This window comes from Hydrogenophaga sp. (genome assembly GCF_035481345.1).
GTDB lineage: Bacteria > Pseudomonadota > Gammaproteobacteria > Burkholderiales > Burkholderiaceae_C > Hydrogenophaga.
On record NZ_DATIGV010000058.1, the window covers coordinates 1 to 47,254 of the forward strand.

Sequence of the window (47,254 nt, forward strand, 5' to 3'; positions counted from 1 at the left end):
GCGGGTTTCGTCGTCGCGGGCAAGGGCCATGGCGGCGGCTGGGCCATCGCCGTCGACCTGCGCCGCGTCACGCTGCGCGACGTGTACGAGGCTGTGGGGGCGCCCGCGGTGTTCGCCATGGGCCACCGCAGCGAGAACCCGGCCTGCCTGGTCGAGCAGGCGGTGAACGCCGCGCTGGACGACACCCTCGCCGCCGCGCGCGCGCTGATCGACCAGCGCCTGGCGGCCATCACCCTGGCCGACCTCGCGGCCGACTTCGACCGGCGCTTTCGCGCCCATCCGCACCGGGAGCACTTGCATGAACACTGAACGATTCGACGCCGCCATCGTGGGCGGCAGCTACGCCGGCGTGTCCGCCGGCCTGCAACTGGCGCGCGCGCGCCGCCGCCTGCTCGTCATCGACGCCGGCCAGCGCCGCAACCGCTTCGCCGCGTCTTCGCACGGCTTCCTGGGGCAGGACGGCCGGCCGCCGCAGGACATCGCCGCCGAGGCGCAGGCGCAGTTGCGCGCCTACCCCACGGTGCGCTGGATCGGCGCCAGCGTCACGAGCGCCGCGCGCACCGACGAAGGCTTCGCACTGCACACCAGCGACGGCACCACGCTGCACGCCGCGCGCCTGGTGCTCGCCACCGGCGTGGAAGACCAGTTGCCGCCCATCGAAGGCCTGGCCGAGCGCTGGGGCCGCGCCGTTTTCCACTGTCCCTACTGCCACGGCTACGAGTTGCAGCAGGGCCGCATCGGTGTGCTCGCGCGCAGCGAACTCGCCATGCACCACGCGCTGATGCTGCCCGACTGGGGCCAGGTGACGCTGTTCCTCGACGAGGCCTTCACGCCCAGCGACGAGCAAGGGCGCGAACTCGCCGCGCGCGGCGTGGCCGTGGAGCGCACACCCGTGCGCCGCCTGGTGGACCACGCCACGGTGGAGCTGGAGGACGACCGCCGCCTGCCCATGGACGGCCTGTTCACCATGAGCTGGACGCGCCCGGCCACGCCGATCGCCGCGCAACTGGGCTGCGCCATGGAGCAAAGCCCCATGGGCGAGTTCGTTCGCACCGACGCCATGAAGGCCACCAGCGTGCCCGGCGTCTTCGCCTGTGGCGATCTCGCACGCGCGGCCGGCAACGTGGCGCTGGCGGTGGGCGATGGCGCCATGGCCGGCGCGGCCACGCACCGGTCCCTGCTGTTCCCCGGCGCTTGAACGGGCCTGCCTTCAGCGTCCGCGCGCCAGGGGCACCGTCATCGGCCCCACCACCTCGCTCAACCACTGCATGAACACCTGCGCCCGCCGCGGCAGGTGGCGCCGGTGCGCGTAGAGCAGGTTCACCGGCATGGGGGCGGCCTTGTGGCGCGGCAGCAGTTCGACGACTTCGCCCGCGCGCAGGCGCTCGGCCACGCCCCAGCGCGGCACCTGCACGATGCCCAGGCCCGCCAGGCAGGCGCCCATGTAGGCCTCGGAGTTGTCCACGGTGAGCGCCCCGGCCATGGGCAGGAAGTGCGTGTGGCCGGCCCCGTCGAGGTACTCGAAGCCGGGTGAGCGCGCGCCCAGCGTGCCGACGTAGTGCACCAGCCGGTGCGCCGCGAGCTGCTCCAGCCGCGTGGGCTTGCCGTGGGCGCGCACGTAGGCCGCGCTGGCCACGTTCACCAGCTCGCAGCCGCCCAGGGGTCGCGCCACCAGGCTGGAGTCGGCCAGCGAGCCGATGCGCAGCACGCAGTCGAAGCCTTCGCGCACCAGGTCCACGCGGCGGTCGGTGCTGCTGAGCTCCAGCTCGAGCTGCGGGTGCGCGGCCAGGAAGTCCGGCAGGCGCGGCAGCACCATGTGGCGCGCCACGCCGATCGGCATGTCCACGCGCAGGCGGCCCTTGAGCACGGCGCCCTCGGGCTGGAACAGGGTGCGCAGGTCTTCCACGTCGTCGAGCAGGTCGCGGCAGCGCTCGTGGAAGACCTGGCCGTCCTGCGTGACGGCCACGCGCCGGGTGGTGCGTTGCAGCAGCCGCGTGCCCACCATGGCCTCGAGTTGCTGCACGGCGCCCGACACGCTGGCCTTGGGCAGACCCAGGCTGTTGGCCGCCTGGGTGAAGCTGCCCAACTCGGCCACGCGGGCGAAGACTTTCATGGCGTCCAGGGTGTTCATGGGTGGCGTTCCATTGTTCTTTCAAACCGAACATATTGAACGATTCGAGGTGATTTATCTATTGATATCCGATCAATAGACTGCCTTCACCGATCCACTTTCTTCAGGACTTCAGCATGAACACGAACCCCATCGCCCTGGTCACGGGCGCCAGCCGCGGCCTGGGCCGCAACACCGCGCTCAAGCTCGCCGCGCGCGGCGTGGACGTGATCCTCACTTACCGCAGCCGCGCCGACGAAGCGCAGGCCGCCGTCGCCGAGATCGAGCGACTCGGCGCACGCGCCGTGGCGCTGCCGTTGGACGTCGGCGACAGCCGCAGCTTCCCCGCTTTCGCGCAGACCGTGCGCGAGCGACTGCGCGCCACGTGGCAGCGCGAGCGATTCGATTACCTCGTGAACAACGCCGGCGTCGGCATCCACGCGCCCTTCGCGGACACCGCGGAGGCGCAGTTCGACGAGCTGATGAACGTCCACCTCAAAGGCACGTTCTTCCTCACGCAGGCGCTGCTGCCCCTGATCGCCGATGGCGGTCGCATCGTGAACGTCTCCACCGGGCTGGCGCGTTTCGCGCTGCCGGGCTACGCGGCCTATGCGGCCATGAAAGGCGGCGTGGAGGTGCTGACGCGCTACCTGGCCAAGGAGCTGGGGCCACGCGGCATCGCGGTGAACGTGGTGGCGCCGGGCGCGATCGAGACGGACTTCGGCGGCGGCACCGTGCGCGACAACAAGGCCGTGAACGATTTCATCGCCTCGCAGACCGCGCTGGGCCGCGTGGGCCAGGCCGACGACATCGGCGACGCGATCGCCACGCTGCTGCTGCCGCAGAACCGCTGGATCAACGCGCAGCGCATCGAGGTCTCGGGCGGCATGTTCCTCTGAACCGCCGCCCGCGCGCGGGGCTCACTCGTTGGGGATCTCGGGCTCCACCAGCTTCGCGAGTTGCTCCAGCGATTCCTGCCAGCCGAGGTAGCACATCTCGGTGGGAATCGCTTCGGGGATGCCCTCCTGCACCACGTTGAGCTCGGTGCCGCAAGACACGGCCTTGAACGTCACCGTCACGGTGATGGTGCCGGGCAGGTTCGGGTCGTCGAAGGTGTCGGTGTAGCGCAGGCGCTCACCGGGCACGAACTCCAGGTACTCGCCGCCGAAGCCGTGCGACTGGCCGGTGCCGAAGTTGGTGAAGGACATGCGGTGCTTGCCGCCCAGGCGCGCCTCCATCTGCTGCACCTCGGCCGTGAAGCCGTAGGGCGGCAGCCAGCGGCACATGGCGGCGGGTTCCGTGAAGGCGCGAAAGACGCGCTGCGGCGGGGCCTTGAGGACGCGGTGGAGGCGAACGGTTCCGGTGGGCATGAGGGACTCCTTGGGTACAAATTTATGAAGAAACCATGATTTCTCATGGGTCGGCTGGGCGCCAGGAAACAGCAACGCTGGCATTGTCACGACGGGGGACGGCTCGGAAAATCGACAACCGCTGGTCGCCCCGAAAACGATCAGAATGGCCACCCGCCGCCCTCCAACGTCAAGGGAGTGAACGGGCGCCCCGCCACCGGCGGTGGTGGACCCAGAACCTTCCCGGAGTTCCGCCATGCCGCTCTCCCGACGCCGTTTCCTCTCCGCCTCCGGCACCGCCGCCGCCAGCTTGGGCGCGCCCCGGGTCTTGTGGGCCGCGCCGCCCCCCGTGGTCTTCGGCTACACCGGGGTGACGGACTTCGCCTCGGTCTTCGTGGCGGTCAACGAGGGGTTCTTCCGCCAGCGCAAGCTCGAGGTCGAACCGCGGTTGATTCCCCTGAACCCGACGATCCCCGCCGCGCTGCAATCGGGCGCGCTGCACATCGGCGGGCCCACCGCCTCGGTGCTGGTGCAGGCCGTGAACGGCGGGCTGGACCTGGTGGTGGTCTCGGGCGGCGCCGTGACGTCCAAGGAGATCACCCACGCCGGGCTGGTGGCCCGCGCCGGCTTGGGCATCCACACGGCGGCGGACTGCGTGGGCAAGAAGATCGGCGTGCCAGGGCTGGACGCCTTCCTGCACATCACGTTCCGCGCCTGGCTCAAGCAGCAGGGCGTGGACCACCGGCGGATCCAGTTCGTCGAGGCGCCCTTCCCCTTGCACGTCGACCTGCTGCGCGGCGGCTCCGTCGACGCCTTGCTGACGGGCGAGCCCTACATGAGCCGCATGGTCGATAGCAACATCGGCCACGTCGTTTCCTACTACCTGACCTTCCTGCCCGACAACCGCCCCACCGTGCTGTACGCCGCGCTCCGCGACTGGGTCCGGCAGAACCCCGAGACCGTGCGCGGCTTTCGCGAGGCGGTGCGCGAAGGCGCCCGTTTCGTGCGGCAGCCGCACAACGATGCCCGGGTTCGTGCCGCCCTGGCCCGCTTCCTGAAACTGCCGTCCGAGGTGCTGAACAAGATTCCGATCGTGCGGCCCAACGCGGAGATCGACAGGGAGCAACTGGCCTACTGGGTCGACCTGATGCGGGAGCAGAACATGCTGAAGACCGTGCCCGACGTCGACCGCCTCATCGCCAAGTGAACCCCCACGCCCCCACCGCGGACCCGCCGAGCGAACCCTTCCTCCGCTTCGACCGCGTGACGGTCCGCCTGGGCGGCCAGGACGTCGTCTCGCTCACCCGCCTGGACATCGCGCGTGGCGAGTTCGTCTGCATCGTCGGCCCCAGCGGCTGCGGCAAGACCACGCTGCTGCGCGCCGCCGCCGGGCTGCTGCCACCCAGCCAGGGCGAGGTGCGGCGCAACGGCCGCCTGGTCACCGAACCCTCGCGCGAAACGGCGATGGTGTTCCAGGACTACGGCCGCGCGCTGCTGCCATGGCGCACGGTCGAAGGCAACGTGGCCCTGGCGCTGGAGGCCGCCCGCACGCCGCGCGGCGAATGGCCCGGCCGCATCGCGGATGCGCTGCGCAAGGTGGGCCTGCAGCGGCACGGCCGGTACTTTCCGGCGCAGCTGTCGGGCGGCATGCAGCAGCGCGCGCAGATCGCCCGCTGCCTGGCGCAGCGGCCCACGCTCATGCTGCTGGACGAGCCCTTCGGCGCCCTGGACGCGCTCACGCGGCAGGGCCTGCAGGACGAGCTGGCTCGCCTGGCGCGCGAACACCAGCTCACCGTCCTCTTCGTCACGCACGACCTGGAGGAAGCGATCTACCTCGGCGACCGCGTGATCGCGATGCGCGCCCACCCCGGGCCGGACCGGCCCAGCCTGGCGCACGCCATCGAGGTGCCCATCGAGCGCCCGCGCCACCAGTTGGCCACCCGGGAAGACACGACCTTCCTGCACCTGCGCCGCGAGTTGTTCGACCACATCGAGCGGGGCCATGCCTGAGCCGCGCGGCGCGGGCTGGGCGTGGCGCGCGCTGCGCGCCACGGCTTTCCCCCTCTTGCTGCTGGGCCTGTTCGAAACCGCCACCCGGCGCGCGGCGGCGCTGGGCAGCGAGGTGCTGGCGCCGCCCAGTGCCGCGCTGCGCGCCCTGGCGCAGGCGGCCCTGGACGGTTCGCTATGGCCCGCCACCGGCTTCACGCTGGGCGCTGCCGCGCTGGGCCTGCTGCTCGGCGCGGGGCTGGGCACCCTGGCCGGCATCGGCCTGGGCCTGTCGGCGCGCGCCTCGCGCTCCACCTTCCTCAGCATCGAACTGCTGCGGCCACTGCCCTCCGTGGCGCTGCTGCCGCTGGCGATGCTGCTGTTCGGCTTCGGCACCGGCCTGGAACTCAGCCTGGTGGCCTTCGGCACCTTCTGGTCCCAACTGCTGCTGATCCAGGCGGCTGTGCGCCGAGTGGACCCGCAACTGCTCGAACTCGGCCGGCTGCTCGGGCTGTCCCTCCCGCAGCGCATCCGCAAGATCGTGCTGCCCGCCATCGCGCCGCGCGTGTTCACGGCCCTGCGCCTGGGCATGGGCTCCGCCCTGGTCATCGCCGTGACGGTCGAACTCGCCGGCAACCCGCATGGCATGGGCTACGCCATGCTGCTGGCCCAGCAAAGCCTGGCGCCGGCCATGATGATCGGCTGGCTGGCCTGGATCGGCCTGATCGGCGTGCTGCTCAACGCCAGCGCGCTGAGGCTGCAACGCGCGCTGGACCGCCGCATGGGCGTCATGGGCGCTGGATGAACACCCGCCCCAGCACCTGGCCCGCCTCGCTGGCCCTGCTCGCCGCACTGCTCGTGGTGTGGTGGGCCATCAGCCACGCGGGCTGGCTCAGCCCCGCCTTCCTGCCCACGCCCGAGGCCACCGCGGCCAGCCTGGCCGAGGGCGTGCGCGGCGATCTGTTGCGCGCCAGCCTGAGCACGGCCGTGCGCGTGCTGCAGGGCTGGCTGCTGGCCTCGCTGGCGGGCGTGGCGCTCGGCGCCGCCATCGCCGGTTCAGCCACGCTGCGCCCCTGGGTTCAGCCCACGCTGGAGTTCCTGCGGCCGCTGCCCGCCTCGGCGGTGATGCCGCTGGCCATCGCGCTGTACGGCCTGTCGCCGGCCATGGTGCTGTTCGTCATCGCCTTCGGCGCGCTCTGGCCGACCCTGCTGGGCACGGTGCACGGCATCACCGCCATCGAGCCCCGCCTGGTCGACGTGGCGCGCTGCCTGCGGCTGTCGCGCGTGGCCTTCCTCTGGAAGATGGGCCTGCCCCATGCGGCGCCCGACATCGTGGCCGGCCTGCGCCTGTCGCTCACGGTGTCGCTCATCGTCGGCACCCTCGGCGAGATGCTGGCCTCACAGGAAGGCCTGGGACTGGCCATCCTGCTCGCCGCGCGCGCCTACCGCGCGAGCGAACTTTTCGCCTGCCTGGTCCTGCTGAGCCTGATCGGCCTGGCGGGCCACGCGCTGCTGGTGCTGGCCGAGCGCTGGCTGCTGCGCGGGCGCGCCGGCTGACACCGCCCACACTTCGGCACGCGCCGAAGCGTGCCGTGCACCGCGTGCGCCACAGTGGATCCCTCGATCAGGAGACCCACCATGAACACCGTCTGCTTCATCCGCTACCAGCTCGACCCCTTCCAGATCCCCGCCTTCGCCGACTACGCGAAACACTGGGGCGAGATCATTCCGCGCTGCGGCGGCCACCTCATCGGCTACTTCGTGCCGAGCGAAGGCACGAACGACATCGCCTGGGGCCTCATCGGCTTCGACGACCTCGCCGCCTACGAGCGCTACCGCGCCCGCCTGCGCACCGACGAAGCCGGGCGCGCCAACTTCGAGCGCGCGCGCACGCAGCGCTTCATCTTGCGCGAGGAACGCACCTGGCTCGCCAGCGTGCCCGGCACCTTCGCGCAGGAGCGGCACGCGATGCCATGATCGCCCCACCATGCACGCCCCGTTCGAACCCACCGTCGCCGCCGTGGCCAGCCTGCTGGCCGACCCATCGCGCTCGCGCATGCTGCTGCACCTGCTGGGCGGGCGCAAGGCCAGCGCCTCCGACCTGGCCGCGGTGGCGGATGTGTCGGCGGCCACCGCGAGCGGGCACCTGGGCAAGCTGCTCGACGGCCGGCTGATCCGCGTGGAGCCGCGCGGGCGGCACCGCTACTACGCCCTGGCCGACGAATCGGTGGCGCGCCTGCTCGAATCGCTGGCCACGGTGTCGGAACGCGACGCCACCAGCCCCGCCTGGCGACACCCGGCCCGCGCGCGGCTGAAGTTCGCGCGCTGCTGCTACCGCCACCTCGCGGGCGAGCTGGGCGTGGCGCTGTTCTCGGGCCTGGTGCGCCAGGGCGCCTTCGACGCCGTGCCTGAGGGCCTGGCCCTCACGCCCGCCGGGCACGAGGCGCTGCACACCCTCGGCTTCACGGTGCCCGCGCCGTCGGGCCGGCGGCGCCGCTACGCCTACGCCTGCCACGACTGGTCCGAGGGCGTGGACCACCTGGCCGGCGAGCTGGCCGAGCAGGTGCTGGGGCACTTCATCGACCAGGACTGGCTGCGCCGCGGCGATGGCCGCGCGCTCGCGCTCACGCCGCGGGGGCAGACGCAGTTGATGCCCCGGCTGCGCGACATCGCCCCGGGCTGAGCCAGCTCGGCCGCCGCGCCGGGGCACCGCTCAGCCGGCGAGGTTCTTGAACAGGTAGCGCGCCAGTTCGGACCAGAACGCCGAGCCGGAATGCTGTTGCCACAGCACCGAGACGTCCGCGAAGGCCTTGTGCAAGACCATGGCCATCAGCCCGACGAGGCCCAGGATGGCCACCACCTGCAGCACGGTCTTGAACAGGGCGTCGGGGTCGCGTCGCATGCGCCGGAGCTTAGCGGACCCGCATTGTTTCCAGATCGGCAACTTTCCATTGCTGCGACGGCTGTTTATTCCCTGGTCCGCAATCTTTACAGTTCATCCCATGCCGAACACAAAGCGGCATACAGAGCAAACCCCCGTTAACCACCCGTTATCTTCAAGGAACTGTCATGAAATCCGCCAAAAGCATCGCCCTCTCCCTGACCCTGGCCCTCGGCGCCGGCGCCGCCTTCGCTGAAGGCCCCGTGTTCGTCGATCCGCCCTTCACCTCCACGCTGAGCCGCGCTGAAGTGCGTGCGCAAGCCATCGAAGCCCGCGACGCCGGTCTGTTCGCCCTGGGCGACGGCCAAAGCGCCACCGGCGACAACGGCACCGCCGTGGCCAGCCAGCGGACCCGCGAGCAAGTGCGCGCCGAGATCGCCGAAGCGCGCCGCACCGCCCGCGGTGACATCGCCTCGATGGCAGCCGGTGCGTAAACCCGGCGCGGGTTCGCGCCAGCCACGACAACGGCCCTTCGGGGCCGTTTGTTTTTTTGCGAGGCATGACCGGATGGGCTGCGCGACGCACGAGGCCTGCGCTAAGCGATCAGGCGATCGAACCAGCGCGTCCACCAGGGCTCGCGCGCGGGTTCGGGCGATGCGTCCAGGCCCAGGGCCAGCAGCCGCTGCTCCACACTGCCCAGGCCGGCCTGGCGCGCGGCCTGCAGCGGCGTGAGGCCTTCCAGCTCCGAGCGCAGGTCCGGCCGCGCGCCGTGGTCCAGCAGGTAGTGGGCCACGGCCTCCTGCCCCTCCAGCAGGCTGGCCACCAGGGGCGTGGACAGGAACTCGGGATGCGCGTGGTTCAGGTCCACGCCCGATCGCACGTGGTACCGCACCAGGGGCAGATTGCCCGCACAGGCGGCCGTGAACAGCTCTTTCCAGTCTCCAGCGGACATGGTGTCTCCTCAACGATTGGCCCGGTCTGTCGCCGGGCTGGCGCAGAGAATACCCGGCCCCGTCCATCGCTGCCGTGCCGCCATGAAAACCCAGTACTACACCGCCTGCTCGCTCGACGGCTTCATCGCCGATGACCACCACTCGCTCGACTGGCTGTTCCAGCTGGGCAACGACGCCGACGCCGACATCGAGACCTTCATGGCCGGGGTGGGCGCGCTCGCCATGGGCTCGTCCACCTACGAATGGATGCTGCGCCACCACGTGAAGCCCGGCCAGCCCGACGGCCAGCCCTGGCCCTACGCGCTGCCCTGCTGGGTGTTCTCCTCGCGCGAGCAGGCCGCACTGCCCGGGGCCGACATCCATTTCGTGCGCGGCGACGTGCGCCCCGTGCACGCCGAGATGGTCGCCGCCGCGAAGGGGCGCAACCTCTGGGTCATGGGCGGCGGCGAACTGGTGGGTCAGTTCCACGACCACGGCCTGCTCGACGAACTCATCGTGACCATCGGCTCGGTCACCCTGGGCTCGGGCGCGCCGCTGCTGCCGCGGCGCATCGTCTCGCCGCCGCTGCGCCTGCTCGACGCCAAGGCCTTCGGCACCGGTTTCGCGCAACTGCGTTATGAAGTCGTGAGGGCCTGAGCGCCCGCCCTTCGCGGCCTCCCGTGACATCTCGTCACAACCCGCGCCTGCGCTATCCTGTCCCTCGGCACCATTGCCGTCGGATGGGACGATGACCACATTTGCTTCCTCACTGAAGAAGGAAATCGCGCGCGTCGCGCGCAAGGAGTTGAAGGACGAACTGGGCGCGCTGCGCAAGGCCTCGGCGGGCTACCGCACCGAGATCGCCGCGCTCAAGCGCCAGGTGCGTGATCTGCAGGTGGCCTTGCGCCAGACCAGCCGCCGCGCCGACAAGGTGCTGAAAACCGTGGCCCCTGAAGCCGCCGCCGAAGCCGCCGACGCACCCCGGCGCGGGCGCCGCGCCGTGTTCAGCGCCGAGCGCCTCAAGGCCCAGCGCGAGCGCCTGGGCCTCACACAGAAAGACATGGCCGCCTACCTGGGCACCTCCACGCTGTCGGTGTGGAAGTGGGAGACGGGCCAGGTCACACCGCGGGCGCGCTTCCTGCCCGCCATCCTCTCGCTGCGCACCACCGGCAAGCGCGAGGTGCTGGAGCAACTGGCGAAGCGGGCCGGCGGCGGGGCGGACTGAAGCGCGGGCGACTCAGGACGCCTCGGCGCGCCCGTTGAACGGGAACAGCGCGTTGAACCCGCTTGCCAGCACCGGCAGGCTGTCGCTCATGGAGCCCATGCGCTGCAGTGCGCCGTTGTCGGCCAGGTGGGTGCAGCACTCCATCAACTCGCGCTGTGTGTCGGCCGCCACGGCGCCCAACTGCTGCCAGTACTGGGTGGCACCCTCCAGGTCGAAGCGCATCAGTTCGGCCTGGATCTGCATCAACTGCGCGGGCCCGCTGGCCTCGCGCAGCTTGTCGGCCGCGCGCGAGTAGTGCTGCAGCGCCTGATGCGCCGCCTTCTCCTGGATCTTTCGCATCGACTCGAAGCCCCGGAACACCGCGCAGGCGCTCTCGGCGGCCAGGGTCATTTGCTGGCGCGACAGATCGCTGGCGGCGTCCCAGGCGGCTTCGGGAGTCGCTGCCGGGGCGGTGGCGGGGGAACCGGAATTGCGTTTGGTGGCCATGGCCTTCTCCTTGTGTTCAATGGCAATCGGGCAGCGCCACCAGGCGCTGACACCGGGCGTTTTTCATGCGGCCACCTCGAGCTGGTCGACCACGCGCGAGACGCCCCTGGCCGCGTAGGCGGTGCCCACCACGGCCTGGCGATCGGCCAACGACTCGACGGTGCCGCGCAGCGTGACCACGCCGCCCTCCACGTCCACGGCGATGCGCTGGGCTTCCCGCCGCGCATGGCGCTCCAGCGCCGATGAGATGTCGCGCGAGATCTCGCTGGCGTTGGCCCGTGCCTTGATCGATATGTCGTTCGTCACACCGCGCACGCCCACCAGCGGGCGCACCGACTGCTCGGCGCTGGCGCGCTGATACGCCCAATCCGTCTCGCCCGACAGCCGGATCCAGCCGTCCTCGACCTCGACCTTCACCTTGTCCTCGGGGACCAGCGAATGCCAGCGCAGCGCGTGCGCCGCGGCCTGCGCGATCTCGCTGTCGGTGCGCGCGTGGCCGGGCGCCAGCCGCACCTCCAGGTCCAGCGCGATGCCACGCACGCCGGACACGCGGCGCACCGCGCGTTCCACCGCGTGCTTCTGCACGTAGGTGTCCAGCGTGCCGCTGAGCGTGACGATGCCGCTGCGCACGGCCACGCCGATGTGGGTGGTGTTGATGGCGGGGTCCCAGGCGAGTTCCGCCGCCACGTCCTTCTTCAGTTGCTCATCGGTCTTCATGGAAAGCACTCCTCTTGGCGAATGGGGCCGTCGGCCGCGATGGTCTCGACGGGAAGCCCCAGTCTGGGCCGCGCGCGCGGCCTGGACATTGATGCGGCGCAACTTGCCTCGTCCATGCTGGCATCGCGCAGACGGATGGCCAGCTCGGCCGCCCAGCGCGCCGTATCGGGTGCGTAGCCCAGGCAGCACTGCACCGTGGTGGTGGTCTCGGCCAGCACCTGCGCGTGTTCGACGCGCCGGTTCAGTTCGCGGCACAGCATGGACCAGGGCACCGGGCTCAGCAGCGTGCCCGACCACAGTTGCACACGGTCACGGCGCCAGGTCTGCGCGACGCCGGTGAGCTTGCGCCCGTCCACCAGCACCTCGCCGGGCGCGCGCCCCGCGAAGCACGCCCAGTGCGAGGACAGCGTCCCCTCGTAACAGTGGGCGTCGATGCCGTGGCCTCGCAACCAGTCGCGGTGCAGCGCGCCGAACCACAGGGCGGCGGCCGCCGGCCCCTGGCGCAGGCGCGGGTGCGAAGCCGGCAGCACCAGCACGGCGCGCAGCAGCCACGGGCCCAGCAGCACCGCGCCGCCGCCGCTGGAGCGCAGGCGGCAGGGCCAGTGAACCCCCGCCGCGTCGCCACGCTGCGAGCGCCCCAGAGAGAGCCCCGCGTGCGAGGACACGGCCGCCAGCGCCATCGGTGTCTGCATGCTTCATCCCTTCGCGATGCGGCCCACCGCCTGCTCGCGCGCGAAGTTCGCACCCGCCGGCACGAACACGCGCTCCAGCACACCCGCCGCGGGCGCCACGATGTCCAGCGTGCTCTTGACGAGCACGGCACGCGCCACCACCTGGCCCGCCGCCACCGGCTCGCCCTCAGCCACCAGCCAGCGGTCCAGCAGCGCCTGCACCCCGGTGTCCACGCCGGTCCAACTCTCGGGCGGCAGCCCCAGGTCCAGGCCGCCTGCGGTGATCGCGCTCATCGGGCCCGCTCCGTCATGCCGCCGCCTTCAGCTTCGCGTCGGCCATCTCGCAGCAGGCCTCGACGATGCGCGTCACCGAGGGAATCACCGCCTGCTCCAGCGGCCGGCTGTAGGGAATGGGCACGTTCGGCACGCCCAGTCGGCGGATCGGCGCGGCCAGGGCGATTTCATCCATGCGCTCCGCGACCACGGCGGCGATCTCGCCCGACAGGCCGAAACCGACGTAGTCCTCGTCGACGATCAGCAAGCGCCCGGTCTTGGCCACCGAACGCAGCACGGTCTGCGTGTCCAGTGGCACCAGGGTGCGCAGGTCGATGACCTCGGCCTCGATGCCCTGCGTGTGCAAGGTGCGCGCGGCCAACATGGCCTTGTGCACCATCTGGCTGAGCGTCACGATGCTCACGTGCCGGCCCTCACGCACGACGGCCGCCTGGCCAAAGGGAATCGTGTACGCCTCCTGCGGCACCGCGGTGCTCGCGCCCTCATGGTGCTGCATCCACGGCAGGCCCATGATGCCCTTGTGGAAGAAGTACATGACCGGGTTGTCGTCGCGGATCGCCTGGATCATCAGGCCCTTGGCGTCGTGCGCATTGGACGGCACCACCACCTTGAGACCCGGCATGTGCGCGAAGGTGGAATAGAGGCACTGCGAGTGCTGGGCCGCGTCGCCATAACCGCCGCCGATGGCCGTCATCAGCACCACGGGCAGCTTCACCTGGCCGCCCGACATGTAGCGGTTCTTGGCCAGGTGGTTGTAGATCTGGTCCATGCAGACGCCGAAGAAGTCCACGAACATCAGTTCGGCGATGGGCCGCAGTCCCTCGGCCGCCGCGCCCGTGGCCGCGCCGATGAAGGCGCTCTCCGAGATCGGCGTGTCGCGGATTCGCTCGGGGCCGAAACGCTCCAGCAGTCCGCCGGTGGCGCTGAAGATGCCGCCGTAGCGGCCGATGTCCTCGCCCATTGCGAAGACGCGCGGGTCGCGTTCCATCTCCTGGCCGATCGCTTCGGCGATGGCCTGGGCCATGGTGAGAGTACGTGGCGCACTGGTGGCAACGCTCGCAGGGGTACTCATGGTGGGCTTCCTTCCTCGCCCTCAGGCGAATACGTGGTCCGTGGCTTCCGAGGCGTCCGGGTACAGGCTGCCTCGAGCGAATTCGAAGGCCGCCGCCACACGCGCCTCGGCGCGCTGGCGGACGCTGCGGTCCAGCGCGTCGTCCAGCAGCTTGCTTCGCCGCAGCGAAGCGGCCAGCGCGGGAATCGGGTCGTGCTGGCGCAACTCGCTCACCTCCGCCTTGGGCCGGTAGATCTCGGCGTCGCCCTGGAAGTGGCCGAAGTAGCGATCGGTCTTCACCTCGATCAGCGTGGCCCCGCCCCCATGGCGCGCACGCTCCACGGCCTGCGCCGCTGCGTCGTACACCGCGATGGCGTCGTTCTTCTCCACTGCGATGCCCGCGATGCCGTACGACTTCGCGCGCTCGGCGTTGGACGCGATGGCCGTGGCCTGGTCCTTGGCCACCGAGATCGCCCATCGGTTGTCCTCGCACACGAAGACCACGGGCAGGCGCCACAGGCCCGCGAGGTTGAGCGATTCGTGGAACGTCCCCTGGTTGGCCGCGCCTTCGCCAAAGAACGCCACCGCGATCGCCTGGCTGCCCGTGAGCTTGGCCGCCAGCGCCGCGCCGCAGGCCGGCGGCAGGCTGGCACCCACGATGCCGCTGCAGCTGAAGCGGTGCGCCGGATCGAACAGGTGCATGTGCCCGCCCTTGCCCCGCCCCAGGCCCGTGACCTTGCCGAATATCTCGGCCGTCATGCGGTCCAGCGGCACGCCCTTGGCGATGGCGAAGTGGTGCGGGCGGTGCGTGCCCACCACCGTGTCGGCCTCGCTCAGGTGGGCGCACACGCCCACGGCCACGGGCTCCTGCCCGGCGGCCAGGTGCATTTCGCCGGGCACCGGGCCCGAGGCGATGTCGAAGGCCAGGCCCTGCTGGATGTGCGGCGGCAGCTTGCCTTCCAGGTACACCTGCGCCAGGGATTCTTCGTAGCGGCGGATGACGAGCATGGTCTCGTACATCCACAGCAGCTTGTCATTGGACGGTTTCGTCACGGCGGTCTCCGGCTCGTTGATCGGTGCGAGCAATCTAGGCCCGGCGACGAAAGGAAAGTTGACGTGGCGCAAGAAGGCTTGCGGCACCGGGCGCCAGCCGCCCGCCATCCGACGTCGCGCGCAAGCGCCCGGTGGTCGCGGCATGGATCGCCGTCAAGACGCGATGTGAAGGGCGGCGCGCGTGGCCAGCGCCTGGGACGCCACTTCGGTCCGCAGCCACTCGTCTTCGCTGAGGGGCTCCTGCACGCCCCTGAGCGCGTCCAGCGTGTCCTCGCCGGCTTCCGAGGCATCGCCGCGCCGCTCGCGCAGGCGGGTGCGCAGCAACCCGTCGGGGGCCTCGCAATGCACGATGCGCCAGGGCACGTGCAAGCGCCGCGCCAGCGAGGCCGCGGCCTCGCGTTCGTGGCGGCGCAGGAAGGCCGCGTCCAGGACCACGGGAAAGCCCGCCTCCAGCGCCGTGCGCGCCAACGCGAACAGCGTGTCGTAGGTGCGCCGCGTGGCCTCCTGGCCATAGATGTCCTGTCCGCTGGCGCGCGAATCGGCACTGGCCGGCAGGCCGAACAGGCGCTTGCGCTCGACGTCGGAGCGCAGGCGGATGGCGCCCTGCGCCTGCAGCATGGCCTGCGACACGAAGCTCTTGCCCGAGCCGGGCAGGCCATGCATCACGGCCAGCCAGGGCGGCCCATGGCGCACCCAGTCCAGGGCGGCCTCGACGTAGCGGCGGGCCGAGGCTTCTCGCCCGCGCAGGCATTCCACCTGGGCCCGCACCAGCGCGCGGTACACCAGGGCGTGGCGCAGGCCCGGCAAGCCGCTGTGCTCGCCGGTGGCGTCCAGCCACGCGTTGAGCAGGCGAAACGCCAGGTCGCCGCGGCCGCGCGCGCGCAGGTCCATCACCGGGAAGGCGATGTCGTCGATGACGTCGATCCAGCGCAGGGCCGGGTCGAACTCGACGCCGTCGAAGGCGTTGACCTCGCCGTCGACCACGATCAGGTTGGCCAGGTGCAGGTCGCCATGGCACTCGCGCACATGGCCGGTGCGCAGCCGCTCGGCCCAGTGCGGCGCCAGCCGCTGCGCCTGCGCGCGCAGCCAACGGGACAACAGCGCCACTTCCTCGACGGAGACGACCGCCACTGCACCCGCCAGCGCCGCGGCGGCGAGCGCCGCGCGTTGCGGCGCGCCGGCAAAACCGCTGTCCGGGCGCGCCACGGGCGCCTCCCGATGGAAGCGCGCGAGCAGGGCCGCGCAGGCATCCACCTCGGCCTCGCCCAGGCGCCGGTCGCGCAGCCGCTCGCTGAACAGCGCGCCCTCCGGGAAGCGGCGCATGCGCACCGCCCAGTCGATGGCGCGCCCCGCGCCGCCGATCGCGGGCGCGTGCACGCTGCCGGTGATCGCGACCACGTCGAGGTAGAGCGTGGGCGCGAGCCGGCGGTTGAGCCGCAGTTCCTCCTGGCAGAAATAGCGGCGCGTCTGCGGCGTCGAGTAGTCGACGAAGGGCAGGCGCAAGGGCTTCTTCAGCTTGTAGGCACGATCGCCCGCGAGCAGCACCCAGGAAATGTGGGTTTCGATCAGCGAGGCGTCCAGGTGAGCAGCCAGCGCATGCGCCAGCGCGGCACCAGGCGCGTGCGTGTCGGGTGAGCTGGCGCCGGCACCGGTCACTGGATGGCGATCTTGCGCGCGGTGGTGGCGGCCTTCTTGGGCAGGGTCAGCGACAGCACGCCATCGGCGTAGTGCGCGTCCACCTTGCCCTCGTCGATGTCGCTGGCCAGGCTGAAGGTGCGCGAGATGCTGCCCTGATAGCGTTCGCTGCGCAGCACCTTGTCGCCGTTGCCCTTGGTCTCCTTCTCGCTGCGCGTCTCGGCGTCGATCTGGACCACGTTGCCATCGATGCGCACGTTGATGTCGTCTTTCTTGACGCCGGGAATGTCGGCCTTGACCTCGTAGGCCTTGTCGTTCTCGGTCACGTCCACGCGCATCTTGAGCAGGGGCGCTGGCTCCACATCGAACGCCATCGGGGAAAAGAAGCGGCGCATGGCGTTGTCGAATGAATCGCTGAACATCGGGTCCAGCAGTCGCAGGTTGCTCATGGTGGTTTCCTCATCTGAAGGTTGATCGGGTGCGCCACGGACGCACGGGCTCAATGTAGGCACGAAGCGCCCGGCGGAATTTGACGTGGCGCAAGAGCGGCCACACCGGGTTCGTTCACACCTTCTCAGGGCACCAGCACCGCCGCGCCCTCCAGCCGCCCCTCGCGCAGCGCCTGCACGGCCGCCTGGGCCTGGGCGAGCGGGAAGGCCTGCACGTGGGTGCGCACGGGCACCTCGCGCAGCAGGTGGAAGAACGCCTCCCCGTCTTCGCGCGTGAGGTTGGCCACGGAGCGCAGCTCGCGTTCGCCCCACAGCAGCCGGTAGTCGAACGCCGGGATGGGGCTCATGTGGATGCCGCCGCACACCACCACCCCGCCCTTGCGCGCGGCGGCCAGCGCGGCGGGCACCAGGGCGCCATCGGGGGCAAAGATCAGGGAGGCGTCGAGCGCACCCTCGGGCGCTTCGGTGCTGGCGCCGGCAAAGCGCGCGCCCAGCCGGCGCGCGAAGGCCTGGGCGGCCACGTCGCCCGGTCGCGTGAACGCGTGCACCTCCTGGCCCTGCGCCACGGCAATCTGGCACACGATGTGCGCCGCCGCGCCAAAGCCCCAGATGCCCAGGCGCTTCGGCCGGCGCCCGCCCGCCAGCCGCCAGGCGCGAAACCCGATGAGCCCGGCGCACAGCAGCGGCGCGGCGTGCAGATCGTCCACGCCCTCGGGCAACGCGAAGCAGAAACGCTCATCGGCCACGCAGTACTCCGCGTATCCCCCGTCGCGGTCGTAGCCGGTGAACAGCGGCGCGTCGCACAGGTTCTCGCGCCCCAGGGCGCAATAGGGGCAGGCGCCGCAGCTGCGGCCCAGCCAGCCGACGCCCACGCGCTGCCCCAAGGCGAACCGCCGGGCGCCGTCGCCGATGGCCACCACCTCACCGACCACCTCGTGCCCGGGCACGGCGGGCGGCTCGCGCCGCGCCAGTTCACCGTCGAGGATGTGCAGGTCCGTGCGGCACACCCCGCAGGCGCGCACGCGCACCAGCACGTCGCGCGGACCCGGCGCCGGGCGGGGCCGGTGCACGGACACCAGCCGGCGCGTGCCGGCGTCGATGGCCATGGCCAGCATGGATGGGGCGCTCACGGAAGGACCTCCAAGTCGAGCGCCCATGCTAGTCCCATGCGTCAGAGAAAACGCACCGTCGTCAGCGCGGCAGAGGTGCGATTCGCGACGCCCTTGATGTAGCGCAAGCGCGCCCGCGCCGCGCGGCCGATCATGGCGGCATGCGAAACGCCGACCCGGCCGATCCATCACCAGGACCGGCCCCCATGGACCTGCCCCTCAAGCTGGCAATCGCCCGGCTGTCCAACGGCGTGTCGCCGGTCGCGCTCGCGCAGGCCCAGACGGACTGGTGGCTGCACCTGATGGCCTCACCCTCGCGCCAGGCGCAGCTGGCGGCCAGCGCGCTGCACAAGGCGCAGGCCTGGTGGCACTACCTGGGCCACGCCGCGCAGGGCCCTTGCGAGGACTGCGTGGCACCGGCCCCGCAAGACAAGCGCTTCAGCCGGCCCGAGTGGCAGCGCTTCCCGTTCAACGCGCTCGCGCAGGCCTTTCTGCTGCAGCAGCAGTGGTGGGACGAAGCCACGCATGGCGTGCGCGGCGTCTCGCGCCACCACGAGGACGTCACGGCTTTCGTGGCGCGGCAGTGGCTGGACATGCTCTCGCCCTCGAACTCGCCGCTGCTCAACCCCCAGGTTCTGCACGAAACGCTGCGCACGGGCGGCGCCAACCTCGCCCGCGGCGCGGTGAACTGGGCGCGCGACGCCATGGCGGTGGCGGCGGGCGGGCAGGCGCGCGGGCTGCAGGCCTTCCAGCCGGGCCAGGCGGTCGCGCTCACACCGGGCCAGGTGGTGATGCGCAACGAGCTGATCGAGCTGATCCAGTACGAGCCCGCCACGCCCACCGTGTGGCGCGAGCCGGTGCTGGTGGTGCCTTCCTGGATCATGAAGTTCTACATCCTCGACCTCACCCCCGCGGACTCGCTGGTGCGCCATCTGGTGGCGCAAGGACACACCGTGTTCATGGTGTCGTGGCGCAACCCGGGCAGCGAGGACGCCGGACTGGGTCTGGACGACTACCTGCGCCTGGGGGCGCTGGCGGCGCTGGCCGCCGTGCGCGAGCGCTGCCCCGGCGCGGGCGTGCACGCCATGGGCTATTGCCTGGGCGGCACGCTGCTGGCCATGGCGGCGGCCCTGCTCGGCGCGCGCGGCGACTCGGGCCTGCGCAGCCTCACGCTGCTGGCCGCGCAGGTCGACTTCCAGGAACCCGGCGAACTGGGCCTGTTCATCGACGACAGCCAGATCGCCTTCCTGGAAGACATCATGGCCGAGCGCGGCTACCTGGACGGCCAGCGCATGGCCGGCGCCTTCCAGCTCATCAACTCCAAGGACCTGGTCTGGTCCAAGCTCGTGCACGAGTACCTGATGGGCGCGCGCACGCCGGTGACGCCGATGCGCGCCTGGAACGCCGACGCCACGCGCCTGCCCGCGCGCATGCACGGCGAATACCTGCGCCGCCTCTACCTGCACAACGACCTGGCCGAGGGTCGTTACCGCGTGGACGGCGAGCCGGTGAACCTGGACGAGATCCGCCTGCCGCTGTACCTGCTGGCCACCGAGCGCGACCACGTCTCGCCCTGGACATCCGTCTACAAGCTGCTGCGCATGGCGCGCGCGCCCACCCGCTTCGTGCTCAGCTCGGGCGGCCACAACGTGGGCATCGTGAGCCCGCCCGAGGGGCCGCTGGCGAGCCCCGAGGCGGCGTACCGTGTGGGCGAGTGGGCGCCGCGCGAAGCACCCGGCGATCCGCAGGACTGGTTCGCGCACACCCGGCCGCAAACGGGTTCCTGGTGGCCCGACTGGAGCCACTGGCTCGCCGGCCATTCCTCGCGCCGGGTGAAGGCGCGGCCCGTGGCGGGCCTGCGCGTGAGGGGGCACACGGTGCCCGCGCCGGGCAGCTACGTGTTCGACCCACCACCGGCGGCCTCCACATGAGCGCCGCCGGGCCGTTCCCAAGGCGCTCAGCCCCGCAGTGCGCGGCACGGAGGGTAGCCGAATGAGCGCCGCCGGGCCGTTCCCAAGGCGCTCAGCCCCGCAGCGCGCCGCACGGAGGATCGTCCAGTGAGCGTTCGCCACCTCGACCACCTGTTCCAGCCCCGCAGCGTGGCGGTGATCGGCGTCTCGCGCCGGCCCGACAGCGTGGGCGCGCTGGTCTGGCACAACCTGCGCGCGGCCGGCTTCGCGGGTCCGCTGTGGGCCGTGAACCAGCGGCCGTTCGCGCTCGACGACGCACAGCCCGTGTTCGCCGGCGTCGATGAGCTGCCCGCCGCGCCCGATCTGGCCGTCATCTGCACGCCCGCACCCACCGTGCCCGAGCTGATCGCGCAGCTCGGCCAGCGGGGCACGCGCGCGGCCATCGTGCTCACGGCCGGCCTGCGAGAGGGCCGCGGCGCCGACGGGCGCAGCCTGGAGCAGGCCATGCTCGACGCGGCCCGCCCCCATCTGCTGCGCATCCTCGGGCCCAACTGCATCGGCGCGCTGGTGCCCGCCCAGGCGCTCAACGCCAGCTTCGCGCCGGGCCAGGCCCTGGCGGGCGAGCTGGCCTTCGTCACGCAGTCGGGCGCGCTGGCCACGGCCATGCTGGACTGGGCGAACGCGCGCGGCATCGGCTTCTCGCATTTCGTGTCACTGGGCGACAGCGCCGACGTGGACTTCGGTGACCTGCTCGACTACCTGGGCAGCGACGCGCGCACGCGCGCGATCCTGCTCTACGTCGAATCGGTCAAGCACGCGCGCAAGTTCATGTCGGCCGCGCGCGCGGCGGCGCGCAACAAGCCGGTGGTGCTGGTGAAGTCGGGCCGCCGGCCCGACGGGGCGCGCGCGGCGGCCTCGCACACCGGCGCGCTCGCCGGCTCCGACCCGGTGTTCGATGCCGCCGTGCGCCGCGCGGGCATGCTGCGCGTGGACACGCTGGAGGCCCTGTTCGATGCGGCGCAGACGCTGGCGCGCGTGCACCGCTGGCACGGCCCGCGCCTGGCCGTGCTCACCAACGGTGGCGGGGCCGGCGTGCTCGCGGCCGACACGCTGGGCGGCGATGCCCTCGCCACGCTCTCGCCGGCCACGCTCGCCCGGCTCGACGCCGTGCTGCCCGCCAACTGGTCGCGCGGCAACCCGGTGGACATCATTGGCGACGCCCCGCCGCAGCGCTACCTGGACGCCCTGCGCGCGCTGCTGGACGCGCCCGAAGTGGACGGCCTGCTCTTCATGCACGCGCCCACCGCCATCGCCTCGGCCACGGCGATCGCCGAGGCCTGCCTGCCGCTGCTGCGCAGCGCCGACAAGCCGGTGCTGGCCTGCTGGCTCGGTGGCCAGCGCGTGGCCGGCGCGCGCGAGTTGTTCGATGCGCAAGGCATCGCCTGCTACGCCACGCCCGAGCGCGCCACCGCCGCCTGGCAACAACTGCGCGACCACCACGCGGCGCAGGCCGCGCTGCTGCAACTGCCCGAGTCGCGGCCCGAATTGCAGTACCCCGACCGCGAGGGCGCGCGCGCCCTGGTGGAGGCGGTGCTCGCGTGCGGCGGCGAATGGCTCGACGAGCTCGACGCCAAACGCTTGCTCGGCGCCTACGGCATCCCCTGCGTGGCCACCGAGCGCGTGACCGATGAAGCCGCCGCGCTGGCGGCGGCCGAACGCATCGGCTACCCGGTGGCACTGAAGATCGTCTCGCCCGAGGTGCTGCACAAGTCCGACGTGGGGGGCGTGGCGCTCGACCTGGCCGACGCCGCGCAGTTGCGCGCCGCCGCGCAGCGCATGCGCGAGCGCGTGGCGAGCGCCCGACCGGACGCGCGCCTCACCGGCTTCACCGTGCAGGCCATGGTGCACCGGCCCCAGGCCTTCGAGACCATCGCCGGCATCGCCAGCGACCCGGTCTTCGGCCCGGTGCTGCTGTTCGGCGAAGGCGGCACGGCGGTGGAGGTGCGCGCCGACCGCGCCATCGCGCTGCCGCCACTCAACGCCGTGCTCGCGCGCGACCTCGTGCAGCGCACGCGCATGGCCGGCCTGCTGCGTGGCTACCGCTCCCGCCCACCCGCGAGGCTGGACGCGATCGTCGACGCGCTGCTGCGCCTGAGCCAGCTCGCGAGCGACCTCGCGCCGGTGGCCGAACTCGACATCAACCCGCTGCTGGTGGACGCCGAGGGTGCGATCGCGCTCGACGCGCGCGTGCGCGTGCGGCCGGCCCCGCCCGGCCGCGACGGCGCCCACCTGGCGCTGCGTCCCTACCCTTCGGGACTGGAGCGCACCACGGTCATCGACGGCCAGGCCCTGTGCCTGCGCCCCATCCGGCCGGAGGACGGCGAGCGGCTCGCGCGCTTCTATGGCGCCTGCTCGCCCGAGGACCTGCGCCTTCGCTTCTTCTTCACGCGCCGCGAGGTGCCGCCCAGCGAGCTCGCGCGCTACTGCCAGATCGACTACGAGCGCGAGATGGCCTTCGTCGCCCTGAGCGGCGACATGCTGTGCGGCGAGGCGCGCGCCGTGTGCGACCCCGACAACGACACCGCCGAGTTCGCCGTGCAGGTGTCGGCCCCCTGGCAGCGGCGTGGCCTGGGCCGCGCGCTGCTGCACAAGCTGATCGCGCACCTGCGCGCGCGCGGCACGCGCGAACTGGTGGGCTGGTGCCTGGAAGGCAACCACGGCATGGTGAACCTCGCGCGCGCGGCCGGCTTCGGCATGCGCGGCAGCGCAGATGGCACGCTGGAGCTGCGCCTGCCGCTGGCGCCACACGCCGCACCGGCCAGCGAGGGCACCGGCCGATGAGCCACTGGGACGTGTTCAACGGCGACGCCGACGGTCTGTGCGCACTGCAGCAACTGCGCCTGGCCACCCCCCGGGAAGCGCGGCTCGTCACCGGTCTCAAGCGCGAGATCGCCCTGCTCGAACGCGTGGACGCCGGGGCGGGCGACACGGTGACGGTGCTCGACATCTCGCTGGCGCGCAACCGCGTGCCCCTGATGGCCTTGTTGGCGCGCGGCGCGCGCATCGACTACTTCGACCACCACCACAGCGGGCCCGAGCCCCTGCCCCGGCACCCCGGACTTCGGCTCGTCATCGAAGCCGCGCCCACGCGCTGCACCAGCCTCATCGTGCACCGCTGCATGGGCGGGCCGCACGCGGCCTGGGCCGTCACCGGCGCGTTCGGCGACGGCATGGCCGTGGCCGCGCGCGCGCTCGGCCACGCGGCGGGCCTTCACGACGAGTCCCTGGCCCTGCTGCGCGAACTGGGCGAGGCCATCAACCACAACGCCTATGGCGAGACCGAGGCCGACGTGCTGATCGCGCCGGCCGCGCTGCACGGCCTCCTGCGCCCGTATGGCGATCCGCTGGCGTTTCGGCGTTGCGAGCCGGTGGCCGACGCACTCATCGCGCGCCGGCATGAAGACCTTGCCCGCAGCGACGCGCTGGCCCCGCGCTGGCGCTTCGCCAGCGGCTCGGTGTACGAACTGCCGGACGAGGCCTGGGCGAGGCGGGTGCAGGGCAGCCTGGCCTATCGCTGCATCGAGCGCGAGCCCGATCAGGCCTGTGCCGTGCTTCGCGCGGCGGGCACCGATGCCTTCATGGTGAACGTGCGCGCGCCCCGACGCCGCCCGCGCGCGGACCACCTGTGCCTGAGCTTCGGCGGGGGTGGCCGCGCGGCGGCCGCCGGCATCGACCGGCTGCCGCGCGAACGGCTGGCGGACTTCCTCGCCGCGTTCGAGCAGACCTTCGCCGCGGACGAACCGACCCGCCCGCGTCCTTGACCCTCATCAAGCACACACCCCGGCGGCGGGCCGGATAGTGTGGTCCATGAAGTGCACGTTGCAAGACAAGGTGGATGCGCTGCGCGACCCGGCAAGCCATCGCCTGCCGGCCTCTTCCGTCGAGGCCATCGAGACGCATTTCTCCTGGGTGTTCCTGGCCGGCGAGCGCGCCTACAAGATGAAGAAGCCCCTGCACCAGGGCCTGCAGGACTTCTCCACCCTGGAGCGGCGGCGCCACTATTGCCGCGAGGAACTGCGCCTGAACCGGCGCCTGGCGCCCCATGTGTACCTGGGGCTCGTGCCGCTGACGGCCGAAGAGGACGGTCGGCTGTGCCTGGACGGTCGGGGCGAGCCGGTGGAGTGGCTGGTGGCCATGCGCCGGCTCTCCCCGGGCTCTATGCTGGACCAGCGCCTGCTGCGCGGCGAGGCCTGCGAAGACGACATGCGCCGCATCGCCTGGCAGTTGGCCGGCTTCCACTGTTGGCAGCCGCGCCCGCGCCTGGACCCCACTGGCCATCGCCTGCGGCTGTGGCAACGCGTGACCGAGTGCGAGGCCGTGCTGCGCCGCCCCGAGTGGCACCTGCCGCGCGCGCGCCTGGACGCGCTGCTGGGCGCGCTGCGCGCCTGGCTGACCGCCCACACGCCCCTGATCGAGGCGCGGGCCATGGCGGGCTGCGTGCTCGAGGCGCACGGCGACCTGCGGCCCGAGCACGTGTGGCTCGGCGAGCCCATGGCCATCATCGATGCGCTGGAGTTTTCCAAGACCTTGCGCCTGCAGGACGGAGCCGATGAGGTGGGCTTTCTGGCCATGGAGTGCGAGCGCGCCGGCGCCCCGGAGCTGGGCGAGGCCCTGCTGCGCCACTACGCCGAGGCTGGCGGCGACGCGGCCCCGCGCGCCCTCTTGCATTTCTATCAGGCCTTGCGCGCTTGCGAGCGCGCGGGTCTGGCGATTGCGCACCTGGCCGAGTCCCGCTATCAGAACGATCCCCGATGGCGCGCCCGCACGCGCCAGTACCTGCGCCTGGCGGCGCACCACCTGCGGGCCGCGCGGGGGCAAGGGGCTGGCACACACACAAGCGCCTCGGGCTTGGCCGCGGATGAGCGCCGCGCCGGCTAGTGTCCTGTCCCGCAAGTACCTGCACAAAATGAAATCGATGGATTCGTGCTCAGGGCAAGGCGCAAACCGCAGTGATAGCCGTAGCTATCACGAGGATTTGCAACGCGGCCCTGGGCGCGAAGACGCGATTTCATGTGCAGGTACTTGCGGGACAGAACACTAGTACGGTGTTTCGCGCCAGCCCAGCCGATAGGCGAGCTTCGCGGCGGGTGGCTCCAGCAGCACGAAGGCCAGACTCACGCCGGCCACCACGACCAGCGGCAGGTGCAGCACCGGCTGCAGCACCAGCAGCGGCAGCAGCGACTCGGGCAGTTGATCGAGCACGAAGGCCCGGCCGCTGCTGGCGATGCCGAGCCGGCGCTTGGCGAAGCTGGCCAGGGCGTCGCCCGCCATGGACGCAGCGCCCGCCAGCGCACCGACCTCGAAGGGAAAACCCAGTAAAGGCGCGCCCAGGGCGCCGGCCGCGACGGCGGCGAACAGGCCGCGCCAGGTCTTGGATGGGCCGAGCAGCGGTCGACCGTCCGGCCAATACAGTCCGCCATCAAGGGGCGCGGCCCAGCGCTCACCCAGGAAACGACGGGCCACGATGGGCGAAAAATTGGCCAGCGTGAGCAACAGCAGCAGCCGAACACCCAGCCACAGGCCGTCCATCGCGAGCGGCATCAGGCAGCGTGCGCTGACAGGTCCAGCGCAGGGTGGCGACGCGCCGCGCCCAGGGTCGGATGATTCATGCGGCTCTCCATCGTCCAGGTGGCGGTTGAGGGGAAGGGGTTTCGCCCGTCGCACTCAGTCTGGGCCAATGCCAGCGCGCCTCGATGACGCACATCAAATCTCACGCGCGCGCGGCGGCCAAGAATCCCCGGCATTGCCGTGTCCGGGACCACGCCATGGGCCACTCCGATCCCCTGCTGTTCGCGCACGACGCCTCCCGCCCCTGGGCGCAGGCCGTGGCCAACCGCCTGCAACTGCCGCTCTCGCCGCACGAGGAACGCGACTTCGAGGACGGCGAGCACAAGAGCCGCCCGCTGGTCAATGTGCGCGGGCGCGACGTGTTCGTGCTGCACGCACTGCACGGGCCCGGCGCCCTGAGCGTGAACGACCGGCTGTGCCGCCTGCTGTTCTTCATCGGCGCGCTCAAGGACGCCTCGGCCGCCAGCGTGACGGCCGTGCTGCCCAGCCTGGCCTACGCGCGCAAGGACCGCAAGACCAAGGCACGCGACCCCGTGACCACGCGTTACGTCGCCAGCCTGTTCGAGGCGGTGGGGACCGACCGCGTGGTCACGCTGGACGTGCACAACCTCGCGGCCTACCAGAATGCGTTTCGCTGCCGCAACGAACACCTGGAGGCCTGCCGCCTGTTCGCCGCGCATTTCGCTCCCCTCATCGGCGACGCACCCGTGGCCGTGGTCTCGCCGGACGCGGGCGGCATCAAGCGCGCCGAGCGCTTGCGCGAGGTACTGGCTCAGGCGCTGGGCCGCCCGGTGGGCGCGGCCTTCGCGGAGAAGTACCGCAGCCAGGGCGTGGTCAGTGGCGACCTCATCGTCGGCGACGTGATGGGCCGCCAGGCCATCATCGTGGACGACCTCATCGCCACCGGCGGCACGCTGGCGCGCACCGCGCGCGCCTGCCGGGGTTTGGGTGCGACTCGGGTGCACGCCGCGGCCACGCACGGCCTGTTCGTGGGCGATGCCGCGCGCGTGCTGGGCGACGAGGCGCTGAGCAGTCTCGTGGTCACCGACAGCGTGCCCCCCGATCGCCTGGCGCCGGGGCCGGCGCGCGACAAGCTCACCGTGCTGCCCACCGATGGGCTGTTCGCCGAGGCGATCCGATGCATCCATGGCGGAGGGTCGCTGGTGGACCTGCTCGACCCGCCACCACCCGCCAAGCCGCTTGCCGGATGACCCGAATGGCCGACGCCGAAAGCGAAAGCCCTCAGCGGGCGTGGTGCGCGGCCTGGAGGCGGATTGCGAGCGCTGGTACGCGCAGCCGGTCGTCGAAACCGCCTCTTGATCTGGCGCAAACTGCGGCGCCGGGGCGAGACTACAGTCCATTCGCCACCGCGCCCCGGGCATCGTCCGTTGAAGCGGTTGGGGCGCGAATGAAGGGCCGTTCCAGCGGCCCGTCAATCCCCGGCGGCAGCGCCGGGGTCGTTGCCCGAAGTGCAGACGGATCTGCGTGAGCAGAACCCTCGGTGCGGTGGTCCTTTTCGTGGGCCTGGCCGCGCGCCAAGGCAGGGGAGCGAGTCCAACGTGTTCCATGACCGCCTAGACGCCGCCCGCCAACTCGCCGTCGCGCTGGCCCACCACCTCGGCCATCACCCGCTCGTGCTCGCCATTCCGCGCGGCGCGGTGCCCATGGGCGCGCACCTGGCCCGCGCGCTCGACGGCGAACTCGATCTCGTGCTCGTGCGCAAACTGCCCGCGCCGTTCTCGGACGAGTTCGCGGTGGGCGCGGTGGACGAATCGGGCTGGGTGTACCTGGCGCCACACGCCGCCGCGGCCGGCGCCGATGCGGACTACCTGGCGCGCGTGCGGCGCGAGCAACTGGCCGAGATCGCGCGGCGCCGCGACGCCTACACGCCGGGCCGCCCGCCGTTGCCGGTGCGCGGGCGCACGGTGATCGTGGTCGACGATGGCCTGGCCACGGGCGCGACCATGCTGGCCGCGCTGCACGCGGTGCGCCAGCGCGCGCCCGCGCGCCTGGTGTGCGCCGTGCCCGTGGGCTCGCGCGACAGCGTGGCGCGGGTGCGCCCGGCCGCCGACGAGCTGGTGTGCCTGTACACGCCCGCCGACTTCGAGGCGGTGGGGCAGTACTACGCGCGCTTCCCGCAGGTGACGGACGCCGAGGTGGTGAACGCGCTGCGCGGCGCGGCGGCAGGCACCGGCGGCGGACCAGGGGCAAGCGCACCATGATGCAGGCCTTGAACGAGGCCAGGCGGGCGGCCGATGCCGCCGTCGAAGGGCCCGCACGTCCGCGCCTGCGCTGGCAGGTGCTGTGGTTGCTGCTGGCCCTGCAACTGCCCGCGCTGCTGCTGTTCGGCACGGCGGCCTGGCTGACGTTCGACCGCGAGCAAGTGGAAATGTCGCGGCGCGTGATGGTGCAGACCGTGGCGCTGTCGCACCGGGTGAGTGCGCATGTGGTGTCCGTGCAGACCGTGCTGCGCCGGCTCGCCCAGTTGCTGCCGCCCGACGGCCAGGATCTGCGCGACTTCCATCGCGCCGCAAGCGCCCTGGCGCACGACCTGAACGTCGACGCCGTTGTACTGGTGCGCACCAACGGCCAGGCGCTGGTCAGCACTTGGCTCCGCAGCGGGGTCGAAGCGCCGCGCACCGTGCCGCCAGCGTTCACCCAGGTTGCGCGCACGGGGCGCGATGGCGTGGTCGATGTCACCACCTGGTCCGATCGCGACAGGCCGGTGGTGGGCATCGGCGTGCCGGTGACGCGCCCGGGCGGCGAGACCCTGGCACTGCAGGCCGTGCTCGATCTGCGGCGGCTGAACCCGCTGCTGGAGGCGCCCCTGCTGCCCGCGGGCTGGCAGGCCGCCATCGTCGACAGCGGCGGCCGCTACGTCGCCACCACACCGCAAGACCCTGCACTGGCGGGCGGACGTGTCGGCCCGACGCTGCAGGAACGCCTGGAGCGGGAAGGCTACGGCGCCTTTCGCTCGATCGAGGCCGGCGAAGCAGCGGTCTCGGGGGCTTACTGGACCTCGCCGGCCACGCGCTGGACCGCGGTGGTCAGCGTGCCGCGAGCGGCCTTCAACGCACCGGCGCGCGAAGCCTTGTGGCGTCTGGGTGCGCCGATGGCGCTGTTGATCGCCGCGGGCCTGGCCGGCGCCCTGGTGATGCGACGGCGCCTGACGGCCGCGGTGGACGGCCTGCGCGCGGCGATCCGTGCGGCCGAAGCGGGCCGACAGCGGGGCGAGCAGCGCCTGGAAGGCATGCTGCAGGCCGCGCCCACCGCCACCGTGCTGATCGACGAGACCTACCGCGTGCGCTCCATCAACCCCGCCGCGCGCGCGCTCTTCGGCCTGACGCCAGAGCAGTTCCTGGGCCGCGGCCTGGAGCCGCTGTTCACGCCGCTGAGCTGGAAGGACTGCCAGGAAGACATCGCCTCGGTGCTGCGCGGTGCGGTGCGGGGCCCCGATGGCCTCATCGAGGGGCACTGCGTGCGCCTGGGCGGCGACGTCTTTCCCGTCGAGTTCTCCGTGGCCGCGATCCCGAGCACCGATGGCGAGCGTCTGGTCGCGGTGGCGGTGCGCGACGTGACCGAGCGCGAGGAAATCCACGCCTCACTGCTGGCCGCCAACCGCGAGGTCCAGGAGGTGGGCCAGCGCTTCGAGCGCATGCTGCTGCGTGAGATGGACGCCCGCCAGGCACAGATCGGGCGCGAGCTGCACGACGCCGTGGGCTCGGCCGTGGCCGGGGTGTCGTTGCTGCTCGAAGCGGCGGCTGCGCGTCGCGACGATCCCGCGCTGGTGGGTGCCTTGCTGGACAAATCGCGCGAGCAGGTGCGCCTGGTGGCCGAGCGCTTGCGCCAGCTCTCGCGTGGCGTCATGCCCGCGGGCAGCGAATCGGGCGCGCTGCGCCAGGCGCTGGAGCAGTACCTGCTGGACGCTGCCGCCCTCATGGGCATCGAATGCACGCTGCGCACGCGCGGCGACTTCAGCGACGTCGACGCCGAGAGCGCCGGACACGTCTACCGCATCGTGCAGGAAGCGATCACCAATGCCGTGCAACACGGCCAGGCACAGCGCATCACCGTGCACCTGGCGCGCGCTGGCGCTCGGTGCGGCCTGACGGTGCGGGACGACGGCAAGGGCTGCGATCTGAGCCTGCTGCACCCCTCCCACCCGGGCATGGGGCTGAAATCCATGCAGGCCCGCGCCCGCGCCCTGAGGGGCCGCCTGGCGCTGCGCAACCGGCGCAGCGGCGGTTGCGAGGTGGTGCTCCGCTGGTCGGAGCCGGTCGACGGACATTGATCTTTGTCAGTGCCGCGCGCGCTCGCGCGCACTACCGTGTTCACCCGATCACCGCTCGCCGATGGGGACCATGGACAACACCGTTATCGTGATTGACGACCACGACATTGTGCGGTTGGGTCTGGAGACGCTCATCGCCGGCAGCCCGCACCTGCGGTTGCTGGGCAGCGCGGCCAGCCTGCGCGAAGGCCTGGCCCTGATCGAGCGGCACCAGCCTGCGCTGGTGATCACCGACATGGGCACCGGCGACTCCAGCGGGCTGGCCACCGTGCGCGCGGTGCTGGCGGCCCAGGGGCCGAGGGCCACGCTGGTGCTCAGCATGCACGACGAGATGCTCTATGGCGAGCCGGTGATGGCCCTGGGCGCCAGCGGCTACCTCATGAAGGAGCGCGCGTCGGCCGAGATCGTGCCGGCCGCGCTGGCCGCGCTCAAGGGCGAGCTGTGGATGAGCCCGCGCCTGAACGCGCGTGTGCTCAGCCGATCGCTCAAACGCCACCACGCGGGCGCTGCGGCCGACGCCGACGGCGAGTCCTCGCTCACGCTGCGCGAGCGCGAGGTGCTGGAGTTCGTGCACCAGGGCAAGGCCACCAAGGAAATCGCCAGCGCCCTGGGCCTGAGCGCACGCACCGTGGACATCCACCGCGCCAACATCAAGCGCAAGCTGGGTCTGCGCACCGCCGCAGCGGTGATCGCCTCGGGCGCGCGGCGCGCCTGAACCCATCGGTGCACATGCGGAGCATCCCTAGGTACAGGTACCTATGCATGCCGGCCGCCGGACCCCGAGCATCACAAAACCCCGAACGCACCGGCGTCCCGTCCACAGCCTGGCCGGGCTGCCTTCTCGGTCCAAAGGAAGCCGCCATGGAATTGCATACCCCGGTTCGCAGGGTTCACGTCATCCGTCCGATGACCCCGTTTGCCAGCACGGCGTCGCCACGCGCGCCCGCGGCGGCCACCGCTCCTGTGGCGACGCCCGCCGCCGGTCACGCCGCCTGCGCCACCTGCCTGGTGCGCCACGTCTGCCTGCCCTCCTGGAGCGAGCCCGGCGCCCCTACCACGCTCGACCGCACACCGATCGCGCGACGCCGTCTGCGCAAAGGCCAGAGCGTGTTCCGCGACGGCGAACGCTGCGAGTTCATCTATGCGGTGCGCTACGGCTCCTTCAAGTCGGTGGCCAGCCTGCGCGACGGACGCGAACAGGTCATGTCCTTTCACCTCCCGGGCGAATTGTTCGGCTTCGATGGGCTGGCCACCGGCAGCCACCCCACCTCGGCGCGCGCGATCGAGGACGCCGAGGTCTGCGTGCTGCCCTACGCGGAACTGAGCGAAGCGGCTGGCGAGAGCCGCTCGGTGCTGTCCCACCTCACGAGCACGCTGAGCGCCGAACTGGTGCGCGAACGCCACTTGGCCGCGCTCATCGCGAGCACACGCTCGGAGGAGCGCGTGGCGACCTTCCTGCTCAACCTGTCGCAGCGGCTGCACGCGCGTGGGTACTCCGCGAGCGCCTTCCAGCTGCGCATGACGCGCGAGGAGATCGGCAGCTACCTCGGCGCCACGCTGGAGACCGTGAGCCGCTGCCTGTCGTCGCTGGCGCGGCAGGGCTTCGTGACGGTGCGCCGGCGTCAGATCGAGATCGTCGACCCCGAGAGCCTGCGCAGGTGCTTCGCCGACCATGCCTGAGGACGGCCTGCAGCGGTCCGCGCGCTGACCGGCGGGCCGCTTCCAGGCGCGGGATTTGATGCACATCATCCCTGCACCGTGCGGGCGCTCCAAGATGGATCTCGCCGCCGCCAAGCGTGGCATCCCAATCCTCACTGGAGCCAGCCATGAACATTGCCAGCCTTTGCCGTCGCGCCGCCGTGGCGATCGACGCCGACACCCCGCTTGAAGAAGCCGCTCTCCTGATGTTCGACGAACACGTGGGCGCGCTGCTGGTGGTCACCGGAGACAACCCGCCGAAGGTGGTTGGCGTGGTGACCGATCGCGACATCGTGGTCGATGCCGTCGCGCGCCGACCCGCGCTCGGCGATGGCCTGCGCATCGGCCACCTCGCCAAGTCGCCGCCGCTCGCGGTACAGGGTACCGCCGGCGTGCACGAGGCCGCCGCGGCCATGGAGCAGGCGGGGGTGCGCCGCCTGCTCGTGGTCGACGACGACGGGGGCGTGATCGGCGTGGTGTCCCTCGACGACCTGCTCGTGGCGGTCGCCGAAGACCTTCGGCTGCTCGCCTCGGCATTGCGCAAGGGCCTCGCCCATGAGCACCAGGAGCGGGCAACGGCACCGCCTCCCAAGGCGCAGCGGCCGGTGTACCCCTACTTCGGCACCGCGGCCGCCCACTGAGGCAGACAGAACATGGACAGCATCCTCGTCGTCAACTACTCGTACAGCGGCGTGTCGCGCCGCGCGGCCCAACTGCTGGCCTCGCACCACGGCTGGCCGCTGGGCACCATCGAGGACCGGCAGCCCCGCGTCGGCGCACGCGGCACCTGGCGTTGCGTGCTCGACTCTCTGCTGGACCGCCGGCCGCGCATCCGCTACAGCGGCCCGGTGCCCGAAGAGTTCCGCACCGTGGTGCTGGTCACCCCGATCTGGATGTACCGGCTGGCCGGGCCGATGCGCAGCTTCCTGCACGAGCACCGCCTGCGCCGCGTGGCCGTGGTGGTGACCATGGGCTCGGCCGGCGCGTCCAACGCCTTCGCCGAGGTGCGGCGACTCACCGGCAAGACGCCCATCGAGACGCTCGCGCTCACGGCACGCGAAGTGGAAACCGGCAGCGGCACCAACCGCTTGATCGAATTCGGCGATCGGCTGCAACCCGGGCGGGCCACGGCAGGCGCCGGCGCTGCGCGGGAGGGCTTCACGCCCCCTGCAGCCGATGCAAGGCCGCATTGAGCAGGTACAGCGCGACCAGCCCGAAGCTCACCCAGCTGGCCAGCCGCAGCACCCGCCCACGCGGGCGCACCAGCAGGCCGACCATCACCAGCGCCGTCATCACGATGGCCACGGTGGCCGTGGCCGCGTGCACGGGCGCGGCCACGCGCAGCAACGGGCCAGACGTGTACACCGCATCGTCCACCGCCAGCACCACCACATTGAACAGGTTGCTGCCCAGCAGATTGCCCACGGCCAGGTCGACCGCGCGCAGGCGCAGCGCCGAGAGCGTGACCGCCGCCTCCGGCAATGTCGTGGCCAGGGCCATGAACAGCGTGCCGACGAAGCTGCGGCTCCATTGCAGCTCAATGGCCAGCCCGTTCGCCACCTGGGGCAGCCACAGGCCAGCCGCGAGCACCGCCAGCGCAGCGGGCACGACCACGCGCCATTCGCGCGGGTCGGCGTGGCCACCGGTCCCGTTCGGCGCCTGAAGCGTCTGGTGCGCCTCGTGCGCATGCACCGTGCGCAGGGCCAGCAGGTACAGGCCCAGCAACAAAGGGCTGTACGCGCCCACGTGGCGCAGGGCTGGCGCGCGCTCGCCCAGCAGCAGCGACAAGGCCACCAGCCCGAGCAGCACGATGCCGAAGGCCGCCGAGAGCAGGTGGTCTGCGCCCGCCTGCAGGTACAGCGGCGGCTCGCGCTGCAGGGCGTCCGCGATGGCCAGGAACAGCAGGTTGAACACGCAGGCGCCGAGCGCGTTGCCCACCGCGAGGTTGGGCGCGTCCACCCAGGTCACGCTGGCCACGCCGGAGGCCAGTTCGGGCAGCGAGGTGACGGTGGCCAGCAGCGCCAGGCCCAGCCAACCGCCGGGCAGGCCGGTCGCTCTGGAGATGCGGTCGGCGCTGCGCGTGAGCGCGTGGCCGGCCACCGCGATCAGGCTCGCGCACAGCGCGAATTGCAGCAGCAGCCAGGCCAGTTGCATGCCGACGGGCCTCCTCAAGGCCTGGCGAAGCGCTTGCGCAGCTCTTCCACCCAGAGCACCGCACTGGCCAGGGCCAGCAGTTGCAGCAGGACGGACAAGGGCAGCGGCACCGTGTGCAGCAGAGTGGCCAGGGGCGGCAGGTAGAGCACCGCCAACTGCAGCAGCACCGACAGCACCAGCCCGCCGAACAGCCAGGGGTTGCGCCACAGCGCGGGCCCGAGCGAGCTGCGCGTGGCCGACTGGCAGTTCAGCGCGTTGAACCACTGGCACATGGCCACCAGCGTGAAGGTCTCGGTGCGCACCGTGCTCAGGTCGACGCCGGCCCCCATGCGCCAGGCGAACCAGCCGAAGCCCACCGCGGCGGAGGTGCCGGCCATGAGCGCCACGCGGCGCAGCAGCGCGCGATCGAGCAAGGGCTCGTCGCGCGGCACCGGACGGCGGCGCATCTCGTCGCCGTCGGCCGGCTCCATCACCAGGTTCACGGTGAGGGTGCCCTCGGTCACGATGTTGATCCACAGGATCTGCACCGCCAGCAGAGGCAAGGGGTAGCCCGCCAGCAGAGCCAGCGCGAGGATCACGATCTCGTCCACCGCGGTGGCGAACAGGTAGAGGATGAGCTTCTTCAGGTTGCCGTAGACCACGCGGCCCTGCTCCACCGCGCGAACGATGGTGGCGAAGTTGTCGTCGGTGATGACGATGCGCGCGGCGCTCTTGGCCACTTCGGTGCCGCTGCGCCCCATGGCCACCCCGATGTCGGCGCGCGCCAGCGCGGGGGCGTCGTTCACGCCATCACCGGTCATGGCCACCACCTCGCCACCCGCCTGAAGGGCTTCGACGATGCGCAGCTTCTGCGCCGGCTGCACGCGGGCGAACACGGCGATGCCGGCGAGTGCGTCGCGCAGCTCGGCCTCGCCCATGCGCTCGAGTTCGTCGCCATCGATGGCGCGATCGCCTTCGATCGCGATGCCCAGGCGGCGCGCCACCGCCAGGCCGGTGAGGCGGTGGTCGCCGGTCAGCATGAGCGGTCGGATGCCCGCGGCGCGGCAGGCGGCCACGGCGTCGCGCGCGCCCTCGCGCGGCGGGTCGGTCTGGCCTACCAGGCCCAGCAGCCGCGCGTGGCCCGCGAGCACCTCGAAGCCCTCCGCGGGATCGAGCGCGAGGCACTCGGCCGGGCCGGCGTCGCCCTCGTCGCTCCCCGGCTCCAGCGCCACTTCGGCGAAGGCCAGCACGCGCAGCGCCTGCGCCGACAGCGCCTCGGCCTCGGCGCGCGCCGCATGCCGCAGCGCCGCCGGCTCGCCACCGCACAGGCGCAGCACAGCCTCGGGCGCGCCCTTGATCAGCACGCGCTGGCGGCCACCTGGACCGAGGTGCCGCGTGGCCATGAGCCGCGCATCGGCGTCAAAGGGCAGCTCGGCCTCGCGCGGCCATTCCCGGCGCCAGGCGTCCACGTCCACGCCGGCCTTGCGGGCCAGCACCAACAGGGCGCCCTCGGTCGGATCCCCGATGACGCGCCAGCCGCCCGCGGCGCCCGTGCCGTCATCGGCGCCGGGTGGCGCGAGCCGCGCGTCGTTGCACAGCACGGCCGCGCGCAGCAGCGCCGTCAGCGCGGGCAGCGCCGCGTCCAGGGGACGACCGCCGTCGCTCAACCGGCCGTCAGGCGCGTAACCGCTGCCCGAGACATCGAGGCCGCGCGCGGCTTCGCCCGCGCGGCCCGGCAGCCACAGCCGCGTCACCGTCATCTGGTTGAGCGTGAGCGTGCCCGTCTTGTCGCTGCAGATCACCGTGGTCGAGCCCAGCGTCTCCACCGCGCTCAGTCGGCGGATGATCACGCCCTGTTGCGCCATGCGCTGCATGCCGACCGCGAGCGCGATGGTCATGGCCACGGGCAGGCCCTCGGGCACCATGGACACCATCTGCCCGATGGCCACCGTGAGCACCTCGCCCATGGGCAGATCGCGCCACAGGCCCAGCAGCAGCACCAGCGCAAACAGCGCGAAGGCCGCCAGCACCAGCGCACGGCCGAAGCGCTGCACGCGCTGCTGCAAGGGCGTGGCCGGCTCCACCGCCGAGGCGGTGAGACGCGCGATGCGGCCGACCTCGGTGTGCGCACCCGTGGCCACCGCCACCGCAACGGCGCGGCCGTCGGTGATGTGCGTGCCCGCGAACACCATGTTGCGGCGATCGCCCAGGCCGGTGGCCGCCGGCAGGGCCGCCAGGGCCTTGCCCACGGGCACCGACTCCCCCGTCAGCGCGGCCTCGGCCGCTTGAAGGCGGGTCTGCTCGATCAGCCGCGCGTCCGCGCCCACGGCGTCGCCAGCGGCCAGCAGCAGGATGTCGCCCGGCACGAGTTCGGCCGCCGGCACCAGCCGCTCGGCTCCGTCCCGCCGCACCTTGACCTGCAGGGAAGACAGGCGCCGCAGCGCCGCCATGGAGCGCTCGGCGCGCCCTTCCTGCAGCAGGCCGATGAGCGCGTTGACGAGCACCACCCCCAGGATCACCAGCGCATCGCCGGCATGGCCCAGCGCCATGCTGAGCGCCGCCGCCACGAACAGGATGGCCACCAGCGGGCTGGCGAACTGGCGCGCGAATTGGCGCCAGAACGGCGTCGGGGGCGCCACGGGCATGGCATTGGGCCCATGGCGCGCGCCGCGCTCGCGGCACTGCACCGCAGTCAAGCCGACAGCGGGGTCCACGCGCAGGCGCTCCAAGGCCTCAGCGGTGCTCAGGGCGTGCCAGTCAGGCGCAACAACGTGAGCGTCAGGGGCATGAGTGCCACCTCGAGTACCTGCACCAAGGGATTCGGCCATGCACCCACTCTAGGCAGCCCCGGCCCGGACGCGCTTGATCCGGGTCAATCCGGTCGTCATGTGGCCCATGGCCCACCGTTGCGGATTCCGAAACAGTGAGTTGCCTTGCGCGCTGTTTCTCTTTGTCCGGGTAAACCCTAGAGTACACCCCATGCCGAACAGAAAACGGCATTGACAGACAAACCCCGCCAACTGGCCCTCATCTTCAAGGAAATCATCATGAAAGCCGCTCTTCTTCCCATCGCCTTCGCTCTGACCGCTGGTGCCGCCTTCGCCGAAGGCCCGATCTTTGTCGATCCGCCCTTCACCTCCACCCTGAGCCGCGCGGAAGTGCGTGCGCAAGCCGTCGACGCCCGCGACGCCGGCCTGTTCGCCCTGGGCGACGGCGTGGTCGTCGTGGCCGACAACGCGGCGTCGAACGGTCTGAGCCGCACCCAGGTCCGCGCCGAAGCCGCCGAGGCCCTGCGCCTGGGCCTGCACAACGGTGGCGAAATCACTGTGGTGCCCACCGCCGCGCAAACCGAGCAGATCCGCACCGCCGGCCTGCGCGCCGTCTCCGGCGACAAGCTGGTGCAATCCGGCAACGCCGTGACCGCCAACTGAGCGATCACCCCGCCCCATGACACAACGGCCCTTCGGGGCCGTTTTCTTTTACGCTCCGTGCCCGTGATCGGCGATACTGCCTCTATTAACTATTCAGAGAATTACAGCGCGTGAGCAAGTCCACCCCACCGGTCCCCGAAGAGCGTCTGCGAGACGCCGATCGCTCGCAGGCCACCATCCTGAACGCGGCGCGCGACGAGTTCTCCGAGCACGGGCTGGGCGGCGCGCGCATGGACCGCATCGCCGAGCGCGCGGGGCTCAACAAGCGCCTGATCTACTACTACTTCGAGGACAAGGAGCGGCTGTTCCAGGCGGTGCTGGAGCAGACCTACCACCACATCCGCGAAGAGGAACACAAGCTCAACCTGGTGCACCTCAAGCCCGAGGTGGCGCTGCGCCGCCTGGTGGAGTTCACCTGGCAGTACTACCTGGATCACCCCGAGTTCCTCACCCTGCTCAACAGCGCCAACCTGCACAAGGCGCGGCACCTGGCGCAGTCCGATCGCGCGCGCGAACTGAACTCGCCACTGGTCCTCATGCTGCAGGACATCATCGAGCGCGGACAGGCCGACGGCAGCTTTCGCGGCGGCATCGACCCGGTGCAGCTCTACGTCTCCATCGCCGGGCTGGCGTACTTCTACCTGTCCAACAACCACACGCTGTCGGCCATCTTCGGGCGCGACCTGATGGCCCCCAAGGCGCTCAACGAACGCCTCTCGCACATGTGCGACGTGATCCTAGGGTATGTCCTGAGGGGCTGAGCCGGCGGGCGCCTTGACGGCGGAGGGGGTGGTTCCTAGCATTAACCGTTCAGTGAATTAAACCCCCAGGAGACACCGCATGAACACCGCCCGGCCGCTGCGCCAACTGCTCATTGCCGCCCTGCTCGCCGCCGCCGCTGGCGGCGCCCTCGCCCAGTGGAAGCCCGACCGCCCGATCACGCTGATCGTGCCCTGGGCGCCGGGCGGCTCCACCGACCAGGTCACGCGCGTGACCGCGGCCGAGCTGGAGAAGCACCTGGGCCAGAAGATCGTCATCCTCAACCAGCCGGGCGCCTCGGGCTCGGTGGGCACCAAGAACGCCCTGGCCGCGCCGGCCGATGGCTACACCTGGACGGCCGGCGGCGCCAAGGACCTGGGCACCTACAAGGTGCTGGGCATGCTCGACACCTCCATCAGCGACTGGAACCTGTACCTGAACGTGGCGCACATCGCGGTGGTCGGCGTCAACGCCGACACGCCGTACAAGACCATGGACGATCTGCTCAAGGCCATGAAGGCCAAACCGGGCGCGGTGTCGGTGGCCACCGCCGGCGTGAACTCCAGCGGGCATTCGGCGATCGAGGCGCTGTCGCGCGCGGCCGGCGTCACCTACAAGCACGTCACCTACGACGGCGGCGCTCCTGCCGCCGTGGCCGCCGCCTCGGGCGAGACGGAGGTGACCACGCAGCTCGCGGCCGAGCAGACCGACATGATCCGCGCCAAGAGAATCCGCCCGCTCGCGGTGGTGGGCGACAAGTCGATCGAGATCGAGGGCTACGGCACCATCCCGCCGCTGTCGCAGTTCATCCCGGGCTTCAAGGACCCGATCAACTACTTCGGCGTCTTCGTGCCCAAGGCCGCGCCGCCCGAAGTAGCGCAGACGCTCAACCGCATCTGGGCGACCGAGATGGTGAAGAACGAAGCACTGAAGAAGTACGCGCAATCGCGCGGCGCCATGTTTGCACCGATGGCGGGCGAGGACGCGCAGAAGGCCGTGTTCCCCGCCGTGCAGTCCTACGCCTGGACGCAGCAGGCCGCCGGCAAGGCCAAGGTCTCGCCCGACACCGTGGGCATCCCCAAGCCCTGACGCGACAAGGTTTCGCACATGACCGAGGGTGGAACCGCCGCCCGCTCCGACCTTCGGGGCGGCGCGGGCTGGGTGGGCTTTGGCCTGCTGATCCTGTTCGGCTCCTGGCGCATGGAGCGCTTCGAGTCCATGGGCGCGCAGCTCTACGCGATGCCGGGCTTCGTGCCGGCCCTGCTGGGTGGCACGCTGGTGCTGCTGGGCCTGGTGCTGATGCTGCGCGGCTGGACGCGGCGGCGGCATGAGACCGGCGCGTCCAGCGATGGCGACACCGCCACCGCGCCACTGATCAACCGGCGCATCGCGGCCATGCTGGCGCTGACGCTCACGTACGCGGTGCTGCTCATCGGCCGGCTGCCGTTCTGGCTGGCCACGGCGCTGTTCGTCGCGGCCTTCGTCGCGCTGTATGCGCCTCCCGAGCGAGGCCGCGCGCGCCGCCTCGTGGTGGCGCTGGCGGCGGGCACCATCACCTCGGCCGTGGTCACCTGGGTGTTCCAGTTCGTGTTCCTGGTCCGCCTTCCCTGAGATCCCCACCGCATGTTCGACGGACTGATCCTCTTCGGCCAATCCATCGCGAACTTCGCCGCGCCCTCCACCATCGGCCTGGCGCTGCTGGCCTCGCTGGTGGGCGTGGTGATGGGCGCGCTGCCCGGCCTCACCGCCACCATGTCGCTGGCGCTGGTGACCACGCTCACGCTCAAGCTGCCGCCCGCGCAGGCGCTGCTGATCCTGATCTGCACCTACGTGGGCTCAATCTACGGCGGCTCGCGATCGGCCATCCTGCTCAACATCCCGGGCACGCCGGCCTCGGCGGCGTCGTGCCTCGATGGTTATGCGCTCGCGCGCCAGGGCCTGGCCGGCCGCGCCATGGGCATCGCCACCACGGGCTCGGTGATGGGCACGCTGATCGGCATGTTCTTCCTGGCCACGCTCACGCCGGTGCTGGGCGGCCTGGCCTTGAAGTTCGGCGCCTACGAGTTCTTCTGGCTCGCGCTGTTCGGCGTGATCATCGCCGGCACGCTCACCGGCGACGACCCGCTCAAGGGCTGGATCGCCGGCATCGCGGGCCTGTTCGTGGCTACCATCGGGCAAGAACCGCAGTACGGCTACGAGCGCTTCGCCTTTGGCGTGCGCGATCTGGCCGGCGGCCTCCAGTTGGTGCCTGCGCTGGTGGGGGCTTTCGGTTTCGCCGAGCTGCTCACCAACATGCGCGCGCGCCAGGCGCCCGTGACGATCAGCGCCTTCGACACCGTCGTCCCCAAGCTGCGCGACGTGTTCCAGTACTGGCGCACCATCCTGCGCTCGGGCCTCATCGGCACCGGCGTGGGCATCGTGCCCGGCGTGGGCGAGGACGTGGCGGCCTGGTCGTCCTACGCCGCGGCCAAGCGGGCAAGCAAGGAAAAGCAGAAGTTCGGCAAGGGCTCGGTGGAAGGCCTGATGGCCGCGGAGACCGGCGACAACGCCTGCGTGCCGGGCGCGGTGATCCCGGTGCTCACCCTGGCCATTCCCGGCTCGGCGCCGGCCGCGGTGCTGATGGCCGCGATGATCATCCACGGCGTGAAGCCGGGCCCGCTGATCATGGTGGAGAACCCCTCGTTCGTGTACGACGTGGTGGCCATGATGCTGTTCGCCACCCTCGGCATCTTCATCTATGGCCTGGTGCTCACCAAGGCGCTGGTGCAGGTGCTGCGCGTGCCGCAGCACCTGATCGTGCCCATCATCTTCGTGCTCTGCGCGGTCGGCAGCTTCGCCATCGCGGGCCGGCTGTTCGACATCTACGTGATGCTGGCCTTCGGCCTGATCGGCTTCGCGCTGCGCCACCACGGCTACCCGATGGCGCCGTTGGTGCTGGGCATCGTGCTCGGCGACCTGCTGGAGAAGAACCTGCGGCGCGCGCTGATCCTCTCCGATGGCGACCTCACGCCCTTCTTCACGCGGCCTATCGCGGGCACGGTGGCCGCGCTGATCGTCGCCACCATCGCCTGGCGGCTGTGGTCGCTCGTGCGACGCCCACGCGCGGCCAGCGCGCCGGCGGTCCAGTGAATGGCGCCCGCATGAAGCTCGCGCTCTGCAACGAGGTGCTGCGCCCGCTGCCGCTGGCCGCGCAGTGCGAGGCCGCCGCACGCATGGGCTATGCCGCGCTGGAGATCGCGCCCTTCACCTTGAGCGACGACCCCACGGCACTGAGCGTTGCCGACGCGCGCCAGTGGCGCCACACCGCGCACGACCACGGCCTGGCCATCAGCAGCCTGCACTGGCTGCTGATCAAGCCCGAAGGCCTGTCGCTGGTGAGCGCGGACGCCGCGCTGCGCCAGCGCACGCTGGACCTGCTGCGCCACCTCATCGACCTGGCCGCCGCCTGCGGCGCGCGTGTGCTGGTGCACGGCTCGCCGCGCCAGCGCTCGCCCGGACCGGGGCAGAGCGTGGCCGACGCGCTCGCGCGCTTCGAAGAAGCGATGGCCGAGCTCGCGCCGCACGCGGCCGAGGCCGGCGTCGTGTACTGCGTGGAACCCCTGAGCCGCGCCGAGACGCCGGTTCTCAACACCGTGGCCGAGGCCGCCGCGCTGGTGGACCGCATCGGCTCGCCCGCGCTGCGCACCATGCTCGACGTGAGCGCCGCCTCGCAGAGCGAGGGCGAGCCCGTGCACGAGGTGCTGCGCCGCTTCCTGGCCAGCGGCCACATCGCGCACGTGCAGCTCAACGACCGCAACCGCCGCGGCCCCGGCCAGGGCGACACCGACCAGCGCCCCGTGCTGCAGGCGCTGAAGGACATGGGCTACGCCGGCTGGGTGGCGGTGGAGCCCTTCGACTACGTGCCCGACGGCCCGGGCTGCGCCGAGGCCAGTGCGAGGCACGTGCACGAACTCTGGAAGACCTTGTCATGAGCGGTCTGAACCTGCGCCTCCACGAGATCGAGCTGTACGAGCGCCACGTCACGCTGCGCCTGCCCTTTCGCTTCGGCGCGGCCACGGTCACGCAGTGCCCGCAGGCTTTCGTGCGCGTGCTGGCCGAGGCCGAGGGCCGGCGCGTGGAAGGCGCCGGTGCCGAGCTGATGGTGCCCAAGTGGTTCGACAAATCGCCCGCGCTCACGCACGAGCAGAACTTCGAGCAGTTGCGCGAGTCGCTGCGCAACGCGCGCGAGGCGCTGCTGGCCGGGCGCGATGCGCTCACGCCCTTCGCGCACGCGCAGTCGGGCGGCGAGGCGGCCATCGCGGTGTCGGTGTCGCGCGGGCTGCCGCGCCTGGCCGCGCAGTTCGGCGCGGCGCTGCTGGACAAGGCCGTGGCCGACGCGGCGCTGCGCGCGGCGGGCCTGGCCTGGGTGGACGGCCTGCGCGCCGGGGTGCTGGGCGACCCGTGGAGCGCGGGGCTCGCGCTGTCGCACCCCGACCACGTGGTGCTGCGCCACACCGTGGGCCTGGCCGACCGCCTGAGCGAGGACGACCCCGGCACCGACCCCGACGACGGCCTGCCGGCCACGCTGGAGGCCGCCATCCGCCGCCACGGCCTGCACCATTTCAAGCTCAAGCTCAGCGGACGCCTCGACGCGGACATCGAGCGCCTCACACGCATCGCGGCGGTGTTGCGCGCCCATGCACCCGATCACCGTGTGACGCTCGACGGCAACGAGACCTTCGCCGACGCCGCCAGCCTGGGCGCCTATTGGCAGGTGCTGCGCGGCACCCGCGGGCTGGCCGATCTGCTGCACCGCACGCTGCTGCTGGAGCAGCCGCTGGCGCGCGCCGTGGCGCTGAAGGAGTCCATCGCGCCACTGGGCATCGAGGTGCCGGTGATCCTGGACGAGTCCGACGACCACGCCAGCGCGCTCGACGAGGGCCTGGCCCTGGGCTACCGCGGCATCTCCAGCAAAGCCTGCAAGGGCATCTACCGCTCGCTGCGCAACGCGCGGCGCATCGCGCAGGACCCGCGCTTGCTGCTCTCGGGCGAGGACCTCACCTGCCAGGCCGGCCTGGCGGTGCAGCAGGACACGCTGTTGGCGGCCAGCCTGGGCGTGCGCCACATCGAGCGCAACGGCCACCACTACGTCGACGGCTTCGGCAGCGCACCCGAGGACGAGGCCCGGGCCTTCGCGCAGGCCCACGCAGGCTTCTACGAGAACGGCGCCGGGCGCCCCCACCTGGCCGTGCGGGAGGGCCGGCTGGACCTGCGCTCCCTGCGCGTGCCCGGCTTCGCGAGCGCGGCGCTGCCGCAGTGGCGCAGCCTGCGTGGCATCGCCTGAAATTAACCATTTATTGAATTGACGCCCCAAGGCATCTAGGGAAATCCCTAGATATTTGGCCGCCCTCGCCCGTTGTCAGGGAACTGCCAGGCTCTCATAATCGCCTTTATTCACCGTACAGTGAATTAAAACACCACCCTCCGGAGACGAACCATGCAGCTGATTCGCGCCGCGGCCCTGGCCGCGTCCACCCTGGTCCTGAGCATCACCGCCACCGCGCAGAGCGCCTACCCGAACAAGGCGATCCGCGTGATCGTGCCCTTCGGCGCCGGCAGCACCACCGACATCATTGCCCGCGCCATCACCGACAAGATGAGCCAGAGCATGGGCCAACCGGTGATCGTGGACAACCGCGGCGGCGCCAGCGGCACCATCGGCCAGGCCGCGGTGGCCTCTGCCGCGCCCGATGGCTACACCATCATGATCCACTCGTCGTCGCACACGGTGAGTCCTTCCACCTTCGCGAAGCTGCCCTTCGACACGGTGAACGACTTCGCCGGCGTCACGCCGATCTCCTCCACGCCCAACGTGCTGGTGATCGCGCCGAGCAAGAACCTCAAGACCCTGCCGCAGCTCGTGGCCCACGCCAAGGCCAACCCCGGCAAGATGAACTTCGCCTCGGCCGGCCAGGGCAGCGCCACCCACCTCAACGCCGAGAAGTTCAAGCTGGCCGCGCAGATCGACGCCGTGAACATCCCCTTCAAGGGCTCGGCCGAGGCGGTGACCGAGGTGCTCGCGGGCCGCGTGGACTATTACTTCTCGCCCATCGCGCCCGTCATCGGCCAGATCAAGGACGGCCAGTTGCTGGCCCTGGCCGTGGGCTCGCCGCGCCGCGCCAGCGCCCTGCCCGACGTGCCCACCACCGCAGAGGCCGGCGTGCCCGGCTCGGAATTCAACTTCTGGATCGGGATGATGGCCCCGGCCAAGACGCCGCGCGAGGTCGTCAACCGCCTGCACGACGAGGTGGTGAAGGCCCTGGCCACGCCCGAGGTGAAGGAGCGCTTCCTCAAGCTCGGCGCCGACGCCTGGACGCTCAAGCCCGAGGCCTTCGACGCCTACATCAAGGACGAGATCAAAAGCAACGCCGCCGTGGTGAAGGCCGCCGGCCTGGCGGCGACCAACTGACCCCCCTTCTTCCGCGCGACACGACAGCACAAGGACGCTCACATGGCAGTCAAGACACTCGGCCTCATCATGCACGGCGTGACCGGGCGCATGGGCATGAACCAGCACCTCATCCGCTCCATCTGCGCCATCCGCGCACAGGGCGGAGTGACCCTGAGCAACGGCGACCGGGTCATGCCCGACCCCATCCTCATCGGCCGCAACGCCGAGAAGATCGAGGCCCTGGCCAAGGCCCACGGCATCTCACGCTGGGGCACCGACCTCGACGCCGCCCTGGCCAACCCGGCCGACACGGTGTTCTTCGACGCCGGCACCACGCAGATGCGCCCCACGCTGCTGGCCAAGGCCATTCGCGCGGGCAAGCACGTCTACTGCGAAAAGCCCATCGCCACCAACCTGAACGAGGCGGTGGAGATCGCGCGCCTGGCGCAGGAGGCCACGCAGAAGCAGGGCCTCAAGCACGGCGCCGTGCAGGACAAGCTCTTCCTGCCCGGCCTGCGCAAGCTCGACATGCTGCGCCGCGCCGGCTTCTTCGGCCGCATGCTCAGCGTTCGCCTGGAGTTCGGCTACTGGGTGTTCGAGGGCGACCTGCAGCCCATCCAGCGCCCGAGCTGGAACTACCGCAAGGAAGACGGCGGCGGAATGATCCTGGACATGATGTGCCACTGGCGCTACGTGCTGGACAACCTGTTCGGCGAGGTGAAGTCGGTCTCCTGCATCGGCACCACGCACATCCCCCAACGCTGGGACGAAGCCGGCCAGCCCTACGAGTGCACGGCCGACGACGCGGCCTACGCCACGGCCGAGCTCACCGGCCACAACGGCGAGCCCGTCATCGCGCAGCTCAACATGAGCTGGGCCACGCGCGTGAACCGCGACGACCTGGTGACCTTCCACGTCGACGGCACGCACGGCTCCGCCGTCGCCACGCTGACGGGTTGCAAGGCGCAGAGCCGCGTGAACACGCCGCGCCCGGTGTGGAACCCGGACGTGAAGAACACCATGAACTTCAGCGAACAGTGGCAGGACGTGCCGGACACGCAGGTCTACGACAACGGCTTCAAGATCCAGTGGGAGCACTTCATCCGCCACGTGGTGGAGGACGCCCCGTACAAGTGGACGCTGCCCGAGGGCGCCAAGGGCGTGCAACTGGTGGAGGCCGCGCTGGCGAGCTGGAGCGAGCGCCGCTGGATCGACGTGCCCCCGCTGAAAGTCTGACATGGCGCTCTCGCTGACACTGCCCACCACCTCGGGAGCGCTTGAGGCCTACACCCTGCGCGGCAGCGCACCGGTGAAGCCCGCGCCCGGCGTGAGGTTCAACCGCATCGCCTACTCCGCCGCGCACGTGGTGGCCGATCCGCTCGCCGCCATCGACCCCTGGCTGCAATGCGCCATCGACTGGGACACCACCATCGCCTACCGGCAACGCCTGTGGTCGCTGGGCCTGGGCGTGGCCGAGGCCATGGACACCGCGCAGCGCGGCATGGGCCTGGACTGGCCGACCTCGCTGGAACTCATCCGCCGCTCGCTCGATGCCGCGAAGGACCACCCGGGCGCGCTCGTGGCCTCGGGCTGCGGCACCGACCACCTGGTGCTGGAGACCGTGAAGACCGTCGACGAGGTCATCGCCGGCTACGAAGAGCAGATGGCCGCGATCGAGAAGCTCGGCGGCAAGCTCATCGTGATGGCCAGCCGCGCGCTGGCGCGCGTGGCCCAGGACCCGGCCGACTACGAGCGCGTCTACGACCGCGTGCTGAGCCAGGCGAAGCAGCCCGTGGTGCTGCACTGGCTGGGTGACATGTTCGACCCCGCGCTCGCCGGCTACTGGGGCACGAAGGACCTGGACGCGGCCATGGACACGGCGCTGGGCATCATCGCCGCGCACGCGGACAAGGTGGACGGCATCAAGATCTCCCTGCTCGACAAGGACAAGGAAATCGCCATGCGCCGCCGCCTGCCGGCCGGGGTGCGCATGTACACCGGCGACGACTTCAACTACGCCGAACTCATCGCGGGCGACGGCTTCGGCAGCGAGAAGACGCACGGCCAGAGCGACGCGCTGCTGGGCATCTTCGACGCCATCGCGCCCGCGGCCGCCGCCGCGCTGGGCGAACTGGCGCAGGGCAACACCGCGAGGTTCCACGACATCCTCGGCCCCACGGTGCCGCTGTCGCGCCACATCTTCGCGGCGCCCACGCGCTTCTACAAGACGGGTGTGGTCTTCATGGCCTGGCTCAACGGCCACCAACAGCACTTCACCATGGTGGGCGGCCAGCAGAGCACGCGCTCGCTGTCGCACCTGGCCGAATTGTTCCGCCTGGCCGACGCGGCCAACCTGCTCGAGCAACCCGAGCTGGCGGTGCGCCGCATGAAGACCTTGCTGGCGCTGCACGGAGTCGAGTGATGCGCGACTTCTCGCAAGACCACCGCTGGCTGTCCATCAACACCGCCACCGTGCGCAAGAGCCGGGGCCAGGACCTGCCGCTGCCGCAGATCCTGGACGCCGTGGCGCGCCACGGCATCCCCGCCATCTCACCCTGGCGCGACCAGGTCGCCGCCGCGGGCCTGAAGGCCGTCTCCGCGCAGGTGAAGTCGCTGGGGCTCAAGCTCTCGGGCTATTGCCGGGGCGGCATGTTCCCGGCGGCGGACGCCGCCGGCCTGGCCGCCGCGCGCGACGACAACCGCCGCGCGGTGGACGAGGCCTGCGAACTCGGCGCGCCCTGCCTGGTGCTGGTGGTGGGCGCGCTGCCCGGCGCGCTGGCCGGCAAGGCCGCGCACAAGGACATCGCGCGCTCGCGGCAACAGGTCACCGAAGGCATCGCCGAACTGCTCGAGTACGCGAAGACCAGCGGCATGCCGCTGGCGATCGAGCCGCTGCACCCCATGTACGCGGCCGACCGCGCCTGCATCAACACGATGGAACAGGCGCTGGACGTGTGCGACGCGCTGGACCCGTCGACAAGCGGCGCGCTGGGCGTGGCGGTGGACGTGTACCACGTGTGGTGGGA

50 protein-coding genes are annotated in these 47,254 nt (G+C 71.4%); 34 read left to right on the top strand and 16 right to left on the bottom strand.

The genetic code is table 11. From position 1 onward, the window contains the following. Together VLG41_RS06050 and VLG41_RS06055 are read left to right on the top strand one after the other, a co-directional pair. A partial coding sequence (locus VLG41_RS06050) for an Rrf2 family transcriptional regulator (RefSeq protein WP_325348489.1) occupies positions 1-309 on the top strand: 309 nt, incomplete at its 5' end. Beyond that, positions 299-1,198, top strand: a complete 900-nt coding sequence (locus VLG41_RS06055; protein WP_325348490.1) for an NAD(P)/FAD-dependent oxidoreductase — start codon at positions 299-301, stop codon at positions 1,196-1,198. The genes VLG41_RS06050 and VLG41_RS06055, both read left to right, overlap by 11 nt. A gap of 12 nt (positions 1,199-1,210) precedes the next feature. Here the strand turns inward: VLG41_RS06055 and VLG41_RS06060 are convergent, their stop codons facing one another. Then, positions 1,211-2,131 (bottom strand): LysR family transcriptional regulator, encoded by a 921-nt coding sequence (locus VLG41_RS06060; RefSeq protein ID WP_325348491.1) that lies wholly within the window; start codon positions 2,129-2,131, stop codon positions 1,211-1,213. 116 nt (positions 2,132-2,247) lie between these two features. Here VLG41_RS06060 and VLG41_RS06065 point away from each other — a divergent pair, with 116 nt between their 5' ends. Continuing rightward, positions 2,248-3,009, top strand: coding sequence for an SDR family NAD(P)-dependent oxidoreductase (locus tag VLG41_RS06065; RefSeq protein ID WP_325348492.1), 762 nt, complete (start codon positions 2,248-2,250; stop codon positions 3,007-3,009). A 21-nt stretch (positions 3,010-3,030) separates the two neighbouring features. On the opposite strand, the gene VLG41_RS06070 is transcribed toward VLG41_RS06065, so the two are convergent. Next, complete coding sequence (locus VLG41_RS06070) at positions 3,031-3,480, bottom strand: SRPBCC family protein (protein WP_325348493.1); 450 nt, start codon at positions 3,478-3,480, stop codon at positions 3,031-3,033. Positions 3,481-3,715: 235 nt separating this feature from the next. On the opposite strand from VLG41_RS06070, the gene VLG41_RS06075 reads away from it, so the two are divergent. The 6 genes from VLG41_RS06075 to VLG41_RS06100 all read left to right on the top strand — a co-directional run bounded on the left by VLG41_RS06075 (position 3,716) and on the right by VLG41_RS06100 (position 8,128). After that, a complete protein-coding gene (locus VLG41_RS06075) occupies positions 3,716-4,666 on the top strand; it encodes an ABC transporter substrate-binding protein (RefSeq protein ID WP_325348494.1) in 951 nt (316 codons plus the stop codon). Further along, positions 4,663-5,469, top strand: a complete 807-nt coding sequence (locus VLG41_RS06080; protein WP_325348495.1) for an ABC transporter ATP-binding protein — start codon at positions 4,663-4,665, stop codon at positions 5,467-5,469. Before VLG41_RS06075 ends, VLG41_RS06080 begins: the two co-directional genes overlap by 4 nt. Continuing rightward, the gene (locus VLG41_RS06085; RefSeq protein WP_325348496.1) at positions 5,462-6,250 is read left to right on the top strand and encodes an ABC transporter permease; all 789 of its coding nucleotides are present in this window, start codon (positions 5,462-5,464) and stop codon (positions 6,248-6,250) included. Before VLG41_RS06080 ends, VLG41_RS06085 begins: the two co-directional genes overlap by 8 nt. Then, positions 6,247-7,002 carry an ABC transporter permease gene (locus VLG41_RS06090; RefSeq protein WP_325348497.1) on the top strand — a complete coding sequence of 252 codons (756 nt, stop codon included), beginning with the start codon at positions 6,247-6,249 and terminating at the stop codon, positions 7,000-7,002. Before VLG41_RS06085 ends, VLG41_RS06090 begins: the two co-directional genes overlap by 4 nt. A gap of 81 nt (positions 7,003-7,083) precedes the next feature. Then, complete coding sequence (locus VLG41_RS06095) at positions 7,084-7,422, top strand: NIPSNAP family protein (RefSeq protein WP_325348498.1); 339 nt, start codon at positions 7,084-7,086, stop codon at positions 7,420-7,422. A gap of 10 nt (positions 7,423-7,432) precedes the next feature. After that, complete coding sequence (locus VLG41_RS06100; protein WP_325348499.1) at positions 7,433-8,128, top strand: helix-turn-helix transcriptional regulator; 696 nt, start codon at positions 7,433-7,435, stop codon at positions 8,126-8,128. Between the two features lie 30 nt (positions 8,129-8,158). Here VLG41_RS06100 and VLG41_RS06105 read toward each other — a convergent pair whose 3' ends face one another. Continuing rightward, on the bottom strand, positions 8,159-8,347 hold the full coding sequence (locus VLG41_RS06105; protein WP_325348500.1) for a hypothetical protein: 189 nt from the start codon (positions 8,345-8,347) through the stop codon (positions 8,159-8,161). 167 nt (positions 8,348-8,514) lie between these two features. On the opposite strand from VLG41_RS06105, the gene VLG41_RS06110 reads away from it, so the two are divergent. Beyond that, a complete protein-coding gene (locus tag VLG41_RS06110; protein WP_325348501.1) occupies positions 8,515-8,820 on the top strand; it encodes a DUF4148 domain-containing protein in 306 nt (101 codons plus the stop codon). Positions 8,821-8,921: 101 nt separating this feature from the next. Here VLG41_RS06110 and VLG41_RS06115 read toward each other — a convergent pair whose 3' ends face one another. Next, positions 8,922-9,278 (bottom strand): ankyrin repeat domain-containing protein, encoded by a 357-nt coding sequence (locus VLG41_RS06115; RefSeq protein ID WP_325348502.1) that lies wholly within the window; start codon positions 9,276-9,278, stop codon positions 8,922-8,924. An 82-nt stretch (positions 9,279-9,360) separates the two neighbouring features. Here VLG41_RS06115 and VLG41_RS06120 point away from each other — a divergent pair, with 82 nt between their 5' ends. Both VLG41_RS06120 and VLG41_RS06125 read left to right on the top strand, forming a co-directional pair. Continuing rightward, on the top strand, positions 9,361-9,915 hold the full coding sequence (locus tag VLG41_RS06120; protein WP_325348503.1) for a dihydrofolate reductase family protein: 555 nt from the start codon (positions 9,361-9,363) through the stop codon (positions 9,913-9,915). A 91-nt stretch (positions 9,916-10,006) separates the two neighbouring features. Further along, positions 10,007-10,483, top strand: coding sequence for a helix-turn-helix domain-containing protein (locus VLG41_RS06125; protein WP_325348504.1), 477 nt, complete (start codon positions 10,007-10,009; stop codon positions 10,481-10,483). A 12-nt stretch (positions 10,484-10,495) separates the two neighbouring features. Here the strand turns inward: VLG41_RS06125 and VLG41_RS06130 are convergent, their stop codons facing one another. The 9 genes from VLG41_RS06130 to VLG41_RS06170 form a co-directional block, all read right to left on the bottom strand. Next, positions 10,496-10,969 (bottom strand): phasin family protein, encoded by a 474-nt coding sequence (locus VLG41_RS06130; protein WP_325348505.1) that lies wholly within the window; start codon positions 10,967-10,969, stop codon positions 10,496-10,498. Between the two features lie 63 nt (positions 10,970-11,032). Beyond that, positions 11,033-11,686 (bottom strand): BON domain-containing protein, encoded by a 654-nt coding sequence (locus VLG41_RS06135; RefSeq protein WP_325348506.1) that lies wholly within the window; start codon positions 11,684-11,686, stop codon positions 11,033-11,035. Next, entirely contained in the window at positions 11,683-12,378 is a 696-nt protein-coding gene (locus VLG41_RS06140) for a hypothetical protein (RefSeq protein ID WP_325348507.1), read from the bottom strand. Before VLG41_RS06140 ends, VLG41_RS06135 begins: the two co-directional genes overlap by 4 nt. A 3-nt stretch (positions 12,379-12,381) precedes the next feature. Beyond that, entirely contained in the window at positions 12,382-12,651 is a 270-nt protein-coding gene (locus VLG41_RS06145) for a lipoyl domain-containing protein (RefSeq protein ID WP_325348508.1), read from the bottom strand. Positions 12,652-12,664: 13 nt separating this feature from the next. Beyond that, complete coding sequence (locus VLG41_RS06150) at positions 12,665-13,723, bottom strand: alpha-ketoacid dehydrogenase subunit beta (RefSeq protein WP_325348509.1); 1,059 nt, start codon at positions 13,721-13,723, stop codon at positions 12,665-12,667. Positions 13,724-13,744: 21 nt separating this feature from the next. Further along, positions 13,745-14,755 carry a thiamine pyrophosphate-dependent dehydrogenase E1 component subunit alpha gene (locus VLG41_RS06155; protein ID WP_325348510.1) on the bottom strand — a complete coding sequence of 337 codons (1,011 nt, stop codon included), beginning with the start codon at positions 14,753-14,755 and terminating at the stop codon, positions 13,745-13,747. A 153-nt stretch (positions 14,756-14,908) separates the two neighbouring features. After that, positions 14,909-16,411: an AAA family ATPase gene (locus VLG41_RS06160; RefSeq protein WP_325348511.1), complete on the bottom strand. Its 1,503-nt coding sequence runs from the start codon at positions 16,409-16,411 to the stop codon at positions 14,909-14,911. After that, the gene (locus VLG41_RS06165; protein WP_325348512.1) at positions 16,408-16,839 is read right to left on the bottom strand and encodes an Hsp20/alpha crystallin family protein; all 432 of its coding nucleotides are present in this window, start codon (positions 16,837-16,839) and stop codon (positions 16,408-16,410) included. Before VLG41_RS06165 ends, VLG41_RS06160 begins: the two co-directional genes overlap by 4 nt. Positions 16,840-16,964: 125 nt before the next feature. Next, positions 16,965-17,954: a zinc-dependent alcohol dehydrogenase family protein gene (locus tag VLG41_RS06170; protein ID WP_325348538.1), complete on the bottom strand. Its 990-nt coding sequence runs from the start codon at positions 17,952-17,954 to the stop codon at positions 16,965-16,967. A 200-nt stretch (positions 17,955-18,154) separates the two neighbouring features. On the opposite strand from VLG41_RS06170, the gene VLG41_RS06175 reads away from it, so the two are divergent. The 4 genes from VLG41_RS06175 to VLG41_RS06190 all read left to right on the top strand — a co-directional run bounded on the left by VLG41_RS06175 (position 18,155) and on the right by VLG41_RS06190 (position 24,796). Next, positions 18,155-19,879 carry a PHA/PHB synthase family protein gene (locus VLG41_RS06175; RefSeq protein ID WP_325348513.1) on the top strand — a complete coding sequence of 575 codons (1,725 nt, stop codon included), beginning with the start codon at positions 18,155-18,157 and terminating at the stop codon, positions 19,877-19,879. Between the two features lie 126 nt (positions 19,880-20,005). Further along, positions 20,006-22,699 (top strand): bifunctional acetate--CoA ligase family protein/GNAT family N-acetyltransferase, encoded by a 2,694-nt coding sequence (locus VLG41_RS06180; RefSeq protein WP_325348514.1) that lies wholly within the window; start codon positions 20,006-20,008, stop codon positions 22,697-22,699. Next, complete coding sequence (locus VLG41_RS06185; RefSeq protein ID WP_325348515.1) at positions 22,696-23,679, top strand: acetyltransferase; 984 nt, start codon at positions 22,696-22,698, stop codon at positions 23,677-23,679. Before VLG41_RS06180 ends, VLG41_RS06185 begins: the two co-directional genes overlap by 4 nt. 46 nt (positions 23,680-23,725) lie before the next feature. After that, on the top strand, positions 23,726-24,796 hold the full coding sequence (locus tag VLG41_RS06190) for a hypothetical protein (RefSeq protein ID WP_325348516.1): 1,071 nt from the start codon (positions 23,726-23,728) through the stop codon (positions 24,794-24,796). Between the two features lie 159 nt (positions 24,797-24,955). Here VLG41_RS06190 and VLG41_RS06195 read toward each other — a convergent pair whose 3' ends face one another. Then, complete coding sequence (locus VLG41_RS06195) at positions 24,956-25,459, bottom strand: CDP-archaeol synthase (RefSeq protein ID WP_325348517.1); 504 nt, start codon at positions 25,457-25,459, stop codon at positions 24,956-24,958. 224 nt (positions 25,460-25,683) lie between these two features. Between VLG41_RS06195 and VLG41_RS06200 the strand changes: the two genes are divergently transcribed. The 7 genes from VLG41_RS06200 to VLG41_RS06230 all read left to right on the top strand — a co-directional run bounded on the left by VLG41_RS06200 (position 25,684) and on the right by VLG41_RS06230 (position 32,668). Beyond that, positions 25,684-26,697: a ribose-phosphate pyrophosphokinase gene (locus VLG41_RS06200; RefSeq protein ID WP_325348518.1), complete on the top strand. Its 1,014-nt coding sequence runs from the start codon at positions 25,684-25,686 to the stop codon at positions 26,695-26,697. Positions 26,698-27,045: 348 nt separating this feature from the next. Then, a complete protein-coding gene (locus VLG41_RS06205; protein ID WP_325348519.1) occupies positions 27,046-27,708 on the top strand; it encodes a phosphoribosyltransferase in 663 nt (220 codons plus the stop codon). Beyond that, the gene (locus VLG41_RS06210; protein WP_325348520.1) at positions 27,705-29,777 is read left to right on the top strand and encodes a PAS domain S-box protein; all 2,073 of its coding nucleotides are present in this window, start codon (positions 27,705-27,707) and stop codon (positions 29,775-29,777) included. The genes VLG41_RS06205 and VLG41_RS06210 overlap by 4 nt, the downstream gene beginning before the upstream one ends. Positions 29,778-29,847: 70 nt before the next feature. Further along, positions 29,848-30,492 carry a response regulator transcription factor gene (locus tag VLG41_RS06215; protein WP_325348521.1) on the top strand — a complete coding sequence of 215 codons (645 nt, stop codon included), beginning with the start codon at positions 29,848-29,850 and terminating at the stop codon, positions 30,490-30,492. A gap of 191 nt (positions 30,493-30,683) precedes the next feature. Continuing rightward, positions 30,684-31,457: a helix-turn-helix domain-containing protein gene (locus VLG41_RS06220; RefSeq protein ID WP_325348522.1), complete on the top strand. Its 774-nt coding sequence runs from the start codon at positions 30,684-30,686 to the stop codon at positions 31,455-31,457. Positions 31,458-31,603: 146 nt separating this feature from the next. Continuing rightward, entirely contained in the window at positions 31,604-32,116 is a 513-nt protein-coding gene (locus VLG41_RS06225; protein WP_325348523.1) for a CBS domain-containing protein, read from the top strand. Positions 32,117-32,128: 12 nt separating this feature from the next. After that, a complete protein-coding gene (locus VLG41_RS06230; RefSeq protein WP_325348524.1) occupies positions 32,129-32,668 on the top strand; it encodes a flavodoxin in 540 nt (179 codons plus the stop codon). Here VLG41_RS06230 and VLG41_RS06235 read toward each other — a convergent pair. After that, complete coding sequence (locus tag VLG41_RS06235; protein ID WP_325348525.1) at positions 32,634-33,629, bottom strand: sodium:calcium antiporter; 996 nt, start codon at positions 33,627-33,629, stop codon at positions 32,634-32,636. The two genes, VLG41_RS06230 and VLG41_RS06235, sit on opposite strands and share 35 nt — an antisense overlap. 14 nt (positions 33,630-33,643) lie before the next feature. Further along, positions 33,644-36,355 carry a cation-translocating P-type ATPase gene (locus VLG41_RS06240; RefSeq protein WP_414652451.1) on the bottom strand — a complete coding sequence of 904 codons (2,712 nt, stop codon included), beginning with the start codon at positions 36,353-36,355 and terminating at the stop codon, positions 33,644-33,646. A 252-nt stretch (positions 36,356-36,607) separates the two neighbouring features. On the opposite strand from VLG41_RS06240, the gene VLG41_RS06245 reads away from it, so the two are divergent. The 11 genes from VLG41_RS06245 to VLG41_RS06295 all read left to right on the top strand — a co-directional run. Next, positions 36,608-37,039 carry a DUF4148 domain-containing protein gene (locus tag VLG41_RS06245; protein WP_325348527.1) on the top strand — a complete coding sequence of 144 codons (432 nt, stop codon included), beginning with the start codon at positions 36,608-36,610 and terminating at the stop codon, positions 37,037-37,039. A 110-nt stretch (positions 37,040-37,149) separates the two neighbouring features. After that, the gene (locus tag VLG41_RS06250) at positions 37,150-37,800 is read left to right on the top strand and encodes a TetR/AcrR family transcriptional regulator (RefSeq protein WP_325348528.1); all 651 of its coding nucleotides are present in this window, start codon (positions 37,150-37,152) and stop codon (positions 37,798-37,800) included. A gap of 79 nt (positions 37,801-37,879) precedes the next feature. Next, positions 37,880-38,887: a tripartite tricarboxylate transporter substrate binding protein gene (locus tag VLG41_RS06255; protein WP_325348529.1), complete on the top strand. Its 1,008-nt coding sequence runs from the start codon at positions 37,880-37,882 to the stop codon at positions 38,885-38,887. A gap of 18 nt (positions 38,888-38,905) precedes the next feature. After that, entirely contained in the window at positions 38,906-39,409 is a 504-nt protein-coding gene (locus VLG41_RS06260; protein WP_325348530.1) for a tripartite tricarboxylate transporter TctB family protein, read from the top strand. A gap of 12 nt (positions 39,410-39,421) precedes the next feature. After that, positions 39,422-40,927: a tripartite tricarboxylate transporter permease gene (locus VLG41_RS06265; protein ID WP_325348531.1), complete on the top strand. Its 1,506-nt coding sequence runs from the start codon at positions 39,422-39,424 to the stop codon at positions 40,925-40,927. Between the two features lie 11 nt (positions 40,928-40,938). Then, positions 40,939-41,769, top strand: coding sequence for a sugar phosphate isomerase/epimerase family protein (locus VLG41_RS06270; RefSeq protein WP_325348532.1), 831 nt, complete (start codon positions 40,939-40,941; stop codon positions 41,767-41,769). Then, positions 41,766-43,121, top strand: coding sequence for a hypothetical protein (locus VLG41_RS06275; RefSeq protein WP_325348533.1), 1,356 nt, complete (start codon positions 41,766-41,768; stop codon positions 43,119-43,121). Before VLG41_RS06270 ends, VLG41_RS06275 begins: the two co-directional genes overlap by 4 nt. Positions 43,122-43,274: 153 nt before the next feature. Continuing rightward, on the top strand, positions 43,275-44,246 hold the full coding sequence (locus VLG41_RS06280) for a tripartite tricarboxylate transporter substrate binding protein (protein ID WP_325348534.1): 972 nt from the start codon (positions 43,275-43,277) through the stop codon (positions 44,244-44,246). A gap of 42 nt (positions 44,247-44,288) precedes the next feature. Beyond that, a complete protein-coding gene (locus VLG41_RS06285; protein WP_325348535.1) occupies positions 44,289-45,464 on the top strand; it encodes a Gfo/Idh/MocA family oxidoreductase in 1,176 nt (391 codons plus the stop codon). A 1-nt stretch (position 45,465) separates the two neighbouring features. Then, the gene (locus tag VLG41_RS06290) at positions 45,466-46,650 is read left to right on the top strand and encodes a dihydrodipicolinate synthase family protein (RefSeq protein ID WP_325348536.1); all 1,185 of its coding nucleotides are present in this window, start codon (positions 45,466-45,468) and stop codon (positions 46,648-46,650) included. Then, the coding region (locus VLG41_RS06295) for a sugar phosphate isomerase/epimerase family protein (protein ID WP_325348537.1) at positions 46,650-47,254 on the top strand (605 nt) is incomplete at its 3' end. The genes VLG41_RS06290 and VLG41_RS06295, both read left to right, overlap by 1 nt.

Bases quoted from the DNA above. Each gene is read 5' to 3' on its own strand.
- VLG41_RS06270 (WP_325348532.1), top strand. From the start codon at position 40,939: ATGAAGCTCGCGCTCTGCAACGAGGTGCTGCGCCCGCTGCCGCTGGCC.
- VLG41_RS06275 (WP_325348533.1), top strand. From the start codon at position 41,766: ATGAGCGGTCTGAACCTGCGCCTCCACGAGATCGAGCTGTACGAGCGC.
- VLG41_RS06090 (WP_325348497.1), top strand. From the start codon at position 6,247: ATGAACACCCGCCCCAGCACCTGGCCCGCCTCGCTGGCCCTGCTCGCC.
- VLG41_RS06260 (WP_325348530.1), top strand. From the start codon at position 38,906: ATGACCGAGGGTGGAACCGCCGCCCGCTCCGACCTTCGGGGCGGCGCG.
- VLG41_RS06265 (WP_325348531.1), top strand. From the start codon at position 39,422: ATGTTCGACGGACTGATCCTCTTCGGCCAATCCATCGCGAACTTCGCC.
- VLG41_RS06095 (WP_325348498.1), top strand. From the start codon at position 7,084: ATGAACACCGTCTGCTTCATCCGCTACCAGCTCGACCCCTTCCAGATC.
- VLG41_RS06110 (WP_325348501.1), top strand. From the start codon at position 8,515: ATGAAATCCGCCAAAAGCATCGCCCTCTCCCTGACCCTGGCCCTCGGC.
- VLG41_RS06235 (WP_325348525.1), bottom strand. From the start codon at position 33,629: ATGCAACTGGCCTGGCTGCTGCTGCAATTCGCGCTGTGCGCGAGCCTG.
- VLG41_RS06190 (WP_325348516.1), top strand. From the start codon at position 23,726: ATGAAGTGCACGTTGCAAGACAAGGTGGATGCGCTGCGCGACCCGGCA.
- VLG41_RS06135 (WP_325348506.1), bottom strand. From the start codon at position 11,686: ATGAAGACCGATGAGCAACTGAAGAAGGACGTGGCGGCGGAACTCGCC.
- VLG41_RS06115 (WP_325348502.1), bottom strand. From the start codon at position 9,278: ATGTCCGCTGGAGACTGGAAAGAGCTGTTCACGGCCGCCTGTGCGGGC.
- VLG41_RS06145 (WP_325348508.1), bottom strand. From the start codon at position 12,651: ATGAGCGCGATCACCGCAGGCGGCCTGGACCTGGGGCTGCCGCCCGAG.
- VLG41_RS06230 (WP_325348524.1), top strand. From the start codon at position 32,129: ATGGACAGCATCCTCGTCGTCAACTACTCGTACAGCGGCGTGTCGCGC.
- VLG41_RS06125 (WP_325348504.1), top strand. From the start codon at position 10,007: ATGACCACATTTGCTTCCTCACTGAAGAAGGAAATCGCGCGCGTCGCG.
- VLG41_RS06170 (WP_325348538.1), bottom strand. From the start codon at position 17,954: ATGCTGGCCATGGCCATCGACGCCGGCACGCGCCGGCTGGTGTCCGTG.
- VLG41_RS06210 (WP_325348520.1), top strand. From the start codon at position 27,705: ATGATGCAGGCCTTGAACGAGGCCAGGCGGGCGGCCGATGCCGCCGTC.
- VLG41_RS06290 (WP_325348536.1), top strand. From the start codon at position 45,466: ATGGCGCTCTCGCTGACACTGCCCACCACCTCGGGAGCGCTTGAGGCC.
- VLG41_RS06225 (WP_325348523.1), top strand. From the start codon at position 31,604: ATGAACATTGCCAGCCTTTGCCGTCGCGCCGCCGTGGCGATCGACGCC.
- VLG41_RS06175 (WP_325348513.1), top strand. From the start codon at position 18,155: ATGGACCTGCCCCTCAAGCTGGCAATCGCCCGGCTGTCCAACGGCGTG.
- VLG41_RS06165 (WP_325348512.1), bottom strand. From the start codon at position 16,839: ATGAGCAACCTGCGACTGCTGGACCCGATGTTCAGCGATTCATTCGAC.
- VLG41_RS06075 (WP_325348494.1), top strand. From the start codon at position 3,716: ATGCCGCTCTCCCGACGCCGTTTCCTCTCCGCCTCCGGCACCGCCGCC.
- VLG41_RS06130 (WP_325348505.1), bottom strand. From the start codon at position 10,969: ATGGCCACCAAACGCAATTCCGGTTCCCCCGCCACCGCCCCGGCAGCG.
- VLG41_RS06280 (WP_325348534.1), top strand. From the start codon at position 43,275: ATGCAGCTGATTCGCGCCGCGGCCCTGGCCGCGTCCACCCTGGTCCTG.
- VLG41_RS06150 (WP_325348509.1), bottom strand. From the start codon at position 13,723: ATGAGTACCCCTGCGAGCGTTGCCACCAGTGCGCCACGTACTCTCACC.
- VLG41_RS06185 (WP_325348515.1), top strand. From the start codon at position 22,696: ATGAGCCACTGGGACGTGTTCAACGGCGACGCCGACGGTCTGTGCGCA.
- VLG41_RS06220 (WP_325348522.1), top strand. From the start codon at position 30,684: ATGACCCCGTTTGCCAGCACGGCGTCGCCACGCGCGCCCGCGGCGGCC.
- VLG41_RS06195 (WP_325348517.1), bottom strand. From the start codon at position 25,459: ATGCCGCTCGCGATGGACGGCCTGTGGCTGGGTGTTCGGCTGCTGCTG.
- VLG41_RS06070 (WP_325348493.1), bottom strand. From the start codon at position 3,480: ATGCCCACCGGAACCGTTCGCCTCCACCGCGTCCTCAAGGCCCCGCCG.
- VLG41_RS06065 (WP_325348492.1), top strand. From the start codon at position 2,248: ATGAACACGAACCCCATCGCCCTGGTCACGGGCGCCAGCCGCGGCCTG.
- VLG41_RS06285 (WP_325348535.1), top strand. From the start codon at position 44,289: ATGGCAGTCAAGACACTCGGCCTCATCATGCACGGCGTGACCGGGCGC.
- VLG41_RS06200 (WP_325348518.1), top strand. From the start codon at position 25,684: ATGGGCCACTCCGATCCCCTGCTGTTCGCGCACGACGCCTCCCGCCCC.
- VLG41_RS06055 (WP_325348490.1), top strand. From the start codon at position 299: ATGAACACTGAACGATTCGACGCCGCCATCGTGGGCGGCAGCTACGCC.
- VLG41_RS06215 (WP_325348521.1), top strand. From the start codon at position 29,848: ATGGACAACACCGTTATCGTGATTGACGACCACGACATTGTGCGGTTG.
- VLG41_RS06085 (WP_325348496.1), top strand. From the start codon at position 5,462: ATGCCTGAGCCGCGCGGCGCGGGCTGGGCGTGGCGCGCGCTGCGCGCC.
- VLG41_RS06060 (WP_325348491.1), bottom strand. From the start codon at position 2,131: ATGAACACCCTGGACGCCATGAAAGTCTTCGCCCGCGTGGCCGAGTTG.
- VLG41_RS06105 (WP_325348500.1), bottom strand. From the start codon at position 8,347: ATGCGACGCGACCCCGACGCCCTGTTCAAGACCGTGCTGCAGGTGGTG.
- VLG41_RS06255 (WP_325348529.1), top strand. From the start codon at position 37,880: ATGAACACCGCCCGGCCGCTGCGCCAACTGCTCATTGCCGCCCTGCTC.
- VLG41_RS06100 (WP_325348499.1), top strand. From the start codon at position 7,433: ATGCACGCCCCGTTCGAACCCACCGTCGCCGCCGTGGCCAGCCTGCTG.
- VLG41_RS06120 (WP_325348503.1), top strand. From the start codon at position 9,361: ATGAAAACCCAGTACTACACCGCCTGCTCGCTCGACGGCTTCATCGCC.
- VLG41_RS06140 (WP_325348507.1), bottom strand. From the start codon at position 12,378: ATGCAGACACCGATGGCGCTGGCGGCCGTGTCCTCGCACGCGGGGCTC.